The organism is Streptosporangium sp. NPDC051022, from assembly GCF_040683035.1.
GTDB lineage: Bacteria > Actinomycetota > Actinomycetes > Streptosporangiales > Streptosporangiaceae > Streptosporangium.
Window position 1 is genome coordinate 422,124 of sequence record NZ_JBFBCF010000002.1, and the last position, 57,356, is coordinate 479,479.

Annotated in this window: 48 protein-coding genes, 1 tRNA gene, 1 pseudogene and 2 riboswitches; of the genes and pseudogenes, 24 read left to right on the forward strand and 26 right to left on the reverse strand. The window is 70.8% G+C overall.

Annotated elements, in window-relative coordinates:
• Positions 1 to 418: 418 nt before the first annotated feature.
• Positions 419 to 2,272: a DUF3352 domain-containing protein gene (locus AB0N02_RS05910; protein ID WP_363943165.1), complete on the reverse strand. Its 1,854-nt coding sequence runs from the start codon at positions 2,270 to 2,272 to the stop codon at positions 419 to 421.
• Positions 2,273 to 2,805: 533 nt separating this feature from the next.
• On the opposite strand from AB0N02_RS05910, the gene AB0N02_RS05915 reads away from it, so the two are divergent.
• From AB0N02_RS05915 to AB0N02_RS05925, 3 genes are all read left to right on the forward strand, one after another.
• Entirely contained in the window at positions 2,806 to 3,597 is a 792-nt protein-coding gene (locus tag AB0N02_RS05915; protein WP_363943166.1) for a thioesterase family protein, read from the forward strand.
• A gap of 77 nt (positions 3,598 to 3,674) precedes the next feature.
• Entirely contained in the window at positions 3,675 to 4,550 is an 876-nt protein-coding gene (murI, locus tag AB0N02_RS05920; protein ID WP_363943167.1) for a glutamate racemase, read from the forward strand.
• A gap of 132 nt (positions 4,551 to 4,682) precedes the next feature.
• On the forward strand, positions 4,683 to 5,438 hold the full coding sequence (locus tag AB0N02_RS05925) for an MBL fold metallo-hydrolase (RefSeq protein WP_363943168.1): 756 nt from the start codon (positions 4,683 to 4,685) through the stop codon (positions 5,436 to 5,438).
• A gap of 31 nt (positions 5,439 to 5,469) precedes the next feature.
• Here AB0N02_RS05925 and AB0N02_RS05930 read toward each other — a convergent pair whose 3' ends face one another.
• Positions 5,470 to 6,048, reverse strand: a complete 579-nt coding sequence (locus AB0N02_RS05930) for a hypothetical protein (protein WP_363943170.1) — start codon at positions 6,046 to 6,048, stop codon at positions 5,470 to 5,472.
• A 379-nt stretch (positions 6,049 to 6,427) separates the two neighbouring features.
• On the opposite strand from AB0N02_RS05930, the gene rph reads away from it, so the two are divergent.
• The 5 genes from rph (at position 6,428) to AB0N02_RS05955 (ending at position 10,823) form a co-directional block, all read left to right on the forward strand.
• A complete protein-coding gene (gene rph / locus AB0N02_RS05935; RefSeq protein ID WP_363943171.1) occupies positions 6,428 to 7,144 on the forward strand; it encodes a ribonuclease PH in 717 nt (238 codons plus the stop codon).
• Complete coding sequence (locus tag AB0N02_RS05940) at positions 7,141 to 7,779, forward strand: XTP/dITP diphosphatase (RefSeq protein ID WP_363943173.1); 639 nt, start codon at positions 7,141 to 7,143, stop codon at positions 7,777 to 7,779. The genes rph and AB0N02_RS05940 overlap by 4 nt, the downstream gene beginning before the upstream one ends.
• A 146-nt stretch (positions 7,780 to 7,925) precedes the next feature.
• Positions 7,926 to 9,653 carry a molybdopterin-dependent oxidoreductase gene (locus tag AB0N02_RS05945; protein ID WP_363943175.1) on the forward strand — a complete coding sequence of 576 codons (1,728 nt, stop codon included), beginning with the start codon at positions 7,926 to 7,928 and terminating at the stop codon, positions 9,651 to 9,653.
• A gap of 154 nt (positions 9,654 to 9,807) precedes the next feature.
• The gene (locus tag AB0N02_RS05950) at positions 9,808 to 10,557 is read left to right on the forward strand and encodes a toxin glutamine deamidase domain-containing protein (protein WP_363943177.1); all 750 of its coding nucleotides are present in this window, start codon (positions 9,808 to 9,810) and stop codon (positions 10,555 to 10,557) included.
• The gene (locus AB0N02_RS05955; RefSeq protein WP_363943178.1) at positions 10,554 to 10,823 is read left to right on the forward strand and encodes a hypothetical protein; all 270 of its coding nucleotides are present in this window, start codon (positions 10,554 to 10,556) and stop codon (positions 10,821 to 10,823) included. The genes AB0N02_RS05950 and AB0N02_RS05955 overlap by 4 nt, the downstream gene beginning before the upstream one ends.
• A gap of 67 nt (positions 10,824 to 10,890) precedes the next feature.
• On the opposite strand, the gene AB0N02_RS05960 is transcribed toward AB0N02_RS05955, so the two are convergent.
• From AB0N02_RS05960 to AB0N02_RS05975, 4 genes are all read right to left on the reverse strand, one after another.
• Positions 10,891 to 13,404 (reverse strand): FtsX-like permease family protein, encoded by a 2,514-nt coding sequence (locus tag AB0N02_RS05960; protein ID WP_363943179.1) that lies wholly within the window; start codon positions 13,402 to 13,404, stop codon positions 10,891 to 10,893.
• Position 13,405: 1 nt separating this feature from the next.
• Positions 13,406 to 14,176, reverse strand: a complete 771-nt coding sequence (locus AB0N02_RS05965; protein WP_363943180.1) for an ABC transporter ATP-binding protein — start codon at positions 14,174 to 14,176, stop codon at positions 13,406 to 13,408.
• Positions 14,177 to 14,467: 291 nt separating this feature from the next.
• Positions 14,468 to 15,133 (reverse strand): response regulator transcription factor, encoded by a 666-nt coding sequence (locus AB0N02_RS05970; RefSeq protein WP_363943181.1) that lies wholly within the window; start codon positions 15,131 to 15,133, stop codon positions 14,468 to 14,470.
• A 181-nt stretch (positions 15,134 to 15,314) separates the two neighbouring features.
• The gene (locus tag AB0N02_RS05975) at positions 15,315 to 16,511 is read right to left on the reverse strand and encodes a sensor histidine kinase (RefSeq protein ID WP_363943183.1); all 1,197 of its coding nucleotides are present in this window, start codon (positions 16,509 to 16,511) and stop codon (positions 15,315 to 15,317) included.
• A 484-nt stretch (positions 16,512 to 16,995) separates the two neighbouring features.
• On the opposite strand from AB0N02_RS05975, the gene AB0N02_RS05980 reads away from it, so the two are divergent.
• Both AB0N02_RS05980 and AB0N02_RS05985 read left to right on the forward strand, forming a co-directional pair.
• Positions 16,996 to 17,541 carry a SigE family RNA polymerase sigma factor gene (locus AB0N02_RS05980; RefSeq protein ID WP_363943185.1) on the forward strand — a complete coding sequence of 182 codons (546 nt, stop codon included), beginning with the start codon at positions 16,996 to 16,998 and terminating at the stop codon, positions 17,539 to 17,541.
• Positions 17,538 to 18,875 carry a hypothetical protein gene (locus AB0N02_RS05985; RefSeq protein ID WP_363943187.1) on the forward strand — a complete coding sequence of 446 codons (1,338 nt, stop codon included), beginning with the start codon at positions 17,538 to 17,540 and terminating at the stop codon, positions 18,873 to 18,875. The genes AB0N02_RS05980 and AB0N02_RS05985 overlap by 4 nt, the downstream gene beginning before the upstream one ends.
• A gap of 253 nt (positions 18,876 to 19,128) precedes the next feature.
• On the opposite strand, the gene AB0N02_RS05990 is transcribed toward AB0N02_RS05985, so the two are convergent.
• From AB0N02_RS05990 to bcp, 3 genes and pseudogenes are all read right to left on the reverse strand, one after another.
• Positions 19,129 to 19,201: transfer RNA gene (locus AB0N02_RS05990), tRNA-Leu, on the reverse strand.
• Positions 19,202 to 19,229: 28 nt separating this feature from the next.
• Positions 19,230 to 19,667 (reverse strand): annotated as a pseudogene (locus AB0N02_RS05995) (HNH endonuclease signature motif containing protein); the annotation flags it as partial.
• Positions 19,668 to 19,740: 73 nt separating this feature from the next.
• Positions 19,741 to 20,205 carry a thioredoxin-dependent thiol peroxidase gene (bcp, locus tag AB0N02_RS06000; RefSeq protein ID WP_363943188.1) on the reverse strand — a complete coding sequence of 155 codons (465 nt, stop codon included), beginning with the start codon at positions 20,203 to 20,205 and terminating at the stop codon, positions 19,741 to 19,743.
• 113 nt (positions 20,206 to 20,318) lie between these two features.
• Here bcp and AB0N02_RS06005 point away from each other — a divergent pair, with 113 nt between their 5' ends.
• On the forward strand, positions 20,319 to 20,657 hold the full coding sequence (locus AB0N02_RS06005) for a DUF3618 domain-containing protein (RefSeq protein ID WP_363943190.1): 339 nt from the start codon (positions 20,319 to 20,321) through the stop codon (positions 20,655 to 20,657).
• 100 nt (positions 20,658 to 20,757) lie between these two features.
• Here the strand turns inward: AB0N02_RS06005 and AB0N02_RS06010 are convergent, their stop codons facing one another.
• Positions 20,758 to 21,951, reverse strand: a complete 1,194-nt coding sequence (locus tag AB0N02_RS06010) for an amino acid deaminase/aldolase (protein WP_363943192.1) — start codon at positions 21,949 to 21,951, stop codon at positions 20,758 to 20,760.
• Between the two features lie 152 nt (positions 21,952 to 22,103).
• Between AB0N02_RS06010 and AB0N02_RS06015 the strand changes: the two genes are divergently transcribed.
• Positions 22,104 to 22,721, forward strand: coding sequence for a DUF6286 domain-containing protein (locus AB0N02_RS06015; RefSeq protein ID WP_363943193.1), 618 nt, complete (start codon positions 22,104 to 22,106; stop codon positions 22,719 to 22,721).
• 188 nt (positions 22,722 to 22,909) lie between these two features.
• On the opposite strand, the gene AB0N02_RS06020 is transcribed toward AB0N02_RS06015, so the two are convergent.
• From AB0N02_RS06020 to AB0N02_RS06055, 8 genes are all read right to left on the reverse strand, one after another.
• The gene (locus AB0N02_RS06020) at positions 22,910 to 24,727 is read right to left on the reverse strand and encodes a hypothetical protein (protein WP_363943195.1); all 1,818 of its coding nucleotides are present in this window, start codon (positions 24,725 to 24,727) and stop codon (positions 22,910 to 22,912) included.
• 394 nt (positions 24,728 to 25,121) lie between these two features.
• A complete protein-coding gene (locus AB0N02_RS06025) occupies positions 25,122 to 26,498 on the reverse strand; it encodes an L-serine ammonia-lyase (protein ID WP_363943196.1) in 1,377 nt (458 codons plus the stop codon).
• A 96-nt stretch (positions 26,499 to 26,594) separates the two neighbouring features.
• Positions 26,595 to 26,984, reverse strand: a complete 390-nt coding sequence (gcvH, locus tag AB0N02_RS06030; protein WP_363943198.1) for a glycine cleavage system protein GcvH — start codon at positions 26,982 to 26,984, stop codon at positions 26,595 to 26,597.
• Positions 26,981 to 28,072, reverse strand: a complete 1,092-nt coding sequence (gene gcvT / locus AB0N02_RS06035; protein WP_363943200.1) for a glycine cleavage system aminomethyltransferase GcvT — start codon at positions 28,070 to 28,072, stop codon at positions 26,981 to 26,983. Before gcvT ends, gcvH begins: the two co-directional genes overlap by 4 nt.
• Before the next feature lie 40 nt (positions 28,073 to 28,112).
• Positions 28,113 to 28,197: riboswitch (glycine riboswitch) on the reverse strand.
• A 2-nt stretch (positions 28,198 to 28,199) separates the two neighbouring features.
• A riboswitch (glycine riboswitch) is annotated at positions 28,200 to 28,298 on the reverse strand.
• A gap of 218 nt (positions 28,299 to 28,516) precedes the next feature.
• Complete coding sequence (locus AB0N02_RS06040) at positions 28,517 to 29,212, reverse strand: gamma-glutamyl-gamma-aminobutyrate hydrolase family protein (RefSeq protein WP_363943201.1); 696 nt, start codon at positions 29,210 to 29,212, stop codon at positions 28,517 to 28,519.
• 114 nt (positions 29,213 to 29,326) lie between these two features.
• Entirely contained in the window at positions 29,327 to 30,091 is a 765-nt protein-coding gene (locus tag AB0N02_RS06045; RefSeq protein ID WP_363943203.1) for a 3-oxoacyl-ACP reductase, read from the reverse strand.
• Between the two features lie 3 nt (positions 30,092 to 30,094).
• Entirely contained in the window at positions 30,095 to 31,441 is a 1,347-nt protein-coding gene (locus tag AB0N02_RS06050) for an aldehyde dehydrogenase family protein (RefSeq protein ID WP_363943205.1), read from the reverse strand.
• Between the two features lie 2 nt (positions 31,442 to 31,443).
• On the reverse strand, positions 31,444 to 32,802 hold the full coding sequence (locus AB0N02_RS06055; protein ID WP_363943207.1) for a glutamine synthetase family protein: 1,359 nt from the start codon (positions 32,800 to 32,802) through the stop codon (positions 31,444 to 31,446).
• 85 nt (positions 32,803 to 32,887) lie between these two features.
• Between AB0N02_RS06055 and AB0N02_RS06060 the strand changes: the two genes are divergently transcribed.
• From AB0N02_RS06060 to AB0N02_RS06085, 6 genes are all read left to right on the forward strand, one after another.
• On the forward strand, positions 32,888 to 33,607 hold the full coding sequence (locus tag AB0N02_RS06060) for an FCD domain-containing protein (RefSeq protein ID WP_363943209.1): 720 nt from the start codon (positions 32,888 to 32,890) through the stop codon (positions 33,605 to 33,607).
• 60 nt (positions 33,608 to 33,667) lie between these two features.
• The gene (locus AB0N02_RS06065; RefSeq protein ID WP_363943210.1) at positions 33,668 to 34,420 is read left to right on the forward strand and encodes a hypothetical protein; all 753 of its coding nucleotides are present in this window, start codon (positions 33,668 to 33,670) and stop codon (positions 34,418 to 34,420) included.
• Between the two features lie 76 nt (positions 34,421 to 34,496).
• Entirely contained in the window at positions 34,497 to 34,820 is a 324-nt protein-coding gene (locus AB0N02_RS06070) for a hypothetical protein (protein ID WP_363943212.1), read from the forward strand.
• Positions 34,817 to 35,503, forward strand: coding sequence for a nucleotidyl transferase AbiEii/AbiGii toxin family protein (locus AB0N02_RS06075; RefSeq protein WP_363943214.1), 687 nt, complete (start codon positions 34,817 to 34,819; stop codon positions 35,501 to 35,503). Before AB0N02_RS06070 ends, AB0N02_RS06075 begins: the two co-directional genes overlap by 4 nt.
• A gap of 124 nt (positions 35,504 to 35,627) precedes the next feature.
• Entirely contained in the window at positions 35,628 to 36,149 is a 522-nt protein-coding gene (locus tag AB0N02_RS06080) for an RDD family protein (protein ID WP_363943216.1), read from the forward strand.
• A 63-nt stretch (positions 36,150 to 36,212) separates the two neighbouring features.
• Entirely contained in the window at positions 36,213 to 36,953 is a 741-nt protein-coding gene (locus AB0N02_RS06085; protein ID WP_363943217.1) for a maleylpyruvate isomerase family mycothiol-dependent enzyme, read from the forward strand.
• Between the two features lie 129 nt (positions 36,954 to 37,082).
• On the opposite strand, the gene atpB is transcribed toward AB0N02_RS06085, so the two are convergent.
• Positions 37,083 to 37,856: a F0F1 ATP synthase subunit A gene (gene atpB, locus AB0N02_RS06090; RefSeq protein ID WP_363943219.1), complete on the reverse strand. Its 774-nt coding sequence runs from the start codon at positions 37,854 to 37,856 to the stop codon at positions 37,083 to 37,085.
• Positions 37,857 to 38,260: 404 nt separating this feature from the next.
• On the opposite strand from atpB, the gene AB0N02_RS06095 reads away from it, so the two are divergent.
• Positions 38,261 to 38,458, forward strand: coding sequence for a hypothetical protein (locus AB0N02_RS06095; RefSeq protein ID WP_363943221.1), 198 nt, complete (start codon positions 38,261 to 38,263; stop codon positions 38,456 to 38,458).
• 205 nt (positions 38,459 to 38,663) lie between these two features.
• On the opposite strand, the gene AB0N02_RS06100 is transcribed toward AB0N02_RS06095, so the two are convergent.
• Genes AB0N02_RS06100 through AB0N02_RS06110 form a run of 3 tightly spaced genes read right to left on the reverse strand, consistent with a single transcriptional unit; the run spans position 38,664 to position 43,165 of the window.
• Positions 38,664 to 40,427: a High-affinity nickel-transporter gene (locus AB0N02_RS06100; RefSeq protein WP_363943223.1), complete on the reverse strand. Its 1,764-nt coding sequence runs from the start codon at positions 40,425 to 40,427 to the stop codon at positions 38,664 to 38,666.
• Complete coding sequence (locus tag AB0N02_RS06105) at positions 40,424 to 41,725, reverse strand: hypothetical protein (RefSeq protein WP_363943225.1); 1,302 nt, start codon at positions 41,723 to 41,725, stop codon at positions 40,424 to 40,426. Before AB0N02_RS06105 ends, AB0N02_RS06100 begins: the two co-directional genes overlap by 4 nt.
• A gap of 57 nt (positions 41,726 to 41,782) precedes the next feature.
• Positions 41,783 to 43,165 carry a DUF4331 domain-containing protein gene (locus AB0N02_RS06110; RefSeq protein ID WP_363943227.1) on the reverse strand — a complete coding sequence of 461 codons (1,383 nt, stop codon included), beginning with the start codon at positions 43,163 to 43,165 and terminating at the stop codon, positions 41,783 to 41,785.
• A 442-nt stretch (positions 43,166 to 43,607) separates the two neighbouring features.
• On the opposite strand from AB0N02_RS06110, the gene AB0N02_RS06115 reads away from it, so the two are divergent.
• On the forward strand, positions 43,608 to 45,353 hold the full coding sequence (locus AB0N02_RS06115) for an ABC transporter ATP-binding protein (RefSeq protein WP_363943229.1): 1,746 nt from the start codon (positions 43,608 to 43,610) through the stop codon (positions 45,351 to 45,353).
• Between the two features lie 879 nt (positions 45,354 to 46,232).
• Positions 46,233 to 47,000 carry a MurR/RpiR family transcriptional regulator gene (locus AB0N02_RS06120; RefSeq protein WP_363943231.1) on the forward strand — a complete coding sequence of 256 codons (768 nt, stop codon included), beginning with the start codon at positions 46,233 to 46,235 and terminating at the stop codon, positions 46,998 to 47,000.
• A gap of 100 nt (positions 47,001 to 47,100) precedes the next feature.
• Here the strand turns inward: AB0N02_RS06120 and AB0N02_RS06125 are convergent, their stop codons facing one another.
• On the reverse strand, positions 47,101 to 47,850 hold the full coding sequence (locus tag AB0N02_RS06125) for an ABC transporter permease (RefSeq protein WP_363943233.1): 750 nt from the start codon (positions 47,848 to 47,850) through the stop codon (positions 47,101 to 47,103).
• A 27-nt stretch (positions 47,851 to 47,877) separates the two neighbouring features.
• Complete coding sequence (locus tag AB0N02_RS06130) at positions 47,878 to 48,837, reverse strand: ATP-binding cassette domain-containing protein (protein WP_363943234.1); 960 nt, start codon at positions 48,835 to 48,837, stop codon at positions 47,878 to 47,880.
• A 371-nt stretch (positions 48,838 to 49,208) separates the two neighbouring features.
• On the opposite strand from AB0N02_RS06130, the gene AB0N02_RS06135 reads away from it, so the two are divergent.
• The 3 genes from AB0N02_RS06135 to AB0N02_RS06145 all read left to right on the forward strand — a co-directional run bounded on the left by AB0N02_RS06135 (position 49,209) and on the right by AB0N02_RS06145 (position 52,707).
• On the forward strand, positions 49,209 to 49,895 hold the full coding sequence (locus tag AB0N02_RS06135; protein WP_363943236.1) for an SDR family oxidoreductase: 687 nt from the start codon (positions 49,209 to 49,211) through the stop codon (positions 49,893 to 49,895).
• A gap of 296 nt (positions 49,896 to 50,191) precedes the next feature.
• Positions 50,192 to 51,541 carry a formimidoylglutamate deiminase gene (locus tag AB0N02_RS06140; protein ID WP_363943439.1) on the forward strand — a complete coding sequence of 450 codons (1,350 nt, stop codon included), beginning with the start codon at positions 50,192 to 50,194 and terminating at the stop codon, positions 51,539 to 51,541.
• 281 nt (positions 51,542 to 51,822) lie between these two features.
• Positions 51,823 to 52,707 carry a sigma-70 family RNA polymerase sigma factor gene (locus tag AB0N02_RS06145; protein ID WP_363943238.1) on the forward strand — a complete coding sequence of 295 codons (885 nt, stop codon included), beginning with the start codon at positions 51,823 to 51,825 and terminating at the stop codon, positions 52,705 to 52,707.
• 1,123 nt (positions 52,708 to 53,830) lie between these two features.
• Here the strand turns inward: AB0N02_RS06145 and AB0N02_RS06150 are convergent.
• Positions 53,831 to 54,748 carry a DUF5753 domain-containing protein gene (locus AB0N02_RS06150; RefSeq protein WP_363943240.1) on the reverse strand — a complete coding sequence of 306 codons (918 nt, stop codon included), beginning with the start codon at positions 54,746 to 54,748 and terminating at the stop codon, positions 53,831 to 53,833.
• A gap of 270 nt (positions 54,749 to 55,018) precedes the next feature.
• A complete protein-coding gene (locus tag AB0N02_RS06155) occupies positions 55,019 to 55,831 on the reverse strand; it encodes an SAM-dependent methyltransferase (RefSeq protein WP_363943241.1) in 813 nt (270 codons plus the stop codon).
• Positions 55,832 to 57,356 lie beyond the last annotated feature (1,525 nt).

Consider the following 57,356-nt stretch of genomic DNA (forward strand, 5'->3'; position numbering starts at 1 on the left):
CCGGGGGGGGCCGGGTGCCCCCCCCCCCCCCCGGCGGGGGGCGGGGGCACCCCCGGCCGGGCCGGGCGGTGAGCCCGCCCGGCCGCGCGATGGGATGTCCGGTGCTGTGACCGGGAACCTTCACCGGGTCGGGCGCCGTACATCGGCGCCGACCCGCTCCGCTTCACCGCCCGCCGTACCGGCGCTTGGAAGGTCACGGACGTGGTGAAGGCGGGTGATCGCCGCCCTGGCCGGCCAGGCCTCTCGGCGAGAAGGCGTCGGTCGGGCAGGTCCCTGAGGGTGCTGGTCGAACAGGTCCCTCAGGGGGCGGGCAGGTTTCTGAGGGTGCTGGTCGAACAGGTCTCTCGGGAGTCGGTCGGGCAGGGCCTTGAGGGGGCTGGTCGAACAGCCCCCTCAAGGATTGGGCGTTCCTGAGGGGCTAGTTGAACAGGACCCTCAGGGAGAAGGTGGCGTCGCTGCCCGACTGGGTGCCGCTGATGCCGACGGCCCGCAGGACCTGGGCGTTGGCCTTCTCGTCGCCCTGGAGGTTCTGCAGGTAGAAGTGCTCCAGCTTGTCGAGGTCGACGTAGGCGGCGAAGGTCGCCTTGTCGGCGTCCGGGACCGCGAGCTTGAAGCCCTCGTCGTCGCCCAGCGTGCCGTCCTTGGCGAGCTCGGCGGCGTAGTCCTGGGAGCTGGCCAGGACGAAGGTGCCGTCACCGGGGACCTTGGCGAGCTGCGGGACGGTGGTGCCGGAGTCGGCGAGGAACTTCTCGATCTTGCCGACGACGTCCTGGGCCTTGGCCGGGTCGGTGGTGATGCGGGCGCCGAACTTCGGTTCGCCTCCGTCCAGGCCCCTGGCGTCCAGGGCCAGCGTGAGGTTCTTGCCCAGCAGCGTGGTCAGGTCGGCGGGGAGCGCCAGGCCGTACTTCTGCTGGAGCTGGTCGGCGAACTGCTGGAAGGAACCGGCGCCGCTCACTTCGGCGGACTTCAGGAGCTGGCTCCACTGCTTGCCGATCACGTCGCCGAGGCCGGAGATCGAGACGGCGGCGGCGGTCGAGACGGGGAGCACACCGATCTTGGACACCTCGGGCTGGCCAAGGTCCAGGTTCTGCGCACCGCGGCTGACACCGGCCAGTTCGACGTAGTCGCCGTCGAAGCGGAGCGCGGCCGCCACGCGGAGGTTCTTGATCTGCGCGAGGGCCTCGGGGTTCTGGGTGGCCAGCTGCGGGGCGAGGGCGGCGACCTTGCCCGCGTTCATCCAGAAGGAGAGCACGCCGGTCTCGCCGAGGGCGCTCAGGTCGTCGGAGAAGTCGGTGTTCTGCGACAGCGGCGCCGCCGCGGCGGCCCGGTCGGCCTCCGCCTGGGTGGCGGTGAGCAGCGCGTAGCCCTCGCGGAACGCGATGCCGTGCTTCTGGCCGTCCATCAGCTTGGCGATCCCGGCCTTCGCCTTCGTCTCGTCGGTGACCTGAACGGCCACGACGATGCCGGGGTCACCGCCGCTCTTGGCCGGGGGAAGCGCGGCCAGGCCGATGCGGTCGCCGAGCCACGGTTCGACGTCGGCGGCGTAGTTCACCTTGTCGAGGTTGCCGCTGTCCTGCTTGATCAGGTCGAACAGGGACTTGCGCGGGTCGTCGCCGGTGAAGGAGCTCTTGGTGACGGTGAACTTCCTCGCGATGGTGAACAGCGCGATCTTCTGGTTCGCGGCCGGATCGAGGTCCAGGCGTACGTAACCGAACGCGTCACCGGGCAGCACGTCGTGCGGCTGGGCGCCGCCACCGCTGAGCAGGCTGACCGCGAAGGCGCCGCCGCCGCCCACGAGGGCGACGACCAGCGCGGCGATCACCGCGATCAGCCAGCCCTTGCCCTTCTTGGCGGGCGGGGCCGGAGGCTGTCCCGAACCGAGGAAGTCGGGGCCCTGCTGCCAGGAGGGCTGCGTGTAGCCCGGCTGCTGGCCGTACGCCTGCTGCTGGTAGCCCTGCTGCTGGTGGCCCGGCTGCGGGTATCCGGACTGGTGGCCGGCCTGCTGGCCGTAGTTCTGCTGCTGGCCGTAGGCCTGCTGGGGGTTCGGCGGCTGGCCGTACGCCTGCTGCTGGCCGTAGCTCTGCTGCTGCTGGCCGTATCCCTGCTGGTATTCGGGCTGGGCCTGCTGCTGGTATCCCCCCGCGTTCTGCTGCGGGTAGCCCGGCTGCTGGTAACCCGCCTGCTGGGGATAGCCCTGTGGGCGGTAGGCGATCGTCCTGTCGGGCTGCTGGTCAGGCGTGGGCGACTGGTCGGGGGGATTGTTGGCAGGCATGCTCACTCACAATGTGGACTTCTTGGGTACCGAAAAGTTAGTGCACATCGGTAGCAAACCGCTTGCATTAAACTAACTAAGCGGTTGTTCCGTCTAACGCGACCGTTCGCCGGAATGGAGCATCGCCTGCTCCGACGCCTCGATTCGCCTCCCCGACGTGATTCCGTCGTCTCCCGCGAGAGTGATCGTTTTCGGGGGATCGCGCCGCCGTCGTGACCGGAAAACGCCTCCGCGGCTCCTCGCCGCCGGGACACCGGCGTCCGGTCGGCCCGCACCTCTCCGTGTCCCGCACCTCTCCGTGTCCCGCACCTCTCCGTGTCCCGCACCTCTCCGTGTCCCGTGCCGGCCGGTCGATGAGGCCACCGGTTCCCGGCTCCTTGACCTGCCGGGAAGAGCGCCGGAGAAACCCGCAAGCGGTTTCCGGTTCGAGGAAAGCGTGTTTTCCCAGGTGGTGGCATATGTGTGAAATCGGCGAGGCGGGAGCCACCCGGGCTCGGTAGACTTACCCTACAGAATAATATTCGGGGGTATGGATGACGAAGTTCGATGAGGCGACGCAGGCGATCCGGGTGGACGAGACCACCTACGACGTGTGCCTGGACCCCGGATACTCCATCGGGGGACCGCTCAACGGCGGCTACCTGATGGCCGTTCTGCTGCGGGCGGTCGTGGACGCCTCGCCGCACGAGCACCCCGTGACCACCAGCGCCCAGTTCCTGCGCTCTCCCGCCCCCGGCCCCGCCCAGGTGAGGCTGGAGCAGCTCAAGGCGGGCCGGACCGCCACGATGACCCGCGCCACCCTCGTCCAGGACGGCACGTCGTTCATCGAGACCCTCGTCACGACGGCCACCCTGCGCGACGTCGCCCCCGACTGGATGGGGCGCCCCCCGGTCGCCATGCCCCCCATCGAGCGGTGCCGCACGCTGCCCGACCCCGGGCCCGAGTCGGGCATGACGTTCAGCGCGCAGATGGAGGTGGCCTACGACCCGCCCACCGTCGGCTGGCTCGACGGCGACCCCTCCGGGAGCCCTGAGGTCCGCGCCTACTTCCGGCTGGCCGAGCCGCAGGATCCCGACCCCTACGTGCTGGCGATGGCCGTGGACTGTCTTCCGCCGGTGGTCTTCTCTGCGGGAGCGCGGGGATGGGCCCCCACCGTGGACCTCACCTGGCACCTGCGCGCCCTGCCCGCCCCCGGCTGGCTCACCCTGTTCGGCAGCGGCCGGATGATCGGCGACGGCTGGTTCGACGAGGACGTCGAGGTCTGGGACTCCGCGGGACGCCTGGTCGCCCAGTCCCGCCAGCTCGCCCGGGTAGGACGCGGCTGATGACCACGTCATGATTGATCGTGTTGTGAGGATTCTTACCGTGAGCCGTCGTCCCAGGTCGCCTAACCTTGGGAACCGTGTCGCAAGCAAGCATTGGAATCTTTGACAGCGGTGTCGGCGGTCTCACGGTGGCCAGGGCGATCATCGATCAGCTGCCGAGCGAGTCGATCTTCTACGTGGCCGACACGGCGCGGCAGCCGTACGGTCCCAAGACCATCGCGCAGGTCCGCGCCTACGCGCTGGAGGTGATGGACCACCTCGTCGAGCACGATGTCAAGATGCTGGTGATCGCGTGCAACAGCGCCAGCGCGGCGGTGCTGCGGGACGCGCGTGAGCGCTACGACGTACCGGTCGTCGAGGTCATCCAACCGGCGACACGCCGGGCCGTACGGGCCACCCGCAACGGCCGGGTCGGGGTGATCGGGACCAGGGCGACGATCGAGTCGATGGCCTACCAGGACGCGTTCGCCGCGGCCCCCGACGTCCGGCTGACCGGGGTGGCCGCGCCCCGCCTCGTGGAGTTCGTCGAACGGGGGGAGACGACGAGCGAGGAGCTCATCGAGGCCATCCGCGGCTACCTGGAGCCCGTGCTGCGCGACGGATGCGACACGCTGATCCTGGGCTGCACCCACTACCCGCTGCTCACCGGCCCGATCTCCTACGTCGCGGGGGACGGCGTCACGCTGGTCTCCAGCGCCGACGAGACGGCCAAGGACGTCTACCGCGTCCTGCACGACCGGGGCCTGGCCGCGGTGGGGGGCACCCCCCGGCACAGGTTCGCGGCGACCGGCGACGGCCGCCTCTTCGCCCGGCTGGGCCAGCGCTTCCTCGGCCCCGAGATCCAGGCGGTCGAGCTCGCGGCGGTCGGGCAGGTCTCCGGCGACGGCTACGTCCCGCTGGGACAGTCCGCCTCCGCCGCCCCGGGCCTCGGGACGTGGGAGCCCATCGGGTGAGACAGCCGGACCTCCCGGGCCCGCGGGAACTCCCGCGGGGCGGGTGAGGCCGGGGCGCCGGTCACCGGTTCCCCGAGGGCGATGTGGGGCGTCGCGAAGCAGAGACCATACCGTGACAAGTAGGAGGCCGCCGTGAAACTGACGATCATCGGATGCTCTGGGAGCTTCCCCGGCCCTGACAGTCCCTCCTCCTGCTACCTGCTGGAGGCCGAGGGGTTCCGCATGCTGCTGGACTTCGGCAACGGGGCGCTGGGCGCGCTCCAGCGGCACATCGGCCTCTACGACGTGGACGCGATCTGCCTGTCCCACCTGCACGCCGACCACTGCCTCGACATGTGCGCCTACCACGTGGTGCGCACCTACACCCCGCACGGCCCGCTTCCCCGTGTGCCGGTCCACGCCCCCGCCGGCGCGCCCGGCCGCCTGGCCGCCGCCTACGGCATGTCCGACGAGCCTGGGCTGGAGACGGACTTCGACTTCGCGCGGCTGACGCCCGGCGTGTTCGAGGTGGGCCCGTTCGAGGTGACGGCCGCCCCGATGAACCACCCGGTCGAGACGTACGGGTTCCGGGTCTCGTACGGCGGCCGCTCGGTGGCCTACTCCGCCGACACCGGAGAGTCCGCCGAACTGGTCAAGCTCGCCTCGGGAGCGGACGTGCTCCTGTGCGAGGCGTCCTTCCTGGAACAGCCCGGCCTGCCGACCGGCCTGCACCTGACGGGGCGCCAGGCCGCCGAGCACGCGGCCAGGGCCGACGTGGACACCCTGGTGCTGACCCACCTCGTGCCCTGGTACGACCCCGGGCGGATCCTCGACGACGCCTTGCGGGGCGGCTACGCCGGGCGGATCGAGCTCGCGCGCAGCGGCGCCGTGTACGACCTGGGCGGATGAACCCCGCGCCGGCCGGTTGCCGGCGCGCCCGTCATGCCCACTCCAGCCCGGAGAAGGAGGGGGGCGCCGAGGCGGTGCCGGTGACACGCAGCCGTCCGTTTCGCGTGCTGACGCGGTAGAACGCCGGAAAAACCGTCATTTTGAAGGCGGTGGTGACGGCATCGCCGTCCCGCTCCAGGACGACCCGTGCCACCGTGCCGAGCCGGGCGGCGAGCGCCTTGACCGCGGGGTCGGCGATCGGCCCGCCCGGATGACGGCTCTCGTGGCAGACCACGGCGATCACCTCCGCCCCCTCGACGCGGAGCGTTTCCGCGGCCTCGCAGAAATCGGGGAGCGTCGTTTCGCACGGGACACGGCCCACCATGAAGAATCCCAGCACGGTCGGCCGGTCGAATTCCCATGAGCGGACCGGCTCCCCGTCCACGGTGCGGGTGCTGAACCCCGGTATTTCCGTCCCGACCGGCAGGAGAGAATCGTCCGCCTGGTCGACGGTCCTGTGCTCCAGGGCGCTCATCTTCGCGGAAAGAGTCGCGGCGACGTGCGCGGTGAGCGCGAAGTTGGCGATCACGGCGACGCCCAGTGCCGCCACGAAAATGTAAACGGTGTTCATCGCGTCTCCCGCTCCAGGTAGGCGAGGACTTTCTCCGAGAGGACGACGGCGACGCCCGAGGGCGACGCCCAAGGAGGCCGGCCGTTTTCCGGCTGGTGTGCTGGATTTCAGGGATATCTGGGGAGAGTTTCCGCGGGGCCCGGTTTCTCCGCGCTCTCCAAGCGTGCCGCTCCGCGGCCGGAAAGTCGTTGACCGTCCCCGCACGGTTGTTGCCGGTTTCCGCATTCCGCCTTCGTGAGCGGATCACGCCCGCGACCACCGGGGGAAACGGTGCGGACGGGACGGAAGACGCCGTCCTCGCACGTGTCGCGTGTGCCGCGGGCCGCTTGTCCCCCGGTCGCCTCCCGGACACGGCGCCCGCTCGTCTAGGGTGAGGTCCATGGCTCGCGCAGATGGACGTTCTCCTGATCAGCTCCGCCCCGTCACCATCACCCGTGGCTGGCTCGCCCACGCCGAGGGGTCGGTGCTCGTCGAGTTCGGCGGCACCAGGGTGCTGTGTGCCGCCTCCGTGCAGGACAGCGTGCCGCGCTGGCGCAGGGGAAGCGGCCAGGGCTGGGTCACCGCCGAGTACGCCATGCTGCCCAGGGCCACCAACACCCGTAACGACCGCGAGTCGGTGCGCGGCAGGATCGGCGGCAGGACGCACGAGATCTCCCGCCTGATCGGCCGTTCGCTGCGGGCCTGCGTCGACTACAAGGTCCTCGGCGAGAACTCGATCGTCATCGACTGTGACGTGCTCCAGGCCGACGGCGGCACCCGCACCGCCGCGATCACCGGCGCCTACGTGGCGCTGGCCGACGCGGTGCGGTGGATGCGCGAGCGGAAGATGTGCAACGGCGACCCGCTGATCAACTCCGTCGCCGCCGTGTCGGTCGGCGTCGTCGGATCCACGCCGCTGCTCGACCTCTGCTACACCGAGGACGTCGCGGCCGAGACGGACATGAACGTGGTTATGACCGGATCCGGCGAGTTCGTCGAGGTCCAGGGCACCGCGGAGGGCAAGCCGTTCGACCGGGCCGCGCTGAACGAACTGCTCGACCTGGGCGTCGCCGGATGCGCGGAGCTGACCCGCCTGCAGCGGGAGTCGCTGGCGTGAGCGCCGGGGAGGCCGGGCCGGCGGGTGTGACCGCCGGCAGGCTGGTGCTGGCCACCAGGAACGCCGGGAAGATCGCCGAGCTCCGCCAGATCCTGGCCGACGCCTCGGTACCGGTGGAGATCGTCGGTCTTGAGGAGTTCCCCGAGATCGGCGACGTCGCGGAGACCGGGCTGACCTTCGCCGAGAACGCCCTGCTGAAGGCCCACGCCGTCGCCGAGCAGTCGGGCCTGCCCGCGATCGCCGACGACTCGGGCCTGTGCGTGGACGCGCTGAACGGCATGCCGGGCATCTTCTCCGCTCGCTGGGCGGGCAAGCACGGTGACGACGGGGCGAACCTGGAACTGCTGCTCGCGCAGGTGTCCGACGTTTCGGGAGAGCACCGGGGCGCCCACTTCGCGTGCGCGGCGGCGCTGGCGCTGCCGTCGGGCGGGGAGCGGGTGGCGGAGGGCGCGCTGCACGGTGTGATCATCGACGCGCCGCGCGGAACCAACGGCTTCGGCTACGACCCGATCTTCGTGCCGGAGGGGGAGAACCGGACGACGGCGGAGCTCTCGCCCGATGAGAAGAACGCCATCAGCCACCGGGGCCGCGCCTTCCGCGCGCTGGCCCCCGTCATCGCCGAGGTCCTCGGCTAGGGCGGATCGCGCCTCCACCGTCGGCTCCGGGCCCGTCCTCGATCGCCGTCGAGGGGGTGCCCGCCCCTCGCCGCGGGACGACACTTCGGAGGGTTCGTGATCGGTGCGTAAGATCCGCGTCCCCGGCCGAGCGTAACGTCTGAAGTATGGAGAGCAACAGGCGTGTGCCCATGTGGGCGGCCGCCCTGATCGGTCTGGTTTCCGGCGCGGTGGCGGTCGGGGTCTCCCTGCTGGCGGCCGGGCTGGTGAAGGCGTCCGCCTTCCCCGTCGTCGCGGTCGGCAACGCCGCCGTGGATCTCGCCCCCGCGGGGGCGAAGGAGTTCGCGATCCGCGTCTTCGGGGAGAACGACAAGAACGTCCTGGTCACCGGCATCTTCGTGGTCCTCGCCGTGATCGCCGCCGTCCTCGGGATCCTGGCCGTCCGGGACATCAGGTACGGCATGGCGGGGCTGACCGCCTTCGGCGTGATCGGTGTCCTGGCCGTCCTGACCCGCCCCGACGCCGGTCCCCTGGACATCGTGCCCACGATCGTGGGCGCGGCCGCGGGCATGGCCGCTCTCCAGCTCCTGGTCGGGCGCGCGCTGCCCGCACCGGCCGGCCGGGCCGTCCGTGACGGCGGCGCCGAGGCGGGGCCGGGAGAGGCGCCCGGTGCGGGGGGCGACGTGGAACCCACCGTGGAACCCACCGCGGGGGCCGGAGCGGGGGGTGGAGCGGAACCCGCTTCCGGCGTGCCCGGAGCGGAGGCCGGGGAGCGGCGTGAGATCCCGGTGCCGCCGGTCATGCGGCCGGGGGAGGGGCCGCTCGTGTTCGACCGGCGCAGGCTGCTCGCCGGGGCGGTCGGCGGTCTCGCGGTCGCCGGGGTGAGCGCGGTAGTCGGCCAGACGCTGTCGGGGCGGTCGGCGGTGAACACGGCCAGGGCCGGTCTGACGCTGCCCAGACCCGCGACCCCGCTCCCGGCGCTCCCGGCGGGCGTCGATCTGAGGATCAGGGGGCTGTCGCCGTTCGTCACCCCCAACCGCGACTTCTACCGGGTCGACACCGCCCTCATGGTGCCCCAGGTCGATCCTCGCTCCTGGACCCTGAGAATCCACGGCATGGTGGACAGGCCCGTCGAGCTCACCCTGGCCGACCTGATGAAACGGCCCGTGGTCGAGGCCGACATCACGCTGTGCTGCGTCTCCAACGAGGTCGGCGGCCCGTACATCGGCAACGCCCGCTGGCTGGGCGTCAGCCTGGCCGGAGTGCTGCGCGGCGCGGGCGTGCACAAGGACGCGGACATGCTGCTCAGCACCTCGGCCGACGGCTGGACCTCCGGCACCCCGGTCGACGTGGTCCTCGACGGCCGTAACGCGCTGCTGGCCTTCGCGATGAACGGCGAGGCGCTCCCCGTCGAGCACGGCTTCCCGGTCCGCCAGGTCGTTCCCGGCCTCTACGGCTACGTCTCGGCGACCAAGTGGGTGACGGACATCAAGGTCACCCGCTTCGACCGGGACGAGGCCTACTGGACCCCGAGGGGCTGGTCGCCCAAGGGGCCGGTCAAGACGGAGTCGCGCATCGACCTGCCGAGGGACGGGGCGCGCCTTCCCGCGGGCCGTACGGTGATCGCGGGCGTCGCCTGGGCGCAGCACAAGGGGGTCGACGCCGTCGAGGTCCGGATCGACCGGGGCCCGTGGCGCCGGGCCAGGCTCGCCGAGGCGCCGACCGCCGACACCTGGCGGCAGTGGGTGATCGACGACTGGGACGCCACACCGGGCGGCCACACCATCGAGGTGCGGGCCACCGACGCCACCGGCTACACCCAGACCGAGGAACGCGTCCCGACGGCCCCCGACGGCGCGACCGGCTGGCACACCGTCAACGTGGAGGTCGCCTGACGGCGAGGCTACGGAGGAGCCACTCCCCGTCCGGCGCCCGCGCACCCCGTGACCCCTCAGCGGGGCGGCGTGGTTCCCGATCTGGTCAACTCGCCCGCGCCGTGGCGGGACCCGCCCTAGCATCGGGCCGCGATGACAGGTCGAGGGGGGCCGGGTGAATCAGGTGTTCTCACTCACGGGGGTCTACAACCCCGTGGTGACCGCTGACGGGCAGCGGTGGCGGGACTTCGAGCTGGAGCTTCAGGCGTCGGTGGTGGTCGCGGCGCCCAGGGAGCCGGAGCGGGGGCCGTGGCGGCCGCCGTGGCTGGACAGGTGCAGGCCGTACGGCGTGGCGGGAGGGCTGGCCAGGCCCGACCCGCAGACCCAGGAGGACATGGTGCGCGCCGTACCGGTGACGAACCAGGGGGTGCCCAGGCGCTTCCCCGACCCCCGGGGCATGTGGGTCAGGCTGACCAACGGGGCGGGGGCCGCGGACGACCCGTTCCGGGCGACCAACGCGCTGGACTGCGCGCTGGCGGTGCTGTCCACCTGGTACGGCGCGCCGGTCGTCGCCGCGCCCCGGCGGCCCGAGTACGACCGGATCGGCAGGCCGTTGCTCACCGGGGAGGCGGGCGGGGTGGCCCGCGCCGAGCGGTGGCTGGGGCAGCGTTTCCAGTACGTGGGGCAGGGGCGGCAGGCCTACGTCCCGATCGGGCAGGTGCTGCTGGCGGGGGGACACGGTGCCGCGGCGATCATCGTCAACCGCTGGCCCGCCGGAGGCAGCCACGCCTGGAACGCGGTGAACGCCGGTGGAGAGGTGATCTGGATCGACGCGCAGCGCGGGCACATGGCGGTCGATCCCCCCTACGAGTCGGTGACCGGTGTCTTCTGCGTGGTGCTCGACGGGGAGGGGCGGAGGCTGTGAATCTCGACCAGGCCAGGGCGGTCGCGGAGGAGTACTTCAACGGGGTCCGGAACCCCGGATCCGCCGCGGAAATCCGGATTTATGCCTTCAGGGAAGGCTACGTCGCCTGGGAGAAGGAGCCCGAACCCGACGATCCCAACGTGCTGCCCGACACGGTCGGCGGCGGGTGCGTGGTGATCGACAAGATCACCGGGGAGATGGCCATCCGGCCCCTCCTTAACCCCGAGACCGTCGCCGACCAGTGGCCGGGCCGCCGCCCCAGATGACCGGACGGCCGGGGCGCCGCCCCCCTTGCGAAAGGCGCCCCGGCCACGGATGGAGACCCCGGCCGGATCAGCCGGCGGCCAGCGAGTTCACGATCGAGGCCCGCGCAGCCCTGCGGGCCGGCAGTACGGCGGCGAGCACCCCGGCCAGGCCGGACAGCGCCACGAACGCCAGGATCTGCGGCACGGGAAGGCTGAACACGACGTCCCTCGTCATCGTCCGCGACGCGGCCCAGCCGAAGACGACGCCGAGCACCACGCCGACCAGCGCCCCGATGAGCCCCAGGATCAGCGCCTCGACCGAGAGCATCCGCCGAAGCTGGGGCCGGGTCAGGCCCAGGGCCCGCAGCAGCGCGGACTCCCTGGTCCGCTCGTGGACCGACAGCGACAGCGTGTTGGCGATGCCCAGCAGCGAGATCAGCACCGCCAGCCCCAGCAACCCCGTGATGATCATCACGATCATGTCGAGCGCCTCGTCGAAGCCGCCGCGGATGTCCGTCGAGCTGGCGACCTTCGCCGTCGGGTAGGGCTGCGCCGCCGTCTCGACCGCCTTGCGGGCCGCGTCGGGGCTGACGCCCTCCTTGGCGTTGACCAGCACCCGGCTGTCGCCGACCGTGCCGAAATAGCGGTCGAAGTCCCCGGCGGGCACGGTCACGCTCGGCAGGCCGGCCTTGTCGGGGTCGAAGAGGCCCACCACCGCGAGGTCGACCGTGCCGGCCTTCGCCGTGTGCACCGGGATCCGGCCGCCGACCTTGACGCCGAGTTCCTCGGCCACGTCGTCGGCCACGGCCACGGTCCCCGGCCGGAGGGCGTCGATCGAGCCGGAGGTGAACTTCGGCCTGAAGTCGGGCGACGCGGTGAACGTCCCGGCCTCGTACCTGTTCCCCTTGTCTCCGATCTTGGCCGGTGTCCCGCGCAGGGCGACCACCGAGGTCAGCTCCGGCCTGGTCCGCAGGCTCTCGGCCAGCGCGCGGGGCAGGCCGGACTCGCGGTCCTGGGCCTGGATCATGTAGTCGACGGGGAACTGGTTGTCGAGCTGCTGGGAGTAGGTCACCCGCAGGGTGGCGGTGAGGACGGAGATGAGCGTCATCAGCGTCACGCCCACGGTGAGCGCCACGGTCGTGGTCGCCGACCGCTTGGGGTTGCGCCCGGAGTTGTCCAGGGCGAGCCTGCCGGGCACCCCGAAGAGCTTGCCGGGCAGCCAGCCGACGAAGGCGCCGAGCGGCTTGACGATCACCGGACCGAGGGTCAGCACCGCGAAAAAGACGAGCGAGCCGCCGGCCACGACGACCAGGAGCGCGCTCTGGCCCGGATCCGTGGTCACCCCGACCACCGTGGCGCCCACCCCCGCGACCAGGAACAGCGCCGCGAAGATCACCCGAATCAGGCCCGTCCTGAAGGTGTGCTCCTCGACCTGGGTGCGCAGCGCCGCGATCGGCGCCACCCTCGTCGCCGAGCGCGCGGGCAGCAGGGCCGCGCCCACCGTGACGACCAGGCCGATGACCAGGGCCAGGACGATGGTGAGCGGCGTCAGGGTGGCGGTCGCCTCGGGCAGCGGCGCGCCGATCGAGCGGAGTACCACCAGGGCTCCCGCCCCCAGGCCGTAGCCGAGCGCCAGGCCCAGCACCGACGACAGCAGGCCGACCACGGCCGACTCCACCACGATGGAGCCGAACACCTGCCCGCGTGTCGCGCCGATGCAGCGCAGCAGAGCCATCTCACGGGTCCGCTGGGCGACCAGGATGTTGAAGGTGTTGTAGATGACCAGCGCGGCCACGAACATCGCCACCAGGCCGAACAGCAGCAGGCCCATCGTGAGGAACTGACTGTCGGCGCCGTTGGCCTTCACCATGTCGTCGGCGTACCGCTCGCCGGTCTTGACGTCGTACCCCTTGCCGAGGGCCGTGGCGATCGAGTCGCGTGCCGCCTCCTGCGTCACACCCTCGGCGGCCACGACGTCGATCTCCCGGAAGCCCTTCTCCCCGGTCATCGCCCGGGCCGTCTCCACGGTGTAGCCGACCGCGCCGGTGAAGCCGAGATTCTGGTCCAGGCCCGTGTCGAACAGGCCGACCAGCTGGAAGTCGTGCTTGACGTTCCGGGAGTCCAGCACCGTGACGGTGTCGCCCACCTTGAACCCGCGGACCCGGGCGGTGTTCTTGTCGAGCGCGGCCTGCGTCGCCGTCTTCGGGGCGGAGCCGCTGGTGATCGGGACGCGGTTCAGCCGCCCCTGGAGGATGGAGATCCCCGCGGTGGGGTAGTCCCCGGCCGCCTTGCCGTCCTTGCCGATCAGCGCGGAGGTGCCCATCACGAGCCCTTGGGCGTCGGCGACGCCGCCGACCGCGCGGATCTTCTCCAGTACGGCGTCCTGCAGGATCGGCGTGCGGGTCCTGTCGCCGGAGACGGGCCGCACGGCCACGTCGATCTTGTCGGCGGCCGCGGCGAACTTCTCCGTGAAGCCGGCCTGCATGGTGTCGGTGAGCACGAACGTGCCCGCGATGAACCCCACCCCCAGCGCGATCGCCAGCGAGGTGAGCAGCAGGCGCAGCTTGCGCGCCCGGAGCCCGGCCAGGGTCGTCCTGAACACCTCAGCCCTCCAGCTTCATCAAGGTGTCCAGCACGCTCTGCGGGGTCGGCTGGAGGATCTCGCTGACCAGCAGGCCGTCCCGCAGGAAGATCACCCGGTCGGCGTAGGACGCCGCGACCGGGTCGTGGGTGACCATCACGATCGTCTGGCCCAGCTCGCGCACCGACGTGCGCAGGAAGGACAGCACCTCGGCACCGCTGCGCGAGTCCAGGTTGCCGGTCGGCTCGTCGGCGAAGATGACCCGCGGCTTGCTGATCAGGGCGCGGGCGACCGCGACCCGCTGCTGCTGACCACCGGACAGCTCGGTCGGCTTGTGGCCGAGCCGGTCGCGCAGGCCCACGGTCTCCACGACCCGGTCGAACAGGGCCTGGTCGGCCTGGCGCCCGGCGATCTCCAGCGGAAGCCGGATGTTCTGCTCGGCCGTCAGCGTCGGCAGCAGGTTGAACGCCTGGAAGATGAAGCCGATCCGCTCCCGGCGCAGCAGTGTGAGCTGCTTGTCGTTCAGTCCGGTGAGCTCGATGTCACCGATGTGCACCTGCCCGTGGGTGACCGTGTCCAGCCCGGCCAGGCAGTGCATCAGCGTTGACTTGCCCGACCCGGAAGGGCCCATGATCGCGGTGAAGGCGCTCGTGGCGAAGGAGACGTCGACCCCCCGAAGAGCCTGCACGGCAGCGTCCCCCTGGCCGTAGATCTTGGTCAGGCCCCTGGCAACCACGGCGGCCGCCGCGTTCTCCCGGGCATTCCACGCCCCGACCTCTCCGGTGATGGTCACGTCACTTCTCCTCGACAACCCATGCGTTCTTTGACGTGTAAAACGCTATTGCCGGGGGAAAGGCCGGTCATCGGCCTGCCGGACGGACTTCGTGCCCACCACGGGATGTCCGCGGCCGGATCGCTGCTACCTCCGGTGTAGCCGCGCCTCGGCCATTCGGCCGACCGGAGGGGTCACGGGGGCCGGGATCCACCGGGTCGGTATGGGGAAGACGCCGGGGAGCCGTGGGGAGCTGTGGGAGTCGCGGGAGCTGTGGGGGGGTCGAGGGAGTCGCCGGGGGAGCGGGAGACCTCAGCCCGCGGAGTGGGGGACGACGAGACCGGACTCATAGGCGTACACGACCACCTGGGCCCGGTCCCGCAGGCTCAGCTTGGCCAGGATCCGTCCCAGATGCGTCTTGACCGTCGCCTCCGCCAGGTCCAGCCGATCGGCGATCTCCGCGTTCGACAGCCCCCTGGCCACGAGCACCAGCACCTCCCGCTCCCGCGCGGTCAGCCCGCCCAGTGCCGCGGGCTCGGCACCCCCAGGGGAGGGAAGGTGCCCGGCGAAACGTTCCAGCAGCCGCCGTGTCGTGCTCGGCGCCACCACGGCGTCCCCGCTGTGCACCGAGTGGATGGCGCTGAGCAGGTCGGAGGGCGGCACGTCCTTCAGCAGGAACCCCGACGCTCCCGCCTTCAGCGCCGAGAACGCGTACTCGTCCAGGTCGAACGTCGTCAGGATCAGCACCCGCGGCCTCTCGGCCGCCGCGCAGATCAGCCGGGTCGCCTCGACGCCGTCCATGACCGGCATCCGCACGTCCATCAGCACGACGTCGATCTCGACCGTCCGCGCGGTCTCGACCGCCGCGGCTCCGTTGCCCGCCTCCGCGACGACCTCGATGTCCGGTTGTGCGCCGAGGACCATGCGGAACCCGGCCCGCAGGAGTTCCTGATCGTCCACCAGCATCACGCGAATCACCGGTCACTCACCACTTCTCACTCGCCTGGCCGACGGCTCCTCGTCTCACACCGGAAGCCCGTTCACCACGCCGGGTCCGTTCGTCACCGGCCGTTCAGTACTCTCTCATCCCGTCATACCGGCACCCCCGAGCGCCGCATCCCCCGGCCCCCCCGACACCCTCGCGCACCACCCCGGCCCGTCACGCCGCCCGCCTCCCGCCCGCCTCGGCGATCGGCAGCCGCGCCGTCACCTGGAACCCGCCTCCCGGGCACGGCCGGGCGTCGACGCTCCCGCCGAACATGGCGGCCCGTTCCCGCATGCCGACCAGGCCGTGCCCGTCCGGGCTCCGGGGAGCCGCCGCGCCACGACCGTCGTCGGTCACCCGCAGCAGCAGCTCCTGCCCGCCGTACTCCATCTCGACCGTGGCCCGGCTGTCGGGGCCGCCGTGCTTGAGCGTGTTGGTGAGCGCCTCCTGGACGATCCGGTAGACCGTCAGCTGCTCGCCCTCGGCGAGGTCCCGCGGAGGGCCGGTCACCCGGAACTCCACCGGCAGACCCGAGGAACGCACCTGGGCCACCAGGTCGTCCAGCTGCGACAGGCTGGGCTGCGGGGCGTACTCCTCGGGCACGCCGTCGGCCCGCAGTACGCCGACCATCCTGCGCATCTCGGCCAGCGCCTGCCGGCCCGTGTCCGAAATGGCGCGCATGGCCTCGCGGGCCTGCTCCGGGTTCTTGTCGATCGCGTAGCCCGCGCCGTCGGCCTGAACGATGATCACACTCACGTTGTGGGCGACCACGTCGTGCAGTTCCCTGGCGATCCGGGTCCGCTCGGCCGCCGCGGCCAGCCGCGCCTGCTGGTCGCGCTCGCGCTCGGCCCGCTCGGCCCGCTCCTCCAGGCTCTCCAGATAGCGGCGGCGGGTGTTGGCGTAGATCCCGGCGATCCAGATCGCGATCATGAACACCGAGCTGCTGGCCCAACTCCTGAGGTCTGGATTCGTGGTGATCCGCCCGAAGGCGAGGGCGAGCCCCAGCTCCGCGACCGCACCCGCGGCGATCGCCCAGCGCAGCAGGCAGCGCGACGCCACGGTGTACATGGCGATGAGCACGGTCAGGTTGAGGAACAGCGGCTGCACGCCCAGCAGCCACTGGCCGAAGCTCGCAAGTGAGACGATCGCGAACACCGTGAGCGGACGCTTCCGCATCCAGAGCAGCGGCACGGTCAGTAGCAGGGCGAGCCCCAGGGTCCCCCACGGCCCGAGCATCACCTCCGGATAGGATTTCGGCTCCGTGCCGACGTTCCACACGTTCGGTGCCGAGAACACGACGAAGGGCACCAGCCAGAGGGCGTCGACGATCCCGGGATGACGACGGCTCCAGGCGCGTAATCTGCCGAACACGTCACCACAATACGTATACGCAGTTCAGGGCCCTTCCCCCTTGAGGGGGAACCGGGTGTACGACTCAGGTCGCACATCGGCGCCGCTTACGCCGCCCTTACGGCCCGTTGGACACCATGGTTTCCGGGAGCACCCCTTGGGGTGAGTAAAGGGAGAATTGTTTGTGATGGCGGATCACAACAATGCCGGGTCGCGCGGTGAAGAGGACGCACCGCGCGACCCGACGCCTTTCCGGAGCGACACGGGCTCCACGGCCACCACCCCCTCACCCGCGTACTCCACGGCCACCACCTCTTCCCCCGCGTAGGGGCGGGTCAGCCCGCCTGGGGACGCGTCCTCCATGCGGAGACGGATCCCACATGTTTCCTCGCCCCGCCGTCTTCTCCGCCGGGTTTTCCCGGCCGCATCTTCTCGGTCTCTCAACCTTTTCCGGCCGCCCCGGTATCTGAGGGGGTGAAGGCCGAACCGGGAGGGATGCGTGGGCGTGGACGCCGAGGACGCCGAGGGACGGTTCCGTGACTTCGTCACGGCGCGCTGGCAGGCCATGCTCCGCACCGCCTACCTGCTGACCGGGGACCACGGCCGGGCGGAGGACCTGCTCCAGACCGCGCTGGTCAGGACCCACCGGCGCTGGAGCCGGATCGACGACCCCGAGTTCTACACCCGCCGCGTGCTCGTCAACCTCAACGCCTCCTGGTGGCGGCGAAGACGGTTCACCGAACACCTCACCGGAACCGTCCCGGAGACGGCGGGGGAGGACCCCCACGCGGCCTACGACGTCCGCGACGCGCTCTGGTCGGCGGTCCTGGCCCTGCCGTCCAGGATGCGCGCCGTACTGGTCCTGCGCTACTTCGAGGACCTGCCGGAGGCCGAGGTCGCCAGGCTGCTCGGTTGTTCACTCGGCACGGTCAAAAGCCAGGCCTCACGCGGCCTGGAACGGCTCAGGAAGCACCCCGGGATCGCCGACGGCACAGCCGCGCCGTCCCGGCCGGAGGCGACCACGGGATCTCGGGAGAAGAGGACCTCATGACCACACCGCTGGAAGACGGGCTGCGACAGACCTTCGCCTCCCGGGCCGCGACCGTCCCGGAGCACACCGACCCCTACGGCGCGACCCTGCGGCGGGTGCGTCGCACCCGGCGTCGCCGCCGGGCCGCCGCGGGCGGCGCGCTGGCGCTGACCGTCGCCCTCGTCCTGGTCAATCCCGTCGTATCGCGGGGGACCGACAGCCGCCCGGCCACGACCACGGTGCGGGAACGGACGGGACCCGACTGGCCGGCCCGGGGATCGCTCGCGGGCGACACCGCGCTTCTGGCCACCCTCAGGGCCCGGCTCGGCGACCCCGAAGCCCGGATCCTGTACGCCGGGGACAGGGACGGGCGGCGTGTGGTCGTGGCGGTCTCCCCGAAGAACCCGGCCATGGGCGGCACCGTCGTCCTGTACGGCGACGCCGGAACCCCCGTGGAGGACCTGGATCTCGGCACGGAGAGCCCCATGGCGGGCGGGAGCGGCAGAGAGGCCGTCGTCTGGATCTCCGCGGACGACGACCACCCGCTCGTGGTGCTCGGCCCCCCGCAGATGACCGCCGTGAAGATCTCCCCGTTCGTGTCCTACCGCGCCGACGGCACCCCGGTCCGGCACACCCGCACCCTCCGCGCCGACCAGGGCCTGCTGCTGACCACGCTTCCCGACGCGAAACTCGGCCACGCCGCCATCAGGATCCGGCTGGGAGAGCGATTCGAACGGCCCATGTCGCTCGGCTGGACCATCTCCTACGACGAGAACCCCGCCTTCCACCCCGCCCTGACCCGGGCCGCCGCGGCCGCGGCGGGCCACGTGAACGTCGAACAGGCCAGGGGCCTGCTGCAGGGACTCGGCACCCTGGCGACCCCGCCCTGGCGCCTGACCTACCGCTATCTGTGGGGCGGCTCGCTCGGCTCCCGTCGCGACGCCCTCGTCGCGACCGTCTCCGGGCCCGGCACCCCCACCTTCCTGGCCGTCCAGACGACCTACACCTCCTCCGACGGATCCACCGAGCAACAACGCCTCGGCCGCCTGGCCGGAGATCTCTCCCGTCCCGTCGGCTGGACCACGGCCGTGGGGGGCTCGCCGGACTCCGCGACCGCCGCCGTCTACGTTCCCGGCGGGGCCGGATCCCGCGTCGAACTACGGGACGGCGCCCGGACGATCGCCGTCGAGCCCGCCGACGCCACCGGCCTGGCCGTCTTCTCCCCGGGCCTGCCGGAGGAGCGGCTGCGCGCGTGCGAGTATCGCGTCCTGAACGCCAAGGGCGAGGTCGTCCACCGGGGGCGCCTCGACCTCGGAGCCCTCTACACCGCCGTCACGGGGAACTCCGACTGGTGACGGCCTCCGTGAGACCGGGACGGAACCCCGGCCCCCCGGCTTGGTGAGGCCTCCGCCGTTGTCATGGGCGGCGGCGCGCTCCTGCTCAAGGCGGGCGGTGCGCAGCAGCCCGATCGCCTCGCGTATCGCGGCGGATCTCGACGCGGCGTACGCGCGGCCCACGTGGTCATCGAGAAAGAAAGCGTCCTGAGCCGTCAGGGTGACGCTGACGGTCACCGACCTCAATTCGATCGCATGATTTCTCGGACGTTTGTGGGGCCGGTGGGATTCGAACCCACCCTGGCACGGACCTAAACCGTGTGTCTCTACCGCTGGACTACGGCCCCTCTTCTTTCCTGCGAAATTCTCTGTCTGTGAATGGCAGTTGGGGCAGAGGAATCGCAGGTTCTCTTTTCTGTTGTCCAGCCAGTCGCCGTTGATGTGATCGACGTGGAGAGTGAGGTCCCGCCCCAGCCAGACGCCCTCGATCTTACAGCCCGTGCAGTGGTACGGCACCCCGATTGCCGTCAGGTCCCGTCGGAGGCGTGCGGGGTTGGGGCGTGCGCTGCCTTTGGGGAGAACGACGAGGGCCTGTTCGGGGCGGCGACGCCTTGGCGAGGGACGCCCCCGGTTGGGGGCGGTCCTACGGAAATGCGAGGTGTCGATCCCGAGGCGCTTCAGCTGGCGGCTGATGTGCGCGTGATTTCCGCCCGCGATCGTGATGCCGAGGCGGCGGAGAACGTCGGCGACGCTGAGGGAACTCGCCGCGGCCTCGGCCAGCATTTCGGGGGTGTATTTGTACTTGGCCGGCATGCCCCAAGGTTACGGAACGTCACCGACAATTCATGGGGCATGCGCAGGCCATGTTAAATGGTGAAAAAGGTGATTAGTCGACGCCGAGTTCGCGGCGAAGGCGGGCCACGTGGCCGGTGGCCTTCACGTTGTAGAGGGCCTTCTCGATCTTCCCGTCGGGGTCGATGACGAAGGTCGAGCGCAGCACGCCGACGGTGGTCTTGCCGTACATCATCTTCTCCCCGTACGCGCCGTAGGCCTTGTGGACCTCGAGGTCGGGGTCGGACAGCAGCGGGAAGGTCAGGGCGTCGCGCTCGACGAACTTGGCGAGCTTGGCCGGGGTGTCCTTCGACACGCCGAGGACGACGAAACCCGCGGCGGTCAGGGAGGCGAGGCTGTCGCGGAAGTCGCAGGCCTGCTTGGTGCAGCCGGGGGTCATCGCGGCGGGGTAGAAGTAGAGGATGACGCGCTTGCCGCGGTAGGCGTCGAGCGACACGGCGGTGTCGTCGGCGGCGGGAAGCGTGAAGTCCGGGGCGGCGTCTCCGGGCTCTAGTTTCATGGGTTTCCTCCGTGGAATCGTTCCCGGGCCAACTTACCGGCCAGGCCGAAGTGCCGCGGGTGGGTCGGACCTGACAGACTGATCAATGTCAAGGGTGATGAGGAGGAGAGCCGATGGCGGACACCGATCCCGCGGAGCTGGAGCGGCGAATCGAGCGGACCCGCGCGGAGTTGGCTCAGACGGTTGACGCCATCGCCGACCGGGTGAGCCCGAAGAACGTCGCGCGCCGTACGGTCGCCAAGGCCGAGACGAGCGCGAAGCAGTTCCTGGTCTCCGTCGGCGACAGGGTCGGCGACGCCGTGGGCGTCACGCCGCGGCCCGCCAAGCTGGCCGGCGAGCCCGACGACCTGTGGGCGGAGGAGCAGCCGAACCTGGCTCCGGTCCTGGTCGGTGTGGGCGCGGTGCTGGCGATCACCGCGGTGGTCATGCTCTGGCGGCGCCGCCGGCGCTGACACGCCCCTCGGGTGACCGCCGGACCTGAGACCCCGGGTGACCCCAGGCCAGACCCTCGGGTGACCCCGGGCCGGAGGGGCCCGGAGATCACCGGGAGGATCACAGGAAGGTGCGGCCCTCGCCCCGGTAGGTGGGGACGGTCTCCACGACCTCGTCACCGTCGATCAGGTGCAGGGCCGCGAAGCGTTCGCAGAGCTCGCCCGCCTTGGCGTGCCGGAACCAGACGCGGTCACCGGTCCGCAGATCCTCGGCCGCCTGGCCCAGGAGCGGGGTCTGGACCTCTCCGGCTCCCTCGGCGGGGTCGTAGCGCAGCCCGCACGGCAGGTAGGGCTGGGGGAGGCGGTCCAGGCCCGGGTGGCCGGAGGCGTGGTAGCCGCCGCCGAGGACCGTGACGACCCCGGGGGCGGGGCGGCGGACGACGGGCAGGGCGAACAGGGCGGCGGGGCGGCCGGTGAAGCTCCGGTAGAAGTCGAACAGGCGGGGGTGGAAGAAGCCCGATCCCGCGGCGACCTCGGTGACGGCCCGCTCGCGGACGGTCCCCTCGATGCTGCCGGTTCCGCCGCCGTTGACGAACTCCAGGTCGGAGATCTGGGCGACGGCCTGGACTATGCGGCCCCTGCGCACGATCAGCTCGCGCCGTGACCGGGCCTGCATCCAGCGGATCGCCCGGGCGAGGGCGGGGTTGCCCGGAGGGGCGTCGCCGACCCCGGCGATCTGGGCCTCGTAGGCCATGACGCCGACCAGGCGGAAGCCGGGGCGTTTGGCGATGTCGGCGGCCAGGTCGGCGGCCTGGTCGGGTTCGCGGATCGGGGAGCGGCGGGCTCCGGCCCGGAACCTGCCGCCGAGGGCGACGAAACCCGCGTCGATGTCGAGACACAGCCGGATCTCGTGGCGGTCGTGGACGTGGCCGGTCGCCGACTCGATGAGGTCCAGGTGTTCGGAGCGGTCCACCATCACGGTGATCTCCCGCGCGGCCCTGGGGTCGGCGGCCAGTTCGGCCAGCGCCGCGCGGTCGGTGGTGGGGTAGGCGACGAGCACGTCCCGCAGTCCGGTGGCGACCAGCCAGAGGGCCTCGGGCAGGGTGAAGGCCATGATCCCGGCGAAGCCGTCCATCGCGAGGATCCGCTCCAGGACGGCCCTGGACCGGATGGACTTGCTGGCGATCCTGATCGGCTTGCCGCCCGCCCTGCGCTTCATGCCGGACGCGTTCGAGCGCAGGGCCTCCAGGTCCAGCACGGCGAAGGGGGGATCCAGATGCGCGGTTGCCCGGTCGTAGCGCTGGCGGTCGTTCATAACGGCAACATAACCACAACGAGCCTAATATGAGCAACGTTCATGTTGTTGTCGCGGCGGTAAATTCTCCGGCCAGGGCGATCCCAAGATCATGAAAGTCGCCGCTTCGGCCTCCCGCGCCCCCGGTGCGGGCGCGTACATCTGACCAGGTGATGAGTACTCTCCAGGACATCTTGTCGGGGTCGGGGGGCACGACGGCCGGGGAACACCTGCACGGGGTCCGCCGCCGGTCGGTGCGGTTGCTGAGGCCGGAGAGGAACCCGGCGGGCGTCGTGGCCGCCCTGCTGGCCTCGGCGGGGCTGGCGGCCGCCGCCGGCGTGACGGCGGGCCTGGCGATGGGTTCTCCCCTCGGGCGGATGCCGTACCGGAGCCTCGCGGAGGGGGTCGGGGCGTTGAGGTGGTCCGACCCCGGTGTGTTCGCCGCCGCACTGGCCGCGATGGCGGCCGGCGGCCTGCTGCTCGCGCTCGCCGCGCTGCCGGGGCGGAGCCGGCTGGTGCCGCTGGAGTCCGCGGACTCCAAGACGGTGATCGGGCTGACCAGGGCGGGGCTGCGCCGTACGCTGCGGGCGGCCGCGGAGTCGGTGGACGAGGTGGGCCGGGCGCGGGTGCGCCTCGGATCGCGCACCATCGAGGTCACCGTGTTCACCGACGCGGACCGGACCGGTCACCTGCTACGCCAGGTGGGCACGGTCGTGGGGGACCGGCTGACCGCCCTGGGCGCGATGTGCGGGGGCGAGGTCGTCGTACGGCTGCGCAGACGGGGAGTCTGATGAAGGCATATCTGGACAACCGGATCGGCCTGGCCGTCTCCGGGACGGTGCTGGCCGGGGCGGGTCTCTACACGCTCCTGCGGAGCCAGGGCAGGTTCCACTCCCAGCCCCGCGACGACCGGATCGTGAGCCGGGCCCTTCCCGGCCACCTGTCCGACCACCCGTGGCTGGGATGGGTGGTCGCGTCGCTACTGGTGGTGCTGGCGCTGCTGGCGACCAGGTGGCTGGTACGCGCCCTGGGCTGGGGGCGCTGTGGAAGCCGCAGCGGTGCCGGGACCGCGATGCTGGGGGTCGCGCTTAAAGAAGTCGAAGGGCTCAGCCGTATCAAGGTGAGGCACGTAAGGGACGAGCGGCTGCGGATCGCGGTGAGCTGCGGGCCGGCTGCCGACGTGGGCAAGCTTGTCGCCCGGCTGAACAAGGACGCCGTCGGGAAGGTGCGCCGGACCGTCGGTGACGAGGAGCTCGGGGCGGCGGTCCGCCTGCACGTCCGGTGTCGCTGATCCCCGCTCCGGCCGCTCCTCCCGCCGCGGTGGCTCCTCCCGACCCCGCTTCCGGGCCCGTCGTGTCCCGAAGGCCAGCCCGGCGGCCAGGCAGACGAACGGCACCGCGGGCACCACGTAGCGGTGGTCGAAGGCCGCGATGAAGGGCGGCAGGACCAGCAGCACGGCCCCCACCGCCCACGGCGTCAGCGCGGCGCCGCCCAGCCGCCGCCAGTCGCGCAGCACGCCCACCAGCCCGATCAGCAGGATCACGGCGAGGAACGGGCCGCGCAGGAAGCCGTACTCCTGGTAGGCGCGCAGCCATCCGGCGTAGGGCTCGACCATGCGGGTCTCGCCGGAGGTGCCCTGGTAGGCCCGGGTCAGCTCCTCGGCCGTCCTGCCCTGGGAGGCGGCCCCGGCCGGGAAGGGCTTGACGGTGTCGGGGAAGACGTAGGCGCTCTGCGGGCCCGGGGTCGGGTAGACCCGGCGGTCCCAGTCGAAGATGTGGGCCACGTCGGTCAGGCCCGCGGTGAGGAAGTCGAGGGGCTGGGCCATGATGGCCTGGGTCGCGAAGGCGCCGGCCAGTTCGTCGCGTTCGGCCCAGGTGCCCTTGATCTTGTTCAGTGGCGAGCGGCCGTCCCAGATGTAGACCGGCGGGGCCTCGCGCGCGCCGACCGGGTCCGTCGGGCAGAGGGCGGCCTCGGGGCCGGTCGGCTTGATCTTGGCGCAGTCGGCGAAGGTGAGTGTGCGCGCCCACAGGAAGGCGTTGCCCCGGGTCAGCCCGTAGGTGCCGTACTCGGACCTGAACCAGGCGGCGTAGGCGCCCAGGCCGATCACACAGGCCAGCGCGGCGGCCGTGACGGCCCGCCAGCCGCTGCGCCGGATCACCATGCACACCAGCACCACGGCGATCAGCGGCAGCCCGATCGTCCGGGTGACGGTCGCCGCCGCGAGCAGGAGCCCGGCGAACAGCCCGGCCCACGCCGACGGCCGCCGCCGCCACATCACCAGCGTGACCGCGGCCACCGCCAGGACCTCCAGCGCCAGGTCCGCCATGACGAGGTGTTCGAGCTGGATCTGGTGGACGTCCAGCAGCACCGGGAGCGTGGCGAGCGTCGCCCCCCACCCCGGCAGGCGGCCGAGACGGCGCAGCAGGAGATAGACGCAGAGCGCGGCGACGAGCCCGAGCAGGTGCTGGAGCACGACCACGGCCTGGATGCTGGACAACGGTCGCAGCGCCCACAGCAGCAGGGAGTAGCCCGACGGGCGCGACTCCATCGGGCGGGGGTCGAGCCCGGCGCCCAGGTAGACGAAGGAGTCGGCCCAGAACCACAGGGCGGGCCGGTAGCCGAGCACGGCCACGGCCCGCAGCCCGGCACCGGCCAGCAGGGCGGCCAGGAACAGCCAGTGGGAGCCGAGGAAGCGCAGGACACGGGAGACGACAGGGGTGCGGGGGACGGCGCGGTGACGGCTTCTCGGGCGCGTCTCCCCGGGCTTGCCCCCCGGTTCCAGGACCTCCGTCGACACCGCAGCCTCCCGGGTCTCCGCGACAGGGCCACCCAGCATAGGTGCGGTGGGGTGCTCCCGTGCGGGATGGTGAAGTTCATACCGTCCGGCCCGCCCGTCGGAGGCCGTCCGGCTTGTTCGCCGAAAAACGCGGCCGCAGAAGAACGTGGCAGTCGAAGAACTTAGCCGTCCCGGAACCCGGCCGTCCACGGACTCATCCGCCCGAAAAGCGGCGGAAGGCGACGGAGGACGGCGGGCCGGGAGGTCGTGGACGGGGCAGATCGTGGCAGGGACGGGGGTGTGAAGGGGACGGGAGGGGTCACGAGGACGGGAGGGTCACGAGGACGGGAGTAGGAAGGAAGAGGGAAAGGGGAGAGGCGGGGAAGGTCGTGCGGAGGAGACCGGCGGGCGGCGCTCAGCACTCGATGACGTTCACCGCCAGGCCGCCCCGGCTGGTCTCCTTGTACTTGTCGAGCATGTCGCGCCCGGTGTCGCGCATCGTCTTGATCGCCTTGTCGAGGGAGACGAAGTGGCGGCCGTCGCCGCGCAGCGCGATCCTGGCCGCGGTGATGGCCTTGATCGAGGCGACCGCGTTGCGCTCGATGCACGGGATCTGCACCAGTCCGCCGATCGGGTCGCAGGTCAGTCCCAGGTTGTGCTCGATGCCGATCTCGGCGGCGTTCTCCACCTGCTCGGGGGTGCCGCCGAGGGCCTCGGTGAGCCCGGCGGCGGCCATCGAGCAGGCCGAGCCGACCTCGCCCTGGCAACCGACCTCGGCGCCGGAGATGGAGGCGTTCTCCTTGAACAGCACGCCGATCGCCCCCGCGGTGAGCAGGAAGCGCACCACGCCGTCGTCGTCGGCGTGCGGGACGAACCGGTCGTAGTAGCTGAGCACGGCCGGCACGATGCCGGCGGCGCCGTTGGTCGGGGCGGTGACGATCCGGCCGCCCGCCGCGTTCTCCTCGTTCACCGCCAGGGCGAACAGCGAGACCCAGTCCATCGCGTGCAGCGGGTCCTTCTCCGCCGCCTCGCTCTGCAGCCTCCGGTGGAGCTGGTGGGCCCTGCGCCTGACCTTCAGCCCGCCGGGCAGCACGCCCTCCTTGGCGATGCCGCGCCGGACGCACTCGGTCATGACCTGCCACAGGTTCAGCAGCCGGTCGCGGATCTCCTGCTCCGAGCGGCCGAAGGCCTTCTCGTTCTCCAGCATCAGCCCGGAGACGGACAGGCCGGTCTCGGTGCAGTGGCCGAGCAGTTCGGCGGCCGTGGTGAAGGGGTACGGCAGGACGGTGTCGTCCGGCTTGATCCGGTCGGCGCCCGTGGCGTTCTCGTCCACCACGAAGCCGCCGCCGACCGAGTAGTAGACCTTCTCGCGGATGGTGTCGCCCGTTTCCGAGAGGGCGGTGAAGCGCATGCCGTTCGGGTGGTGCGGCAGCGAGATCTTGCGTTCGAAGACGAGGTGCTCGCCGACCACGAAGGGGATCTCGTGGGTGCCGCACAGTTGGATCGTTCCTGAGGCGCGCATGGCGGCCAGCCGCTCGTCGACGGTGTCGACGTCGACGAGTTCGGGCTTCTCGCCGGACAGGCCGAGCAGGACGGCCTTGTCGCTCCCGTGGCCCTTGCCGGTCAGGCCGAGCGAGCCGTACAGGATGACTTCGACCCCTGCCGTCTTGTCCAGGAGGCCGTCCTGGTCGAGGCCTCTGGCGAATTTGTGGGCGGCGGCCATCGGGCCGCCGGTGTGCGAGCTGGACGGGCCGATTCCGATTTTGAAGAGGTCGAAGACGCTGATCGCCACTGATCTGTTCCTGTCTTCACGTGCTTCCACGTGGTTCAATCGCCGTGATCATGCGCGCCGGTGGACGCGCATGATCACGGCACAAGCTAAGAGATTTCAGGACTCGCCCGAGGTGAGCGCGGCGTACTCCTCGGGGGACAGCAGGTCGTCGGCGTCACCCTCGATGCGGACGCGGAACAACCAGCCATCACCGTAGGGGTCACTGTTGACCAGCGAGGGGTCGTCCACGACGATCTCGTTGACCTCGACGATCTCACCGCTCACCGGTGCGAAGATGTCGCTCACCGACTTGGTCGACTCGACCTCGCCGACCGCGTCACCCGCGGTCACCGTCGCGCCGACCTCGGGCACCTGCACGTAGACCACGTCACCCAGCGCGTCGGCGGCATAGGCGGTGACACCCACGGTCAGGGTCAGGCCGTCGTCGATGCCCGAGATCCACTCGTGTTCCTTGGTGTAGTGCAGGTCCTCGGGAATGTTGCTCACTTTTTCCTCCTGTAGAAAGGCAGTTCAACGACCTCGACCGGCTCACGGCTACCCCGGATGTCCACGGCCAGGCCGGTGGACACGCCGTTGTCCACGTAGGCCATGGCGATGGGCCTGCCCAGTGACGGGGAAGGCGCTCCGCTGGTGACCTCTCCGACGACGGAACCGTCGTCCGCGAGCACCACCGGATATCCGTGGCGGGGCACCCTGCGGCCGGTCGCGATCAGACCCACCAGACGACGTGTCGGCGGGACGTCCCTGAGCGGTTCCAGGGCGGCCCGGCCGACGAAGTCGCCCGGCTTGTCAAACCTCACCACACGGCCGAGCCCCGCGTCGAACGGAGTCAGTTCCGCGGACAATTCGTTTCCGTAAAGCGGCATGCCCGCTTCGAGGCGGAGGGTGTCGCGCGCGGACAGACCGGCGGGAAGCAGACCGTACGGCTCGCCCGCCTTGGTGAGCGCGGCCCAGAGCGGCTCGGCGTCGGCGGCGGCGACGAACAGCTCGAAGCCGTCCTCGCCGGTGTATCCGGTGCGGGCGATGAGGGCCTGGTACCCGGCCACGGTCGCGGGCAGGCCCGCGTAGTACTTGAGCCCGTCGAGGTCGGCCTCGGTCAGCTCGCCCACGATGTCGCGGGAGCGGGGGCCCTGGACGGCGATCAGCGCGTACTGCTCGGAGCGGTCCTCCACCGCGGCGTCGAAGGCCCCGGAGCGCTCGGTCAGCTCGGCGGCCACCCGGGGGTAGTTGGAGGCGTTGGCGACGACCATGAACTCGTCGCCGGCCAGGCGGTAGACGATCAGGTCGTCCAGCACGCAGCCCCGGGAATCGACGATCATCGTGTAGCGGGCGCGTCCGGGCTCCAGAGCGGAGATGTGGCCGACGAGCGCGTGGTCGAGCGCCTCGCCCGCCTGCGGGCCGGTCACGAAGATCTCGCCCATGTGGGACAGGTCGAACAGGCCCGCCGCCTGGCGGACCGCCTTGTGCTCGGCGGACTCGCTGCCGTAGCGCAGCGGCATCAACCAGCCCGCGAAATCGGTCAGCGTCGCGCCGAGGGCCTCGTGGACGCCGCGCAGCGGCGTGGGTCGGGACATGTTCGCACCTCAGACAGGGGTCGGATGAGAGCATCCTCCCCCTCTGTCATGGATGCCTGAGAGCTTCGCCCGTTTTTTGCCGGACTTTCACCTTCGGCGAGGCCACAGGGCCTGCTTTCCAGAGGCACCTACCCGCACGGTCCTTTGCCTTGAGAGGTTCGCGGGGAGGGCTTGCTCCTTCAGGGGTCCTGGCCTGGCTGTCAGGACGCTCTCCCGCACGGGTTCATCGGTGTCGTGGCCAGCCTAACCGTACGTACCGGCCGAGCGAAATCCCCGCGCCGTCCCGTTCCTTCCCGGCCCCCGCCCGGCGCCCTCCCGCCGGGGGCGTCCTCGCGGGCCGGCCCGGGCCCGCCGTCCGGGAAGGCGGCGGGTTCGGCGGCCGGTTCAGTGGCGGACTCAGCGGCGGACTCAGTGGCGGACTGAGCGGCGGACTGAGCGGCGGACTCAGGGGCGGGCGTGCCGTACCAGGGCCTCGAAGAGCGCGGACTCGCCGGAGGCCTCGGGGTGCCACTGGACCGCGAGGGCGAACGGATGTCCCTCCAGCTCGACGGCCTCGACCGTGCCGTCCGCCGCGCGGGCGGTCACGGCCAGGCCGGTGCCGACCTCGTCCACGGCCTGGTGGTGGTAGTGGGCCACCTCGGTGGGGTCCGCGCCCAGGATCTCGGCGGTCAGGCTGCCGGGGACGGGCCGTACCGGCATCCGGCCGAACAGGCCGGGGGCGGGCGCGTGGGCGCGGTCGCCGACCACGTCGGGCAGGTGCTGGTGCAGGCTGCCGCCGAGGGCGACGTTGAGGACCTGCAGGCCCCGGCAGATCCCCAGGAACGGGATCCTCAGCTCCAGCGCGGCCGCGACCAGGCCGAACTCGGCGTCGTCGCGGAAGTCGCGGACGTAGCCGGTCTGTTCGTGCGGGGCCCGGCCGTACCGTGCCGGGTCGATGTCACCGCCGCCGGCCAGGATCAGCCCGTCCAGACGGCCGGCCACCGTGGCGGGCTCGCCCGCCGGGGGCAGGATCACCGGCTGGCCGCCCGCGCGGACCACGTGGTCGACGTAGTCGTACGGCAGCAGCGCGGTGGTCGTCTCCCAGACGGTGAACCTCGCGGGCTCGACGTAGCAGGTGATGCCGATGACGGGACGGGACATGATCTCTTTCCTGCCGAGGCCGGGACGTGGGGCGCAGATCCACGTCCCGGCGCGCTCTCGATGGCAACCGATGACGGCCACCGATGGAAGACGGTGGCCACCAGGGACGGGTGGCTACAGCGGTGTGACGTAGGCGCCGGAGATGCCGCCGTCGACCAGGAACTCGGAGCCGGTGATGAAGCTCGCGTCGTCGGAGGCCAGGAACGCCACCGCGGCGGCGATCTCGGAGGCCTCGGCGAACCGGCCGAGCGGGATGTGCACCAGGCGGCGCTGCGCGCGCTCGGGGTCCTTGGCGAACAGCTCCTGCAGCAGCGGCGTGTTGACCGGTCCCGGGCAGAGCGCGTTGACCCGGATCCCCTCGCGGGCGAACTGCACCCCGAGCTCCCTGGACATGGCCAGCACCCCGCCCTTGGACGCGGTGTAGGAGATCTGGCTGGTGGCCGAGCCCATCACCGCCACGAACGACGCGGTGTTGATGATCGATCCCTTGCCCTGGCGCCGCATGTAGGGGATGGCGTGCTTGCAGCACAGGTAGACCGAGGTGAGGTTGACCTCCTGCACCCGGCGCCAGGCGTCGAGGCCGGTCTCCAGGATCGAGTCGTCGTCGGGAGGGGAGATGCCCGCGTTGTTGAAGGCGACGTCCACGCTGCCGTAGGTGTCGAACGCGGCCTGGAACGCCCTGGCGACGTCGTCCTCGCTGGTCACGTCGGCCTTGACGAACAGGCCGTCCACCTCGGCCGCCGCCGCCGACCCGCTCGCCTCGTCCAGGTCCACGCACACGACGCGGGCGCCCTCCTCGGCGAACCTGCGCGTGGTCGCCAGGCCGATCCCGCTGCCCGCGCCGGTGACGACGGCCACCCGGTCCTGCAAACGCCGCATGCTCTACTCCTCGGAAATGAAGACGTTCTTCGTCTCGGTGAACGCGGACAGGGCGTCGGGGCCCAGCTCGCGGCCGAGCCCGGACTGCTTGAAGCCGCCGAACGGCGTCCAGTAGCGGACGCTCGAATGGGAGTTCACGCTGAGGTTGCCCGCCTCGACCGCCCGGGCCACCCGCAGCGCGCGCCCCACGTCGCGGGTCCAGATGGAGCCGCTGAGGCCGTAGCGCGTGTCGTTGGCGATCCGTACGGCGTCCGCCTCGTCGTCGAAGGGCACCACCGTCACCACCGGGCCGAAGATCTCCTCGGTGAACGCGGGATCGTCCAGGCTCTCCGGGACGAGCAGCGTCGCGGGATACCAGAACCCGGGCCCCGCGGGGCAGGGGCCGGTGGCGTGGGCCGTACCGGTGACGAACGAGGCCACCCGGGCGCGGTGCTCGGCGCTGATCAGCGGGCCCATCTCGGTGCCCTCGTCGCGGGGGTCGCCCACCTTGACGTTCAGCACCGCCCGGGTGAGCCGTTCGAGGAACTCGTCGTGGACGGAGCGCTCGACGAGGATCCGGGAGCGCGCGCAGCAGTCCTGGCCCGAGTTGTCGAACACGGCGTAGGGCGCGGTCGCCGCGGCCTTCTCCAGGTCGGCGTCGGCGAAGACCACGTTGGCGCTCTTGCCGCCCAGCTCCAGGGTGATCCGCTTGACCTGTCCCGCGCACGTGGCCGCGATCCGCTTGCCCACCTCGGTCGAGCCGGTGAACACGATCTTCGCCACGTCCGGGTGGTCGACCAGCCGGGCGCCCGCGACCTCCCCGGCCCCCGGCAGGACCTGGAGCACCCCTTCCGGCAGGCCCGCGGCCAGGGCCAGCTCGGCCAGCCGAAGGGCGGTCAGCGGAGTCTGCTCGGCGGGCTTGACGATCACGGTGTTCCCGGCGGCGAGCGCGGGGGCGACCCCCCAGGTCATGATGACCATGGGGAAGTTCCACGGCACGATCACGCCGACGACGCCCAGCGGCTCCTGGAAGGTGACGTCCAGGCCGCCGGGCACCGGGATCTGCCTGCCGTGGTTGCGCTCGGGCGCCCCGGCGTAGAAGTCCAGCACGTCGCGGACGTTGCCCGCCTCCCAGCGGGCGTTGCCGACGGTGTGCCCGGCGTTCGCGATCTCCAGGTCGGCCAGTTCCCCGGCGTGCTCGTCCACCAGGCGGGCGAAGGCCCGCAGCAGCCTGGCCCGGTCGCCGGGGGAGACCCGGCGCCAGGCGGCGAAGGCCCGCCGGGCGCGCTCGACCGCCCGGTCCACCTCGGCGGCGTCGGCGAACTCCACGTCGGCGACCACCTCTTCGGTCGCCGGATTGATGATCTTCATCGTCACATCCGTTCGAATCCCCGGAACAGCTCCCAGTCGGTGACCGCCGCCTCGAAGGCGGCCAGCTCGATCCGGGCGTTGTTCGCGTAGTGCGCCACGACGTCCTCCCCGAAGGCGTTCCCCGCCAGGGCCGATCCCTCCCACAGCTCCAGCGCGTCCCTGAGCGTGTGCGGCACGGTCTGCGCCCCCGACGCGTAGGCGTTGCCGGTGAAGGCCTCCTCCAGGGGCAGCTCGTTGTCGATGCCGTACAGCCCGGCCGCGATCAGGGCCGACACCGCCAGGTAGGGGTTGACGTCGCCGCCGGGCACCCGGTTCTCCACGCGCAGCGACGGCCCGTGACCGACCAGGCGCAGCGCGCAGGTCCGGTTGTCCACGCCCCACTTGACCGCGGTCGGGGCGAAGCTGCCCGGCACGTACCGCTTGTAGGAGTTGACGTTCGGGGCGTAGAGCAGGGTCAGCTCGCGCAGGAAGGCGAGCTGACCGGCGATGAAGTGCCGCCCGAGGTCCGACAGCCCGTACGGCCCCGCCCCCGCCATGACCGGCTCCCCGCCGTCGCCGTTCCCGTTCTCGCTCCGCAACGAGATGTGGATGTGGCAGGAGTTGCCCTCGCGCGGGTTCGGCTTGGCCATGAAGGTGATCGCCCGTCCCTCCTGGGCGGCGATCTCCTTGGCGCCGTTCTTGTAGACGGAGTGGTTGTCGCAGGTGGTGAGGGCGTCGGCGTAGCGGAAGGCGATCTCGTGCTGGCCGAGGTTGCACTCACCCTTGACCGACTCGACGTACATCCCCGCGCCCTCCATGCCGAGCCTGATCCTGCGCAGCAGCGGCTCGATCCTGGCGGTGCCGAGAAGGGAGTAGTCGACGTTGTAGAGGTTGGCGGGGGACAGGTCGCGGTAGCCCTTGCGCCACGCCTCCTCGTAGGTGTCGTCGTAGACGACGAACTCCAGCTCGGTCCCGACGAGGGCCTCCCAGCCGCGCTCGGCCAGCCTGCCGAGCTGCCTTCGCAGGATCTGCCGGGGCGAGGCGGTCACGTCCGAGCCGTCCTCCCAGACCAGGTCGGCCATCACCAGCGCGGTGCCCTCCTGCCACGGCACCCGGCGCAGGGTGGACAGGTCGGGTCTCATCACGAAGTCGCCGTATCCCCGCTCCCACGAGGACATCGCGTAGCCGTCGACCGTGTTCATGTCCACGTCCACCGCGAGCAGGTAGTTGCAGCCCTCGGAGGCGTGGTGCAGCACCTCCTCGAGAAAATAGCGTGCCGACAGCCGTTTTCCCTGCAGGCGCCCCTGCATGTCGACGATCGCCAGCAGCACGGTGTCGATCCGTCCCGCCGCCACCTCGTCGCGAAGCTCGCCGACCTCCACGCAGCCCTCCTCGCCGGAGTCCTATTGGGCTAGTGTCAGACCATTGAGGTATACGGAGAATGTCTTGTCAAGGTTTGGAGGTGAATTGGACGAGTCGACGCATCTGGCGGCGGTGCTGCGCCCGGTCCGCGCGGGCAACGCGTTCGAGGAGACGGTCGAGCGCCTGCTCCAGGCGATCAAACTGGGCATGGTGACCGAGAAGCTGCCTCCGGAACGCGAGCTGGCCGCCCGCCTCGGGATCAGCAGGGTCACCCTGCGCGAGGCCATCCGCGCCCTGCAGGAGGCGGGCTACCTCGACGTACGGCGAGGCAGGTACGGCGGCGCGTTCGTCACCTACACCCCGCCGCGCCCGAGCCAGACGGACCTGCGCAGGGCCGTGGCCGACATGGGCACCGACGACCTGACCGACGCGCTCACCTTCCGGATGGCCGTGGAGTGCGGCGCGGCCCAGGTGCTGGCCACGGCCGGGCTCGACCGGGAGCGGCGCGAGGTGCTGCGGCAGCGCCTGCGGGAGGTCAACTCCGCCGGGCCCGACGACTACCGCCGCCTCGACACGGCCTTCCACCTGGCCATCGCGGAGCTGACCGGCTCCCCGTTGCTCGCCGCGACCTGCGCGGACGCCAGGCTGCGCATCACCGACCTGCTCAACGCCATCCCGGTGCTCCAGCGCAACATCCAGCACGCCGCCGTCCAGCACGAGGCGATCGTGGAGGCGATCCTCGCCGGAGACCCCGACGCCGCGCGCCGGGCGGTGGCCGAGCACCTGGAGGGCACCGCGGCCCTCCTACGGGGGTTCCTCGCGTGATCATGGGGATCACTCACATAATCTGATAGTGAAGTGGGGGATTTGTTCCAAGATCGAATCGTGGACACAGGGCGGCTGCCGCTGTTCTGTTTCTTCGTCGCGCTGATCGCCACCTTCGTGTTCACCCGGATCAACGTCCGGCTCATCCGCGCCAAGATCGGCTGGTTCCGCAACGTCAGCGTCGGCGAGATGCACATCCACCACGTGGTGTTCGGCGTGGTGCTGACCATGCTCGGCGGGGTCTCCGGACTGGTCGTCTCCAGCGTCTCCCAGGGCTGGTACGCCCTGACGGCGGCCGTCTTCGGCGTCGGCGCCGCGCTGGTCCTGGACGAGTTCGCGCTGATCCTGCACCTGCACGACGTCTATTGGGAGGAGGAGGGCCGCACCTCGGTCGACGCGGTGTTCATCGCGATCGCGATCACCGCCCTGCTCCTGCTCGGCCTGCGCCCGCTCGGCTGGGAGAGCCCGGACGGCACGGCGCAGGGAGTCTGGGTGGCGACGAGCTTCATCGTGGTCAACCTCGTGCTCGCCGTGGTCACCCTGCTCAAGGGAAAGATCTGGACGGGCATGGTCGGGCTGTTCGTCCCGCTCCTGCTGATCCCCGGCGCGCTGCGCCTGGCCCGCCCCGGGTCTCCCTGGGCGCACTGGTTCTTCGCCCCCGGCTCCCGGCACCCGCAACCCCGCAAGATGACCAGGGCCCAGCGCCGGGAGGAACGCTGGCGCCGCCCGGTGATCCGCGTCAAGATCGCTTTCCAGGAGTTCGTCTCCGGCCGCCACGACCTCCCCTCGACCCGCCTGGGGCCGCGCCGCTGACCGGCCGCGTGCCGTACCGGCGGGAGCGTCGGCGTGGCATACCGGTGGCCCGGGCGGCGTGGGCATACTGGGAGGCGTGAGTGTGCTTCCGTCCCGCTGGGACGGTGTGGAGCGACGGGTCCCCGACTCCCTGGCCGACCTGCGCGGTCCCGCCACGGGGGTCGTCGCCCTGCCCGTCCATCTCGGCTGGTCCGGGCTCACCGAGTTCGACCTGGCGAACCGTCCGCTGCGGATGAGCCTGTACCGCACGGTCATCACCGGCGGCGCCCGCGACGACGCCGAGTCGTACCTGAACGCCGAGATCCTCCTCGCCGACTGGCCGCTCCTGCGCAGGGGACTCGGGCCGAGCTACCGCAGGGCGTGGGAGAGCAAGATCTGCGGACTGGGGCGGGAACGATGATCCTGCCTCCCTTCCAGGAACGGATGCTGCGGGCCGTGCTCCCGGCCTGCTCCCGGTTCGGCCTGGTCCTGGCCGGTGGCTACGCGATGAACGCCCACGGCTTCACCGACCGCCCCAGCAACGACCTCGACTTCGCCACCGCCGCCGAGACGCCGCTGCCCGAGGTCGCCGACGGGATCGCCGAGACCTTCAGGGGCGCGGGCCTCGACGCCACCGTGATCGAGGTCACGCCCCGGATGGGACGCCTGGTGGTGAGCGACCCGGTGACCGAGCAGAGCTGCGAGTTCGACCTGCTCAGAGAGGCGTTCCAGCGGCAGCCGGTGATCGTCGGGGACGTGTCCGTCGTCTCCCTCGACGACGCCGTCGGCCTGAAGATGCGCGCCCTGCACGAGCGCAGCCTCGCCCGCGACGTCATCGACGTCGCCTCCGTCTCCCACCTGTACGGCTTCCGCGACCTGGAACACCTGGCCCGCCTGCACAACGAGGAGTTCTCCCTCGCCGAACTGGTGATGCGCCTGGAGTTCGTCGAGCTGATCGCCGACGAGGACTTCGAGGCGTACGGGATCGACGAGGAGCGGATCGGGGAGATCCGCAGGTTCGCCGCCTCGTGGGTGGAGGACATCGGGCTGCGCCGCGCGGAGGAGGGCGACGCCGAATACGACGAGATCCCCGAACCCGACTGAGACGACTCCTGTCGCCGTGGGGGAGCGAGCCGGGGAGTTTCGCGGGGTCGCCGGCCGGGGTCCGGCCTGAGGCGGAGGCGCCGGCCGTCCAGGGGTGAGATGGTGGAGGCCGGAGGTCGCGAGGATGACGGGTGAGCCGGGCTCCCGTGCGCGCCGGGTGGTCGCGCTGGGATGGGACTATCTGGTGATCGTCGGCTGGCTGGCGTTGCTGGCCGTGCCGTACCTCCTGGGGGTGAGGCCGTTCGCCCGGCCGGCGGACGCGTCCCCGATCGTGGCGGACCTGGTGATCACCGTGCTCAGCGTGGTGCCCGTGTGGGTCTACCTGGTGGTGACCGAGGCCGGTACGGCACAGGCCACCTGGGGGAAACGGCGCGCGGGGCTGATCGTGACCGCGGACGGCGGCGGGAGGGCGGGACTTGGCCGGATCATGGCCCGCAACGCCGTGAAACTGCTGCCGTGGCAGCTCGCCCACATCGCCGTGCTGCGGTTCTGGACGGCGGAGGACGACTCGGTGGTCGCGGTGCCCGCGATCGTGCTCTGTTACGTCCTGGCGGGGGCCACCGTGGCGTCGGCACTGCTGCGTCGTGACCGGGCGGCGCTGCACGACCTGGTGGCGGGCACCCGCGTGGTCGGCCGGGCCCGCTGACGGCCGCCGGGGAGGCGGGATCGTCAGGCCGAGACTGTCGGAGGCGTGGGACACCATACGGTCATGGACCACACTCGCTACCTCGACCTGATCCGAGCCGACAGCGACCGTCTGCTCGGGATGGCCCAGCGGAATCCGGACGCCATGGTGTCCACGTGTCCGGGCTGGACCAGCCTCGACATCGTGCGGCACGTCGGGGAGGTGTACAAGCACAAGATTCTCTGCATGGAGCTGGGGCGGCAGCCGGAAAGCGGGGAGCGGGGGTCGCGCCCGGACGCCGACGCCGATCTTGTGCTCTGGTTCGTCTCCCTGCGCGACAGGCTCATCGACCAGCTCGTCGCCCGCGGACCGGAGCAGAGGTCCCACACGTGGTTTCCCCCGGACCAGACGGTCGGGTTCTGGTATCGGCGGATGGCGCACGAGACGGCGGTCCACCGCGTCGACGCGGAGCTCACCTGCGGGCAGGAGAGTCCGGTGGATCCGGAGCTGGCGGCCGACGGTGTCGACGAGGTCCTCGGGTTTCTCACCCACGACTTCGGGGACAGGGCCGAGCAGTCGCGGGGTGTCGACCGTACGGTGGCCGTGGGCTGCGGCGGACGGCGGTGGGCGGTGACCCTGCGGAAGAACCGGGTGGAGTGGGCGGCGCGGGGAGCGGTGCCGGACGCCCGGATCGACGGCGAGCCCGGGGATCTCCTGCTCCACCTGTGGGGGCGGCGTCCGGCGGACTCGGGGTCCCTCACGAGTTCGGGCGACGCGACCGCGCTCGCCGCCTTCCGGGACCGCCTGCGTGCGGAGACCAGCTGACCGGAACCGGTCCGCGGGAGGGATCGGCCGGCCGGACCCCGTCCGCGGGGGAGACCGGGCGGCCGGTCCGGCCGCTTGCCGTCGCAGGGCAGGCCCGGCCTCCGTTACGGGCCTGCCCTGTGGCGGGGGTCAGTGCTCGGGGTTGAGCGAGGCGCCGATGAACATGGCGGTGAGCAGGACGAAGAGGTAGGCCTGCAGAAACTGGATGAACATCTCGAACCCGGTCATCACAATCGCCATGAGCACGCCGATCACGCCCAACGGGACACCCGGCAAGGTGGGCCGCTCGAACAGGAACCAGAAGCCGACGGCGCTGAAGAACGCCAGGATGATGTGCCCGGCGAACATGTTGGCGGCCAGCCGGAGCATGTGGGTGAACAGCGAGGTCACGAAGTTCTGCAGCAGTTCCAGCGGGACCAGCAGGACATAGGTGAGTTTGGGCAGGCCGCGGGGGATGAGGTTGCCGACGTATCCGGCCGCCCCCTGTGTGCGGACGCCCACGTAGATCTTGATGACGTAGACCGAGACGGCGATCACCGCGGGGAAGGCGAGGAAGGAGGAGACCGGCAGCTGGACGAGCGGGATCACGCCCATCAGGTTCCAGATCCAGGTCAGCAGGAAGATGCTGAGCAGCAGGCCCATCCAGCGGTCGGCGTCCCTGCCGAGAAAGGGGCGGGCGGCCTGGTCGCGGACGAACAGGTAGCCCATCTCCGCGACGTTCTGCAGACCGCGCGGCACCAGTTTGGGGTTGGCGAACGCGGCCCACAACAGGGCGCAGATCACGACGGCTCCGGCCAGGGCCGTCAGGGTCGGTTTCGTCAGCCAGTACGGCGCGCCCGGCCAGAGCGGAGGGAAGTGGAACAGATCAAGACCTGGCGGCTGGAAGTCGTCTGATGCCTTCATCGGCGCTCCCTTCGGGGGGCGTTCTTTTGTGAAAGATTTCACAAAGCCTTGGATTCGGCCATTCCCCTCCGGGTCAACATCATGATCATGTGATTTCGGCGGTCACACGTCCGAGCGTCCGGCCGCCCCGGTTCTCCCTGGACACTTTCTCCCGGGCCTCCGGTCTCTCCTGGGCCGTCTCCGCCCGTCTTTCCCGGGAGCACCCCTTTCCGGCCCGTCTCTCACGACTGGACGCATGCCTGAGCGGACCGAGTTCCGAACCCCGCGAACCGGGCGCCGGTCACCGTCCGCCGCGCCGGGGCCGCGTCTCCCGGCGCGGGCGGGGACGATCGGAGGGCGCCGGGCGCATATCCGGCCGTCCGAGGGGAAGCTGACGGACCTCATCTGCCGAAGGAGTGAGGACCGTGGGTCTCATGGACAGGCTCAACCTCCGTGAGTTGAAGGCTCGGGCCAAGCGGAAGCTGGGCGCCCGGACCGGCGACCGCAGGCTGGCCGCCGAGGGCCGCACCGAGGAGGCCGAGGCGAGGTTGCTGAAGACCCAGGACGAGATCCTGGAGAGCGTGGCCGCGATGCGCAGGGAGTACGGCGCCCGCCGTCGCTGACCGCTGACCGCTGACCGCTGACCGGTGCCTGGTGGCCGGTGGTGCCCAGTGGCTGGTGGCTGGTGGCCGTCGCGCCGGGTAGCCGGTGTCCCGCGGGCGGAGTCCGTTTCCGAGCCCGCGGGGTGCCGGTCGTTCGCGGAGTCCGTTTCCGGGTCCGCGGGGCGCCGGTCATCCGTGGACGCCGGTGCCCGGCGGGGCCGTCCGGTCAGCCGGCCCCGGTGAGACTCCGTACGGCCAGCCCCAGGCCGAGCGCCACGACGACGACGGCGGTGCCGACCGGGGCGAGTCCGGACAGGCGGGCGGCCACACCGGTTCCCCCGGCCGTCAGGCGGTCGAGGCGGCCGGCGAGCTTGACCAGCAGCAGGCCGGTGACGGTGAGCGTGCCCGCCATGCCGAGGCCGTAGGCCAGGACCAGCGCGACCCCGAACCAGGTGCGGCCGAGGCCGATCGCCCCGAGCAGGACGACGAGCGCCGAGGGACTGGGCACCAGCCCTCCCGCGATCCCCAGCCCCACCAGGCCTCGCCGCGAGCGCCTGCCGCCGCTGTCGTGTGCCGTCTCCCCGCCGGGCCCCGCGTCCGGCTCCGGGCCCTCCCGCTCCAGAACCGCGACCCGGGTGCCTTCCAGGACCGTGTCGCCGGGCTCCGCGGGGTCGTGTCCGTGATCACGGCCGGAGCGCCCGTGCCCGTGCCCGTGCTCGAAGGGGCCCTGGTCGAGGTGGTCGAAGCGGCCGAGGTGGCCGAGGTGGCCGTGACCGTGGCCGTGCCCGTGGGCCGGGGGCTCGCCGGTGCGGTAGGAACGCCAGGCGGAGCGCAGGAGCCCGGCGCCCACGACGGCGATCAGCAGGCCGCTGGCCAGGCCGAGCCAGGCGAGCACGGACTCGCCGGTGAGGACGGAGAAGGCGCTCAGCAGCAGGCCGATGACCAGGACGCCCACGGTGTGGGTGGCGGTGACGGTCGCGCCGACGATCAGCGCGTCGCGGGGGCGGCCCCTCCTGCCCGCCAGGTAGGCGGCCATCACGGTCTTGCCGTGCCCGGGGATGAGGGCGTGTCCCGCGCCGAGGGCGACGGCCATGAGCACCGCCAGCAGCCCCAGGGGCGCGGTCAGCGACTCGGTGCCGACCAGCCCGGTGAACGTGCGGTCCAGCCAGGCCATCGCGTCACCCAGCGGGCCCGAGGAGATCAGCGGCAGTGCCATCGCCGCGGGCCCGTTTCCCGGGGCGACGCCCAGCTCCGCCGTGCGCTGGTCGAGCGGGTCGGCCAGCAGGTCGTCGGGATAGGTCCGCAGTTCCCGGCTGACGCTCGTCCCGGGCACCGAGGAGCGCGTCAGCCGTACTCCTCCCGAGGCGACCGCGGTGATCTCCCGCCACCCCATCCGGTCGGACAGGAAGCCGTCGCTGAAGCCGACGGTCCCCCGGGTCTCCGCGGCGGCGGACAGCCCGCAGGTCAGGCGGCTGGTTCGCAGGCCGCCCTGACCCTCGGCGTAGCCGAAGTCCGTCTCGGTGACCCGCCACGCCACCGCGGTCCCGTTCACCGTCAGCCGCTGCGCCCCGGCGAGCGCGGCGCAGCGGGCGGTGCCGTACGCGGACAGTTCGGCGTCGGAGACCTCGCCCGAGCCGTCGGTGTCCACCTCGGCGCGGCTCTGCAGGGTGGGCAGCTCCGCGCTGTCCACGATCGCCAGGTTCTCCACCCGGTCCGGGGTGATCCGCAGGCCGTTGTAGTGGTTGACGGTGAAGTTGCCCAGCGGGTGCGCGGGCGGGGCCACGAAGAACGGTGCGGTGACGGCCAAGGACGCCGAGGACGAAGAGGGCAAGAAGGACAAGGAGGGCAAGGGGGGCGCGGAGGGCAGGGCGCCGGCGGGCGGGGGCGGCAGGGCGAGTGCCGCGCACAGGGCGGCCGGGAGGACGAGAAGACGGGACAGCGCCGGGACGAGCGCCTGTCGCGCGGGCCGCGGGGCCTTCGTCGGCATCATGACAGCCTCCCGAGGGCGGGCAGGTCGGGTGAGAAGGCGGGGTCGGCCTCGTGGGCGAGAGAGGAGGAGCGCCGTGACTCCTCCGCCATGCCCAGCGAGCGTTCGATCTCGGCCCGGTGGTGGTGCGACAGGGCGTTGCGCCAGCCGGTCGAGGTGGCCTTCCTGGCGTACGGCAGCGCCTCGCGGTCACGGCCGTCGCGGTGTAGAGCCCAGGCTAGGGCGTCGGCGGCGATCAGGTTGGGATGGCGGCCGTACTCGGCTTCGGCGTGTCGTACGGCCAGGTCAGGGGAGCCGTGGTCGGCCTCGAACTCGGCCCGGGTGAGATCGTCCACGACCCCGGCCTGTTCCGTCAGGCGCTGCTGCGCGCGCAGCAGCGCCCACTGTGGAGAGGGGTCCCGGCCCGCCTTGGCCAGCACCTCGGCGTACTCGGTCACGTACTGGGGCAGGGGGAGCCGGGCGACCACGGCGCCGTAGAGGTCGATCGCCTCCGGCAGCCTGCCGCCGAGCGCGGCGGCCCTCGCGGTTCCCGCGAGGGCGGGAGTGAAGGCGGGGTCGGCCTTCAGGGCGAGGCCGTACTGCTCGGCCGCGCCGCGCAGGTCGCCGGAGTGCAGGGCCAGCTCGCCCAGGTAGTGGCGGCAGTAGGCGATGTCGGCCGGGGTGAGGGCGTCGTCGAGGGCGTGCCGCAGCATGTCACGTGCCCGGGCACGGTCGCCCCTGATCTCGGCGTCGTAGGAGGCCCGGGTGAAGGCGGTGACACCGGGGCGCAGCTCCATCATCCTGTCGACCGCCCGGGTGGCCTCGCCGTAGCGGCCCAGCTGGGTGTAGGCGTCGGCCAGCACCGCCTGGGCGCCCAGGCCGTAGGGGTTCGCGGCCGCCGCCCGGGTGGCCAGCCGTACGGCCTCGGCGAAGTCGTGGCGGCCGGCGGCGAGCGCGGCCCGGCCGGTGAGCACGGCGAAGTCGTCGGGGCTCAGTTCGGCGGCCCTGGCCAGCGCGCGCTCGGCCCTGAGGTAGTGGGACGGGTCGGCGGTGACGCGCGCCCGCTGGACATGGGCCAGGCCCAGCCGCGCCCAGGCCTGGTGGTCCCCGGGCAGTCTGCGGAGCCGGGCGGTCAGCGCGTCGATCGCGCCGCCGAGTGAGGTGGCGGAGACCGGGATCTCGGCGAGTCCTTCCCGGCGGGCCGGGGAGGTCCCGGCCGCTGTCGGCGGCCGCTCGCCGGGAAGCAGGGCCGCTCCCGCGGTCAGCGCCACGGCCAGGCCGAGCGCGCCTATGGTGATCCGGATTTTTGCGGAAATCTTCACGATGATCCCCCAGGACCGGACGCGGGGCCCGGAAGACCGGGCCCCGCGCCTTTCGGGTCAGCTCTTGTCGGCCGACGTGTTGCCGGGCAGCGGGATGTAGGGGAACCGCGCGCCGAACGGCTTGTCGTTGCCGTTCACCTTGTCCCCGTCGGCCAGCGCGTCGACGAGCCTGCCGGTCTGGGCGGCGCCCGCCATCGCCTGGACGGCGATGTCGATCACGTCGTCCCCGAGGCGGCGGCCGTTCGGGAAGCCCTGCAGGTCACCGGCGAGCACCCCGAGCCGGTTGGGGTTCTGGGCGGGGGCGATCGCCATGTTCAGCCGCAGCATCTCCGAGGGGCGCAGCCTGCCCGCGTCCTTGTTGAGGCTCTGCGAGTTGAGATCGGCCTTGATGGGGCCGTTGGCCTTGGCGATGCCGGTCAGGAAGATCTCGACCAGGTCCTGGCGAGGGGTTTTGGGAGCCTTGACGCCGTAGACGGCCTCGAACAGGCGGGGCAGTTCCGGATCGGTCACGCGCTTGACGACCTCCGGGAGGCCGGCGTCCTTGGCGGGGTTCAGCGCGTTGAAGGTGTCCTTCAGCCCGGCCGGGAGCACCACCTCGTTGACCAGCGGCTGCCCCAGGCGCGAGACCTGGACGTAGCCCCTGGGACTCCACTTGTCCACGGTCGACCAGACGCCGATCACGGGGTTTCGCGTGGAGTCGCCCCTGAGCGCCACCTCGTTCTTGGGCACCTGCAGTGCCAGGGTGTGGACGTTGTAGCCCTTGAAGGTGTCCTGGCCGACCTCGGACAGGTCGCCGCCGTAGAGCAGGTCGAAGACCCGCAGGTCGGCGAAGAACGCCTCGTCGGACTGGCCGGCGAACGTCTTCCCGCCCCCGGGCAGGTCCTTGATCGACTGGGCGCGCAGCGCGGCGTAGTCGGGCATGGAGGCGGGACCCGTGTCGCTCGGGGCGGCCACGCCGTTCGCGACCAGGGTTCGCGTGCCCCTGGGAGTGATCCTCTTCAGCGTGTAGCGCTGCCTGAACAGCAGGTTCTCGTCGCCGAGTGAGGTGACGGGACCGTTGTCGTACAGGAAGGTGTCGTTGCCCCGCCTGTCCTCGTTGCGGAACGTCCACTGGTAGACGATGTCGGGGCGCGCGTCGCCGTCACCGTCAATCTTGATGTTGTAACGCGACCCGGTGTCGAACCGGTAGAAATTCGGCCCGCCGTTCGGCTCCTCGAACGGGATGAAGTTCGCCATCAGCGTCACGGTGTCCGCCTTGTCGGGGCTGACGAACGCGTAGACGTCGGTGTTGTCGTTGCGGGGATCGCCCGCGATCATGGGTGCCTCGCGGTGCGAGGAGGCGGTGCCGGGTTCGGCCCTGAGCAGGGCGAACGAGGAGGCGGTCAGTGCCCCGGCGAGCCCCAGGCCGATCAGGGCGCGCCGGTTGGTGCGGAGCTCCATGTCAGTTGGTCCTTTCCACGACCGGTCACGGATGTGACCGGTTTTGTTGGTTCCGGGGGAGAAAGGATCCGGCCGGATTCCCCGACCTCCTATTCGCCTCCGGGGAGCCCCTGGATTGGAGGAACTTTTCCCGCCGGGAATCGCCGGAAAAGGGATGGGGAATTCGCGAATTTCGTCAGATAGGGAGTGGAAAAGAGCTCTTTCCCTCCGGCCGGGCCCGGAGGGGGCGGGCGGGATCGAGGCGGGATCGGAAGGGGTGGCGGGGATCGCCGTCGTCGCCCTTTTCGTCAACCGCCGTTGACATGAGTCATTGTGTCAACCTATGTTGACGACATCGACTTTCGTCTACGGAACCAGACGAAACGCCCGGGGTGGGTGCGTGCGCGGTAGATAGGAAGCACGTCGATCGACGGTCGGTCATGTCACTTCAGGGGAGACGAAATTGCCGGAGACAGCGTCATGGCGGCTGTTGGTCACGTATGTCCGGCCGCACAAGGCCGCCCTGCTGCTCGGCGGGGTGCTCAGCCTGGTCGGCTCGTTCGCCGGTCTGGCGATGCCGCTCCTCGCCAAGACCGTCATCGACGCCTTCGGCGCCAACCGCTCCCTGCTCGGGCCCGTGCTGGGCCTGACGGCCGCCGTGCTCGTCGGCGCGGCCGTCGGCGCGCTCGGCAGGTACGTGCTGGAGCGCATGGGGGAGGGTGTGGTCTTCTCCGCCAGGCGGAGCCTGGTGAGCCGGATGCTCAGGCTGAGGGTCTCCGAGGTCGACCGGCTCAAGCCGGGAGACCTGCTGTCGAGGGTGACCTCGGACACCACCCTGCTGCGCGCGGTGTTCACCGAGGGCGTCGTCGAGATGGTCAGCGCGCTGTTCATGCTCGTGGGCGCCGTGGTGATGATGGTGCTGATGGACGGGCTGCTGCTGCTCATCACGCTGGGGGTCCTCGTCCTGGTCGGCTCGCTCGTCGGCCTGGTGATGCCGCGCATCCGGCGTGCCTCGACCCAGGCGCAGGTCGCGGTCGGTGAGATGGGCGCGGTGCTCGACCGGGTGCTGCAGGCCTTCCGCACGGTCAAGGCCAGCGGGGCCGAGAACCGGGAGATCGCCACCGTGGACGCCGCCGCGCGAGAGGCACGGGACAGAGGCGTCGCCGTCGCCTGGTGGACCTCGATCGCCGGCATCTCCGCCTGGGTGGCCGCGCAGCTCGCCTTCGTGGCCGTGCTCGGTGTCGGCGGCGCACGGGTCGCCTCCGGCGCGCTGGAGGTCTCCTCGCTGATCGCCTTCCTGCTCTACCTCTTCTACCTGGTCGCCCCCATCGGCCAGCTGGTCCAGGGGTTCACCCAGATGCAGAACGGCCTGGCCGCCGTGAAGCGGATCCGGGAGATCGAGGAGCTCCCGGCTGAGGAGATCGCGGACCGGTCCCGCGAGTCGGACCGGTCCCGCGAGGCGGGCACGGCCCCGGCCGGGGTGACCTTCGACGGCGTGGTCTTCCGCTACGGCGACGACCGTCCCGTCGTCCACGACGGCGTCTCCTTCGAGATCCCGGCCGGCGGGATGACCGCCCTGGTCGGCCCGTCGGGGGCGGGAAAGTCCACGGTCTTCGCCCTCCTCGAACGCTTCTACGAGCAGCAGGCGGGGACGATCGAGGTCGACGGCCGCGACATCAGGCGGTGGCCGCTGTCCGACCTCCGCGCGGCCCTCGGCTACGTCGAGCAGGACGCACCGGTGCTGGACGGCACGCTCAGGGAGAACCTCGTCTTCGCGGCACCGGACGTCGGCGAGGCCGACATCCGGCGGGTGCTGTCGCTGACCCGTCTGGAGGACCTGGTCGCCCGGCTCCCCGAGGGGCTGGAGACCAAGGTCGGTCATCGCGGGGTCATGCTCTCGGGCGGTGAACGCCAGCGGGTCGCCATCGCGCGCGCCCTGCTGCGCAAACCCCGGCTGCTGTTGCTCGACGAGGCCACCTCCCAGCTCGACGCGGTCAACGAGCTACGGCTCCGCGAGGTGATCGCCGAGGTGGCGCGGGAGACGACCGTGCTGGTGATCGCCCACCGTCTGTCCACCGTGACCGGCGCCGACCGCATCGTGGTGATGGAGGGAGGCGGCGTGCGGGCCGTCGGCACGCACGGGGAACTGCTCGCCGACGACGACCTCTACCGCGAGCTGGCCGCCACGCAGCTGCTGCTGCCCGGCTGATCGGCGAACCCCGGGGACGTCCGGCAGAGGCGCGCGGTTCGCCGGCCGGTCCGTCGCGGACGGGTGAGGCCCGACGATTCGTGGCGCGCTGCGGGCCGGGGCCGTACCGCGGGACCGGGTCGAACTGATCTCCCTCATTTCGTACTGATCCCGCAAATTTAAGTGGTGCGGAGTGCGATGGTTCGGACACCCGCCTCGCGGGCCGGTTGGCCGAGGTGGAAATCGGGCATCCGCCCTCTGCGGAGCCTCTTCTTCGCTCAGGAGCGTCCATCGGGCGCTCGCCGAGTTCGATCTCCGGGCCAGTCCGTGCGGGGCGAGGGCCAGGGCACAGGTCGATGTGGCAATCGGAAGGACGGGCGTCCCAGAACTGCGGCCTGGGACGCCCTCCCCTCCCCGAACCCCGGTCCTTCCCCGTGATCCTCTCCTCTGCCGCGTCCCGGGGGCGTCCCGCCGCCGTTCCCCGCGTCCCCGCGGGCGCCGTGCCCCCGGGACGGTCGCGGTCTCGCATCGCCGGAACGGCCGAGACGCGCGGGTAACAGTATGAATATGCTTATTCATACCTGACGGAGTGGCCCGGGAGGCCCGGCCCGGTCCTCACGGGCGTCCCGGGCGCGGATACGGTCCCGCTCCCCGCTCCCCGCTCCCCGGGGGCCGGGGACCGGGGACCGGGGAGCGACGGGGGCGTCGCGTTCGCCCGGAGGTGTTCGTCCGTGTCCCGGTGGCCCGATCCCGGCGTCCGCTGTCTCTTCCACCTCCTGTCGCGGTGTATGAACGACACCGGGGCGGGAGGGAGAGGGAATGCCGGTGGAGGATCGTGCGGTTGGAGGGGACGTGGGGGACGGACTCGATCGACTTCTGGAAGGCCGAAGGCTGTCGCCTGTGCAGCGGCGGATCGCGCGTTACCTCGACGACCATCTGGCGGAGGCGGTCTTCCTGTCCAGCGTGGAGCTGGCCGAGCGCGCCGGAGTCAGCCAGCCGTCGGTGACCAGGTTCGCCATGGTGCTCGGCTTCGCGGGATATCCCGAGCTCAGGCAGGCGCTGCGCCCTTTCGTCGTGGGGGAGCGCAACCCCTCGCGGGCCAACGACCTGCAGATCGCGATAGACGCGGAGATCGAGAACCTGCGGAGTGTGCGGGACAGGCTGGCCGACCCCTCGGCCATCGCCGAGCTGGGCGTCGCGCTGGCCGGATGCGAGCCGTTGCCCGTGCTCGGGCTGCGCGTGTCGAGCGGGCTGGCCACCACCTTCGCCTACTTCGCCCGCCGGATCCACCCCGACATCCGCCTGCTGACCCACGGCGGTTCCGAGCTGGCCGACGGCCTGCACGCTGCGCGCAGGGCGGGCGCCGCCTGGCTGCTGGCCGTGATGCTTCCCCGCTATCCGGCCGAGGCCGTACAGGCCCTCAGGAGCGCCAGGAAACTGGGCCTGCGGACCGCGGTGATCACCGACCGGCGTGACGTGCCGTTCGAGGCGGACGTGGTCCTGGACGCCCCGGTCGGTGAGCGCCTGGTGTTCGGCTCGCACACGGCGCCGCTCGCGCTGGCCATGGTGCTGGTGGAGGCCATGGCGGACGCCGCGCCGCTGCGGACGCGGGCCAGGCTTGAGGAGTACGAACGGATGATCGACCAGGCCGGGGTCTTCACCGAGTAGCGGTCCCGGATCTCCGGTCGGCCGATCCCGTGCCCCGGCCCCCGGGAGCGCGGGGCCGGAGCACGGGATCGCGGGGGGCGGCGCGAGATCACGGGGGATCTCAGCCCGCCAGCTTCCCGAGGGAGCGGACGGCCCAGGTGAGGGCGAGCGCGCCGAGCACGACGAAGAGGCCGAAGGCCACCGGGATCGTGCCGTCGCCCAGGTGACCCGCGAACAGGGAGCGGCCCGCCTCGACCGAGTAGTAGAGCGGGTTGAACCTGGCGGCCGTCTGGAGCCACTGCGGCCCGAGGGAGACCGGGAGCAGCATGCCGGCCAGCAGGGTGAGCGGCAGGGCGAAGAACTGCACGATCTGCGACATGCCGTTCTCGTCGCGGATCGCCAGCGCCAGGCCGTAGGAGAGGCCGGCGGCGAACAGGCCGGTCGCGGCCATGAGCAGGAGCATCAGCAGCAGCGCGGCCAGGCCCGGCCGCAGGCCCATGAGCACGGCCACGCCCATGATCAGCAGGGCCTGGAGGATCAGCACGACGACGTCCTTGGCCACCCGGCCGAGGATGATCGCCGGCCGCCAGGCCTGGCTGACCGCGAGCCGCTCCAGCACGCCGTTCCGGGTCTCGTTGATCATGGAGAAGCCGGTGAACATCGAGCCGAACAGGGCGATCATCATCATCGCGCCCGGGGTGAACATCCGCAGCGCCTCGCCCATCGTCCCGCCGTGGGTCGTCTGGGTCAGCAGCGGGGCGAACAGCAGCAGGTAGAGCACGGGTTGCAGGATGCCGATCAGCGTCCAGGCCGGGTTGCGGCGGACGTTGCCCAGCTCGTGGCCGAAGAACAGGATGGTGTCGCGAAACATGGGGGTCCTTAACGGTCCTGGTGGGGGTCAGGCGGCGTCGCGCAGGGAACGGCCGGTGTGCCGCAGGAAGACGTCGTCGAGCGTGGCCCGGTCGAGGGAGATGGACCGGATGGCCAGGCCGCCTACCTCCAGGGCGCGCAGCAGGGCGGGCAGGTTGTGCTCGCCGTCGTCGAGGTAGGCGCGCAGGGCACCGTCCTCCGCCCGGGTCTCCTTGATGTACGGCTCCGCGCCGAGAAGCCCCCGCGCCGCGGGCAGGTCGTCCACCTTGAGGGTGACGACGTCCCCCGCGATCTCCCTCTTGAGGTCCTCCGGGGTGCCCTCGGCGACGATCAGGCCGTTGTCGATGATGACGAGCCGGTCGCACAGGGCGTCGGCCTCGTCCAGGTAGTGGGTGGTCAGCAGCACGCTGGTGCCCTGGTCTCGCAGGGCGCGGACCTCCTCCCACAGGTTGGCGCGGTTCTGCGGGTCAAGACCGGTGGTGGGCTCGTCGAGGAAGACCAGCGGCGGCCGGTTCACCAGGCCGATGGCCAGCGCGAAACGCCGCTTCTGGCCGCCGGAGAGCGTCCTGACGGGACGTCCGGCGATCTCGGTCAGGCTGAAGGCCGCGAGCAGCTCGTCGGCGCGGGCGAGCGCCTGTTTGCGGGAGTGCCCGGCCAGGCGCGCGGCCAGGACCAGGCTCTCCAGGCCCGGGGCGTTGTCGTCGACGCCGCCCGCCTGGCTCACGTACCCGATCCTCTTCCTGACCTCGGCGGCCTCCTTCACCACGTCGTGCCCGGCGACGACGGCGGTTCCCGAGGTGGGGGCGGTGAAGGTGGCGAGCATCCGCACCGTGGTGGTCTTGCCCGCGCCGTTCGGGCCGAGGGCGGCGAAGATCTCGCCTTCCTCGACGGACAGGTCGATGCCACGGACGGCCTCGACCTGCTCGGGCTTACCCCGTCCGCGTCTGACGGTGAAGGTTTTCCGTAGATCGCACGCTTGAATGATCATGAAACTCCGTTTCGGGCAATGCTCAGGAGAGCCGGGGGCGATCGGATGACTTCCGGAAGGCCCCGAGGCGGATTCGGATGGTGCGGAACGACGCGGAGAACGCGAAAAAGGAACCGGAGCCGGGAAGGGGGCTCCGGGGAGAGTGAACCTCCGAGGAGATACTGACCCTCTCGCGGCGAGAGGTTCAAATTGGCTTCGGGGAAGCTCGCTGTTCTCGACCTTCTCGGCGGCCCCGTCCAGCCACGTGAGCCGGGCCCGGAGCCGGAGGATGTCGAGCCGGAGGCACTCGTCGATGTGCCGGGGGCGCCGTAGGCCACTGACCCCGGAGCGTCCCGGACCCGAGACGTTCCGCCCGGAGTAGGGTGATCCGCATGTCCGCACGCCCTGTAGCACTGGTGACCGGAGCCTCCCGGGGAGTGGGCGCCGCGATCGCGCGAGCCCTGGCCCCCGCCCACGACCTGCTGATCGGCGGCCGGGACGCCGAGGCGCTGGCCGAACTGTCCGCCGAGCTGCCCGAGGCGCGTCCCTGGCCGGTCGAGCTCACCGCGGTCACCGAGGCCGACGTGGCCGGGATCGACCGGCTCGACGTGCTGGTGCACAGCGCGGGCACGGTGGCCCTGGGGCGGATCGAGCAGACCCCGGCCGAGGTCTGGCGGCGCACGATGGAGCTCAACGTGATCGCGGTCGCGGAGCTGACCCGGCTGCTGCTGCCCGCGCTGCGCGCGGCCTCCGGCCAGGTCGTGCTGATCAACTCGGGCGCGGGGCAGCGGGCCAACCCGAACTGGGCCTCCTACGCCGCCAGCAAGTTCGCGCTGCGCGCGTTCGCCGACGCGCTCCGCCTGGAGGAGCCGGAGCTCCGGGTGACCACGGTCTATCCGGGACGGATCGGCACCGACATGCAGCGCCGGGTGCGGGAGCAGGAGGGCGGGGCCTACGAACCGGACAGATACCTGTCCGCCGACTCGGTGGCACGGGTGGTGCTGGCGGCGGTGACGGCCTCCCCGGACGCCCACGTCACCGACATCACCGTCAGGCCCTCCGCGGGCCCGGTCAACTGAGCCGCCCCCGGTCCGCGAGGCACGGTTCACGAGATACGAGCCGGGACGAGCCGGGACGAGCCGGGACGAGCCGGGACGAGCCGGGACGGGGCAGGGCGGTCGGACCTCGGGGGTCGGAGAACGGCCGCGGGACATCACTTGATCGCGCCTTAAACGACCCTTTGGTGCTTCATGTGAGGAGCACGGCCCGCTCGTGAATGAGATCATTCACATAATGGAGGGGTGTTCGCCGAAACGTCCGACCGTCACACGGGGACCGCCGTCCGGGTAGCCGCACTGGAGGACACGTGCCGGAGATGAGCTACTGGTGCGAGCTGGCCTGGCTGCCACCCGGCGAGGTCACGGCCGGAGTGCTCGTCAGGATCGCGGACTCCAGGATCGCCGATGTCGTCCCCGGTACGGCCACCCCTCCGGCCGATGCCGTACGGCTGGGCGGTCTGACGCTGCCCGGGCTGGCCAACACGCACTCCCACGCCTTCCACCGGGCGCTGCGCGGGACGGCACAGTGGGAGAAGGGCAGCTTCTGGACCTGGCGCGAGCAGATGTACGGCGTGGCCGGGAGGCTCGACCCCGACTCCCACCTCAGACTGGCCACGGCCGTCTTCGCCGAGATGGCACTGGCCGGGATCACCTGTGTCGGGGAGTTCCACTACCTCCACCACACTCCGGGCGGCGGGCCGTACGACGATCCGAACGCCATGGGGCACGCGCTCGTCCAGGCCGCGCGGGAGGCGGGCCTGCGCATCGCGTTGCTGGACGCCTGCTACCTCAGCGGCGGCATCGGCGTCCCGCTGACGGGAACCCAGCTGCGGTTCGGCGACGGCGACGTCGAGAGGTGGGCCGTCCGGGTGGAGAAGCTCCTGAACGCCTACCGGGGAATGCGGGACGTCGAGATCGGGGCGGCCATCCACTCGGTGCGCGCGGTCCCGGCGGAGCAGATGCCGATGATCGGCGCGTTCTCCCACCACCACGCCGTCCCGCTGCACGTCCACGTGTCCGAGCAGCGCGCGGAGAACGCCGCCTGCGTCGAGGTCTACGCCGCCAGCCCCGTCCAGTTGCTCAACGAGCACGACATCCTCGGCCCCCGCACGACGGCCGTACACGCCATCCACCTCTCCGACGTGGACATCGCGCTGCTCGGCCAGTCCCGCACCCACGTCTGTACGTGCCCGACGACCGAACGGGACCTGGCGGACGGCGTCGGCCCGGTCAGGGCGCTGTTCGAGGCGGGCTCGCCGATCACGCTCGGCTCGGACAGCAACGCGGTCATCGACCTGCTGGAGGAGGCGCGGGCGGTCGAGCTGGACGGACGGCTGCTCAGCGAACAGCGTGGCCTCTGGACGGCCGCGGAGCTGCTCCAGGCCGCCGGCGCGGACGGGCACGCCTCCCTCGGCTTCGCCGACGCGGGCATGCTCGTACCCGGAGCGTGGGCCGACCTGGTCTCGGTGCGCCTCGACTCGGTCCGTACGGCGGGCGGCTCCCGCGCCGGCGCCGCGGAGGTCACGGTCTTCACCGCGACGGCGGCCGACGTGCACTCGGTGGTATCCGGCGGACGCAGGGTGGTCGAGGAGGGGCGGCACATCCTGGGAGACGTGGGCGCGATGCTCGGCGCGGCGATCGCCGGAGCGCGCGGCGGTCACGTGTGAAACACGTGGTTTGAGGCGTCTCCGAGAGGGAAGCGAGGGCCCTTATGACGCCGGGCCCGAGGGCATCCTCCTTGAGGAGGAAATCCAGAACCGTTCTCCCGGCGTACCTTTTTAGGGAATCTTTGCCCTGATCCGAGCGTTGATGAGACAAGCGGCATGTCCGCACGCATGGGGTCTTGAGTGAGCGTGCGGGCCTGCCATAAGCAGGCGGAGCGAGGTGCCATCGGATGGCAAGGCCGACGGGGAATCGGACGCAGGATCAGCACGTCTCGGATCGAGACTTGCTCGGGACATACCTGGCAGAGATCGGGCGGGTCCCCCTGCTCACCGCGGAGGAGGAGGTAGACCTCGCCAAGCGGATCGAGGCGGGTCTCTTCGCGGAGCAGTTGCTGGACGGCGGGTTGACGGAGCCGCGGATCGCGGACGCCGCCGATGAGGAACTTGAACGACTGGCGGTTTCGGGGCAGCGGGCCAAGGACGAATTCATCCAGGCCAATCTACGTCTTGTGGTGGCGGTCGCGCGCAAATACTCGGGGCGCGGAATGCCGCTGATCGATCTGGTGCAGGAAGGGAATCTGGGATTGGTGCGGGCGGTGGAAAAATTCGACTACCGCCGCGGCTACAAGTTCTCGACGTACGCGACCTGGTGGATCCGCCAGTCCGTGGGCCGCGCGATCCACGAGCAGGCCAGGCCGGTCCGGCTGCCCACCCACGCGGGTGAGCAGATGACCAGGCTGATGCGGGTACGGCGCGACATGCTGGCCGAGTTCGACCAGGAGCCGACGGACGCCGACCTGGCCGAGGTGCTGGAACTGCCGATCGAGCGGGTCCGCGAGCTTCGGCGCTGGGCCTCCGACCCGGTCTCCCTGCAGCTCGGCGTGGGAGACGAGGACGAGACCGAGCTCGGCGACATGATCGCCGACGAGACGTGGGCCGATCCCGAGCAGCAGGCCATGGACATCCTGGAGCGCGAGCGCCTGGAGCAGTGGCTGACGGGTCTGGAGGGGCAGACCCGCGAGATGCTGCGCTGGCGTTACGGCCTGATGGACGGTCGCGAGCACACGCTGACCGAGGTCGGCGAGCGCTACGGCATCGGCCGTGACCGCGCTCGTCGCATCGAGCGTGACGCTCTGGCCCGGTTGCGGAAGATGGCCATGGCGGCCTGAGCCTGTCATCACGGCCCGGTACGGTTCCGCTGTGAGCCGTACCGGGCTGTTCTGGTTTCGGCGTTGCTTGGGCTGTTCCGGGTCATTCTGGTTTCGGTGTTACTGCTTGGGCTGTTCCGAGCCATTCTGGCTGAGGCGCGTTGTTTGGTGCCGGAATGTTCGTGTTGCCGTGTTTTCGCTTGGTGTGGGGTGTTTCCCGCTGTCGCGTGGTGGGTGCTGGGGTTGTGTTCGCGCTGCGGGGGGTGGGTGGTCCGGCCGGCCGTTGTTGGTCGCGCTCTGGTGTGTTCAGGCCTTCGGCCTGGCGGGTGTGGTGGTTTCTGGCTTTTTATACGCCGGCCGGACCACCCACCCCCCTCCGCGCACGCTCTGCCGGGCCGTAGGGCCTGCGGGCCGTGGTTTCTCTCTTCCGGGCCGCGCATCGAGCTCGTGGAGGCTGAAGCGACCGGCCGGGATCGTCGAAGGTCGATCGCCGTAGCTGAAGCCCCTCTTTCGAAAGGAGCGCAGGGCCGAGGTGGAAAGCTGCGCCCCCTTGAGAAGGGCCTCCCCACCCGTGGGGCGCCAGCTTCGGTGAAGCGACCGATGCCCACCCCCAACACTTAAACGAGTCCCACCACCCCTAATTTCCCCATCGCCCCTACCAGCCCACTCCGACCAACTCCGACCGACCGCCCCGCCCCACTTCGGCTCCCACCTTCCAGTCTCCGCCCCGCTCTGCCCCCACCTCCCAGTTCCCGCCAACCACCCCAACGTCCATCCCGCCAACCACTTCAACCTCCACCCCGCCAACCACCCCACCCCACGCCTGTCGGGCTCTCCTCCAAGCGCCGGGACGGTGAGGAGTGTCGCGGACCTGCTCGGCGCCAATGGGCGGCGCAAAGCCCGGATGCCCTTGGCGACCGGTCTGCTGACCACATCCCGCGGCACCGCGCCCGGCGGAGGGAACCTGGCACCGCGTCAGGCGGAGGGAATCCGGCACTGCGCCCGGTGGAGGGAACCACACCGGGGTGGCGAGGTTCGTTCGGTCGCCGGGATGTTGTCCGGCGACGCATCCGAGTCGGCCTTGGTCACCGAGTCGGTCTTGGTCATCGAGCGGGTACGACCGTTTGTGAGGAGGGGCTCGTCGTCAATGTCTGGAGAGTCTGTTGATGCTCCAGTGGAGGATCTTTCGCGTCCGGGTCGACGGTTCGGCCTGGATGCCCAGCTGGTTCATGATGTGCCAGTAGCGCTGGACGTCGCTCGGCTTGTCGGGGCAGACGGCGCCGGTGAGCTGTCTGAGATAGACCACGTCCGGGAGCTGTGGCTGGGGCATGCGCAGGATGGTGATGGGCCCGCCGGACGCGGCGTGGCCGCCGGCGCTGAACGGCATGACCTGGACGGTGACGTGGTTGAGTTCGGCGATGTCGATCAGGTGCTCGAACTGGGCGCGCATCACCGCCGGGCCGCCGATCGGACGGCGTAGTGCCGCCTCGTCGATGACGGTCCACAGTCTGGGGGCGTTCGGCCGGTGCAGGATCCGCTGCCGTTTCATGCGCAGTTCGACGTGACGCTCGATCTCGGCACTCGTGATGTCCTGGTGGGTGAGCCGGATGACGGCACGCGCGTAGTCTCTGGTCTGCAGCAGATCGGGGATGAGCTGGACTTCGTAGCCGCGGATGACGTCGGCGGCCTGCTCCAGCCCGAGATAGGAGTCGAACCAGCTCGGCACCAGGTCGCTGTAGGAGTGCCACCAGCCGGGCAGGTTGGCCTCTTTGGCCATCGTCAGCAGCGTGGCGCGCTCCGCCTCGTCGGTGAGGCCGTAGAGGGTGAGAAGATCGGCTACGTCGCGTTGTTTGAAGCCGGTGCGCCCCAGTTCCAGGCGGCTGATCTTGGAGCGTGACCCCCGGATCGTTTCGCTCGCCTTCTCAAGGGAGATGCGCCGCTCCTCCCGCAGCCGGCGAAGCTGGACGCCCAGCAGCATTCGCAGGACGGTGGGCCCGGTGTCGGTGAGGGAATCGTCCGGGATCCGGCTGGTGGATCGGCCCCTCGTGATCTCGATGTTCATGCTCAATCACTTTCCTTGGCGACAGCCGCCGAGGTCGGACCGTGTTGTGCCGCCTCGGACGAACTGGAGTGCGGTGACCGTTCTTCTCACGACGGGTGAGAAAGGATCACTGTGTGTATGGGCGTGAGAAGATGCGCGAGCCGGGCTTCGAACGAGGGGGGTTTCTGAGCGACGGCCGGTTCGGCAGGTTCGTTTTCACCGTCCGTGAACGAGTGAGCCCACAGCGGGCCGGCCGCTCACGGCGTGTCCCGCGTGAGGTGCTGTGAGGCCCTACCTTTTGCGGGCGACGCCGCCCAGCACGCCCACATCGGTGGACGAGCCAAGGAGAGGCGTCTCGGGCCGCCACTGTGTGATCGGAACGACGCCGGGCTCCAGGAGGTCAAGTCCGTCGAAGAAACCGGCGAGTTCCTCCGGGCTGCGCAGGTGGTAGGGAACGGCGCCGCTGTCGTTGTACTGCTGCGTGGCCGCGCTGTTCTCCGTGTTGGTGTCGGCGCTGTCGTTGAACACGAGGAAGCTTCCCGGAGGCAGGGCGTCCATGAGCCGTCTCACAATGGCGTACGCCTCGTCGGTGTCGCGGATGTGTCCCGTGATCTGCAGCAGCACGAGTGCGATGGGCCGGGTGAAGTCCAGCGTGCTGGCCGCGGCCGCCACGATCGTGTCCGGGTTGTGCAGATCGGCGTTGATGTAGGTGGTGACACCCTGGGGAGTGCTGGTGAGCAGGGCGTCGGCGTGCACCAGCACGAGGGGGTCGTTGTCGACGTAGACGATGCGTGACTCCGGGGCCACTCGCTGGGCCACCTCGTGGGTGTTGTCGACGGTCGGCAGGCCTGTACCGACGTCCAGGAACTGGCGGACCTGCTCCTCTCCGGCCAGGTGCCGGACGGCTCGGGCGAGAAAGTGCCGGGACGTGCGGGCGAGTTCGGCGATCCCCGGGAAGATCTCAGCGAACTGGTCACCGGCCTCGCGGTCGACCGGATAGTTGTCCTTGCCGCCCAGCCAGTAGTTCCAGATCCGGGCCGAGTGTGGCACCGTGGTATCAATTTCGGGCGATTGCGAAAAATGGGATGAATCATCGCTTGTCACCACGGGGGAGTGTCTCCTGCCGTACGCGTATTCCGCCGTCGTTACCCACGATAAGGTCAACTACCCTGTTCGGTAGCCAGTTGTTACTGATTGTGTCGATATTTATATTCGGACGACCGCTTCGTGGGGAAAGAGGTGACATGTTATATTTTGCCGCCACGGTGAGGCTGTGCGCCCGTGCGACTGGGTCCTCCCGCTCCATCGGATGGCCGGAACCGTCCAATGGCTTCCGGTGAGGATGGGGGGCGTTGATCGCCTGTCGTCGGGGAATGTCCGAGATATCCACACAGTACGTTTTGACATGATTTCAGGCCACAAGAACACCTTTGGTTGATCCCCTGTGGCCCCGTGGCCTTGTCGGGTGGCGCGTTACCGGCGAGTGGCGTGCATGTCGTTCGCGATCGGACGACGTGACGAGCCGATCTCCGCGGGAGAGAAGCCCAACCCGGGCCCGGGGCCGGGGCGGAAGCCGGCCTCCACCCATCGTGGGCGGTGCGCCAACGGCGAAGGAGGAACCTGAAGGGTCGTGCTCGGTGCGTTCGCCGCCTTGATCGGCATCTCCGGTTGACCGCCTTATTGACGATGATCCACAGATATGGTGGATCATCGTTTCCGGGGGCTTCTGCCGTACGACTCGTACGGCCACTCGCCGGTCTATCCCCTCCTCTGAAGCTTCGATTCGCGCTCGCAGATGTGAGGAGACGACGCTTCGGAGAGGAGGCAACGCTTCGGACTCCAGGCCCAAGTGGATCTCGAACCATTCGAGTACGGCCTGCCCGCAGACATGTCATCGGCCGCGCTGCCGGGCCCCATCTACGGTCTGCCTTCTTTGGGGAAAGTTGGGCAGTCGTTTTGACGGTTGCCGAACGGTGGCCTCAAGAGGAGCCGATGGTGGTCACGCGCGGTGGCACTCAGCGCACCTGAATCCGATTACTCGAAGCAGTGATACGGCGCCCCGTCAACGAATTCGGCTCGCACGTCCGTAGTGGTGGGCACGATCGCGGTGGGCGCGTTTGCGGATGTCGGCCTCGTGGTTGTGGGGCGAGGACGGTTGGGGCGAGGACGGTTGGGGCGAGGTGGGGCGATTGGTCGGGGTGGGGTGGCTTGGGGCTGTGAACCGGTCCCAGTATTAGGTGGGTGGGCATCGGGCGTCTCACCGAAGCCGGCGCCCCACGGGTGGGGAGGCCCTTCTCAAGGGGGCGCAGCTTTCCACCTCGGCCCTGCGCTCCTTTCGAAAGAGGGGCTTCAGCTACGGCGATCGACCTTCGACGATCCCGGCCGGTCGCTTCAGCCTCCACGAGTTCGATGCGCGGCCCGGAAGAGAGAAACCACGGCCCGCAGGCCCTACGGCCCGGCAGAGCGTGCGCGGAGGGGGGTGGGTGGTCCGGCCGGCGTATAAAAGCCGGAAACCACCACACCCGCCAGGCCGAAGGCCTGAACACACCAGAGCGCAACCAACAACGGCCGGCCGGACCACCCACCCCCCGCAGCGCGAACACAACCCCAGCACCCACCACGCGACAGC

Excerpts from the sequence above, each read along its gene's own strand:
- atpB (WP_363943219.1), bottom strand. The coding sequence starts at position 37,856 with ATGAAGGCATCAGACGACTTCCAGCCGCCAGGTCTTGATCTGTTCCAC.
- AB0N02_RS06050 (WP_363943205.1), bottom strand. The coding sequence starts at position 31,441 with ATGAAGATCATCAATCCGGCGACCGAAGAGGTGGTCGCCGACGTGGAG.
- AB0N02_RS06110 (WP_363943227.1), bottom strand. The coding sequence starts at position 43,165 with ATGGAGCTCCGCACCAACCGGCGCGCCCTGATCGGCCTGGGGCTCGCC.
- AB0N02_RS05930 (WP_363943170.1), bottom strand. The coding sequence starts at position 6,048 with ATGAACACCGTTTACATTTTCGTGGCGGCACTGGGCGTCGCCGTGATC.
- AB0N02_RS06005 (WP_363943190.1), top strand. The coding sequence starts at position 20,319 with ATGGCGGACACCGATCCCGCGGAGCTGGAGCGGCGAATCGAGCGGACC.
- AB0N02_RS06010 (WP_363943192.1), bottom strand. The coding sequence starts at position 21,951 with ATGAACGACCGCCAGCGCTACGACCGGGCAACCGCGCATCTGGATCCC.
- AB0N02_RS06150 (WP_363943240.1), bottom strand. The coding sequence starts at position 54,748 with ATGAACATCGAGATCACGAGGGGCCGATCCACCAGCCGGATCCCGGAC.
- AB0N02_RS06125 (WP_363943233.1), bottom strand. The coding sequence starts at position 47,850 with ATGTTTCGCGACACCATCCTGTTCTTCGGCCACGAGCTGGGCAACGTC.
- rph (WP_363943171.1), top strand. The coding sequence starts at position 6,428 with ATGGCTCGCGCAGATGGACGTTCTCCTGATCAGCTCCGCCCCGTCACC.
- bcp (WP_363943188.1), bottom strand. The coding sequence starts at position 20,205 with ATGAAACTAGAGCCCGGAGACGCCGCCCCGGACTTCACGCTTCCCGCC.
- AB0N02_RS06080 (WP_363943216.1), top strand. The coding sequence starts at position 35,628 with ATGACGGGTGAGCCGGGCTCCCGTGCGCGCCGGGTGGTCGCGCTGGGA.
- AB0N02_RS06100 (WP_363943223.1), bottom strand. The coding sequence starts at position 40,427 with ATGATGCCGACGAAGGCCCCGCGGCCCGCGCGACAGGCGCTCGTCCCG.
- AB0N02_RS06085 (WP_363943217.1), top strand. The coding sequence starts at position 36,213 with ATGGACCACACTCGCTACCTCGACCTGATCCGAGCCGACAGCGACCGT.
- AB0N02_RS06140 (WP_363943439.1), top strand. The coding sequence starts at position 50,192 with ATGAGCTACTGGTGCGAGCTGGCCTGGCTGCCACCCGGCGAGGTCACG.
- AB0N02_RS06130 (WP_363943234.1), bottom strand. The coding sequence starts at position 48,837 with ATGATCATTCAAGCGTGCGATCTACGGAAAACCTTCACCGTCAGACGC.
- AB0N02_RS06040 (WP_363943201.1), bottom strand. The coding sequence starts at position 29,212 with ATGTCCCGTCCCGTCATCGGCATCACCTGCTACGTCGAGCCCGCGAGG.
- AB0N02_RS06045 (WP_363943203.1), bottom strand. The coding sequence starts at position 30,091 with ATGCGGCGTTTGCAGGACCGGGTGGCCGTCGTCACCGGCGCGGGCAGC.
- gcvT (WP_363943200.1), bottom strand. The coding sequence starts at position 28,072 with ATGTCCCGACCCACGCCGCTGCGCGGCGTCCACGAGGCCCTCGGCGCG.
- AB0N02_RS06075 (WP_363943214.1), top strand. The coding sequence starts at position 34,817 with ATGATCCTGCCTCCCTTCCAGGAACGGATGCTGCGGGCCGTGCTCCCG.
- AB0N02_RS05915 (WP_363943166.1), top strand. The coding sequence starts at position 2,806 with ATGACGAAGTTCGATGAGGCGACGCAGGCGATCCGGGTGGACGAGACC.
- AB0N02_RS05945 (WP_363943175.1), top strand. The coding sequence starts at position 7,926 with ATGGAGAGCAACAGGCGTGTGCCCATGTGGGCGGCCGCCCTGATCGGT.
- AB0N02_RS06135 (WP_363943236.1), top strand. The coding sequence starts at position 49,209 with ATGTCCGCACGCCCTGTAGCACTGGTGACCGGAGCCTCCCGGGGAGTG.
- AB0N02_RS05910 (WP_363943165.1), bottom strand. The coding sequence starts at position 2,272 with ATGCCTGCCAACAATCCCCCCGACCAGTCGCCCACGCCTGACCAGCAG.
- AB0N02_RS06015 (WP_363943193.1), top strand. The coding sequence starts at position 22,104 with ATGAGTACTCTCCAGGACATCTTGTCGGGGTCGGGGGGCACGACGGCC.
- AB0N02_RS05985 (WP_363943187.1), top strand. The coding sequence starts at position 17,538 with ATGACCACACCGCTGGAAGACGGGCTGCGACAGACCTTCGCCTCCCGG.